The organism is Quadrisphaera sp. INWT6 (assembly GCF_015390235.1).
Taxonomy (GTDB): Bacteria; Actinomycetota; Actinomycetes; order Actinomycetales; family Quadrisphaeraceae; genus Quadrisphaera.
In genome coordinates, this window is record NZ_VUOH01000003.1 from 519044 (window position 1) to 561586 (window position 42543).

Annotated in this window: 33 protein-coding genes and 2 pseudogenes (1 of these 35 running past the window's edge); 10 read left to right on the plus strand and 25 right to left on the minus strand. The window is 76.5% G+C overall.

The annotated features are described in order from the left end of the window. Together F1641_RS12230 and F1641_RS12235 are read right to left on the minus strand one after the other, a co-directional pair. A protein-coding gene (locus F1641_RS12230; protein ID WP_206691061.1) for an alpha/beta fold hydrolase crosses the window boundary here: on the minus strand, nt 1-729 show its 5' portion. The gene continues 93 nt to the left of window position 1, outside the view; the window shows 729 of its 822 coding nt (coding positions 1-729); the start codon lies at nt 727-729; its stop codon lies off the left edge, out of view. A gap of 77 nt (nt 730-806) precedes the next feature. Beyond that, nucleotides 807-2255 (minus strand): helix-turn-helix domain-containing protein, encoded by a 1449-nt coding sequence (locus tag F1641_RS12235; protein ID WP_194905811.1) that lies wholly within the window; start codon nt 2253-2255, stop codon nt 807-809. A 122-nt stretch (nt 2256-2377) separates the two neighbouring features. Between F1641_RS12235 and F1641_RS12240 the strand changes: the two genes are divergently transcribed. Then, a complete protein-coding gene (locus tag F1641_RS12240) occupies nt 2378-4219 on the plus strand; it encodes a phosphoenolpyruvate carboxykinase (GTP) (RefSeq protein WP_194905813.1) in 1842 nt (613 codons plus the stop codon). Nucleotides 4220-4375: 156 nt separating this feature from the next. On the opposite strand, the gene F1641_RS12245 is transcribed toward F1641_RS12240, so the two are convergent. Then, nucleotides 4376-5167 carry an isoprenyl transferase gene (locus F1641_RS12245; RefSeq protein WP_194905815.1) on the minus strand — a complete coding sequence of 264 codons (792 nt, stop codon included), beginning with the start codon at nt 5165-5167 and terminating at the stop codon, nt 4376-4378. A gap of 74 nt (nt 5168-5241) precedes the next feature. Then, nucleotides 5242-5986: pseudogene (gene recO, locus F1641_RS21580) on the minus strand (DNA repair protein RecO). Nucleotides 5987-6031: 45 nt separating this feature from the next. Between recO and F1641_RS12255 the strand changes: the two are divergent. Continuing rightward, complete coding sequence (locus tag F1641_RS12255; protein ID WP_194905817.1) at nt 6032-6892, plus strand: tryptophan-rich sensory protein; 861 nt, start codon at nt 6032-6034, stop codon at nt 6890-6892. A 43-nt stretch (nt 6893-6935) separates the two neighbouring features. Here the strand turns inward: F1641_RS12255 and F1641_RS12260 are convergent, their stop codons facing one another. From F1641_RS12260 to F1641_RS12285, 6 genes are all read right to left on the minus strand, one after another. Further along, on the minus strand, nt 6936-8114 hold the full coding sequence (locus F1641_RS12260; RefSeq protein WP_194905820.1) for a diguanylate cyclase: 1179 nt from the start codon (nt 8112-8114) through the stop codon (nt 6936-6938). Nucleotides 8115-8703: 589 nt separating this feature from the next. Then, nucleotides 8704-10473, minus strand: coding sequence for a 2-isopropylmalate synthase (gene leuA, locus F1641_RS12265; protein ID WP_194905822.1), 1770 nt, complete (start codon nt 10471-10473; stop codon nt 8704-8706). A gap of 202 nt (nt 10474-10675) precedes the next feature. Beyond that, nucleotides 10676-11662 carry a GTPase Era gene (gene era / locus F1641_RS12270; protein ID WP_194905824.1) on the minus strand — a complete coding sequence of 329 codons (987 nt, stop codon included), beginning with the start codon at nt 11660-11662 and terminating at the stop codon, nt 10676-10678. Next, entirely contained in the window at nt 11643-13151 is a 1509-nt protein-coding gene (locus tag F1641_RS12275; RefSeq protein WP_194905826.1) for a hemolysin family protein, read from the minus strand. Before F1641_RS12275 ends, era begins: the two co-directional genes overlap by 20 nt. Continuing rightward, nucleotides 13148-13633 carry an rRNA maturation RNase YbeY gene (gene ybeY, locus F1641_RS12280; protein WP_194905827.1) on the minus strand — a complete coding sequence of 162 codons (486 nt, stop codon included), beginning with the start codon at nt 13631-13633 and terminating at the stop codon, nt 13148-13150. The genes F1641_RS12275 and ybeY overlap by 4 nt, the downstream gene beginning before the upstream one ends. Beyond that, nucleotides 13630-14733, minus strand: a complete 1104-nt coding sequence (locus F1641_RS12285) for a PhoH family protein (protein WP_194905829.1) — start codon at nt 14731-14733, stop codon at nt 13630-13632. Before F1641_RS12285 ends, ybeY begins: the two co-directional genes overlap by 4 nt. Here F1641_RS12285 and F1641_RS12290 point away from each other — a divergent pair. Then, nucleotides 14732-16930: a glycoside hydrolase family 15 protein gene (locus F1641_RS12290; RefSeq protein WP_194905831.1), complete on the plus strand. Its 2199-nt coding sequence runs from the start codon at nt 14732-14734 to the stop codon at nt 16928-16930. The two genes, F1641_RS12285 and F1641_RS12290, sit on opposite strands and share 2 nt — an antisense overlap. A gap of 21 nt (nt 16931-16951) precedes the next feature. Here the strand turns inward: F1641_RS12290 and F1641_RS12295 are convergent, their stop codons facing one another. Continuing rightward, on the minus strand, nt 16952-17344 hold the full coding sequence (locus F1641_RS12295; protein ID WP_194905833.1) for a histidine triad nucleotide-binding protein: 393 nt from the start codon (nt 17342-17344) through the stop codon (nt 16952-16954). 62 nt (nt 17345-17406) lie between these two features. On the opposite strand from F1641_RS12295, the gene F1641_RS12300 reads away from it, so the two are divergent. Next, a complete protein-coding gene (locus F1641_RS12300; RefSeq protein ID WP_194905835.1) occupies nt 17407-17967 on the plus strand; it encodes a Gmad2 immunoglobulin-like domain-containing protein in 561 nt (186 codons plus the stop codon). 495 nt (nt 17968-18462) lie between these two features. Here F1641_RS12300 and dnaJ read toward each other — a convergent pair whose 3' ends face one another. Then, a complete protein-coding gene (dnaJ, locus tag F1641_RS12305) occupies nt 18463-19605 on the minus strand; it encodes a molecular chaperone DnaJ (RefSeq protein WP_194905837.1) in 1143 nt (380 codons plus the stop codon). Nucleotides 19606-19659: 54 nt separating this feature from the next. Beyond that, complete coding sequence (gene hrcA / locus F1641_RS12310) at nt 19660-20700, minus strand: heat-inducible transcriptional repressor HrcA (RefSeq protein WP_194905839.1); 1041 nt, start codon at nt 20698-20700, stop codon at nt 19660-19662. Between the two features lie 274 nt (nt 20701-20974). Here hrcA and F1641_RS12315 point away from each other — a divergent pair, with 274 nt between their 5' ends. Next, a complete protein-coding gene (locus F1641_RS12315) occupies nt 20975-21799 on the plus strand; it encodes a DUF3097 family protein (protein WP_375541489.1) in 825 nt (274 codons plus the stop codon). Between the two features lie 125 nt (nt 21800-21924). Then, nucleotides 21925-22515 (plus strand): DUF4870 domain-containing protein, encoded by a 591-nt coding sequence (locus tag F1641_RS23265; protein WP_194905841.1) that lies wholly within the window; start codon nt 21925-21927, stop codon nt 22513-22515. Between the two features lie 45 nt (nt 22516-22560). Here the strand turns inward: F1641_RS23265 and hemW are convergent, their stop codons facing one another. Next, a complete protein-coding gene (hemW, locus tag F1641_RS12325) occupies nt 22561-23835 on the minus strand; it encodes a radical SAM family heme chaperone HemW (RefSeq protein ID WP_194905844.1) in 1275 nt (424 codons plus the stop codon). Nucleotides 23836-23909: 74 nt separating this feature from the next. On the opposite strand from hemW, the gene F1641_RS12330 reads away from it, so the two are divergent. After that, nucleotides 23910-24464, plus strand: a complete 555-nt coding sequence (locus F1641_RS12330; RefSeq protein WP_194905846.1) for a GNAT family N-acetyltransferase — start codon at nt 23910-23912, stop codon at nt 24462-24464. Here the strand turns inward: F1641_RS12330 and F1641_RS12335 are convergent. After that, nucleotides 24415-25134 (minus strand): MOSC domain-containing protein, encoded by a 720-nt coding sequence (locus F1641_RS12335; protein WP_206691063.1) that lies wholly within the window; start codon nt 25132-25134, stop codon nt 24415-24417. The genes F1641_RS12330 and F1641_RS12335 overlap by 50 nt on opposite strands. A gap of 97 nt (nt 25135-25231) precedes the next feature. Between F1641_RS12335 and F1641_RS12340 the strand changes: the two genes are divergently transcribed. Further along, nucleotides 25232-25768, plus strand: a complete 537-nt coding sequence (locus F1641_RS12340) for a GNAT family N-acetyltransferase (RefSeq protein ID WP_194905848.1) — start codon at nt 25232-25234, stop codon at nt 25766-25768. Between the two features lie 10 nt (nt 25769-25778). Here the strand turns inward: F1641_RS12340 and lepA are convergent, their stop codons facing one another. Beyond that, complete coding sequence (gene lepA, locus F1641_RS12345) at nt 25779-27689, minus strand: translation elongation factor 4 (protein ID WP_194905850.1); 1911 nt, start codon at nt 27687-27689, stop codon at nt 25779-25781. A 142-nt stretch (nt 27690-27831) separates the two neighbouring features. On the opposite strand from lepA, the gene F1641_RS12350 reads away from it, so the two are divergent. Continuing rightward, nucleotides 27832-29688, plus strand: a complete 1857-nt coding sequence (locus tag F1641_RS12350; RefSeq protein WP_194905852.1) for an amidase family protein — start codon at nt 27832-27834, stop codon at nt 29686-29688. Between the two features lie 64 nt (nt 29689-29752). On the opposite strand, the gene F1641_RS12355 is transcribed toward F1641_RS12350, so the two are convergent. The 3 genes from F1641_RS12355 to F1641_RS12365 are packed head-to-tail and all read right to left on the minus strand — an operon-like array spanning nt 29753 to nt 33104. After that, nucleotides 29753-30598, minus strand: a complete 846-nt coding sequence (locus tag F1641_RS12355; protein WP_194905854.1) for a transglutaminase family protein — start codon at nt 30596-30598, stop codon at nt 29753-29755. Further along, on the minus strand, nt 30595-31551 hold the full coding sequence (locus F1641_RS12360; protein WP_194905855.1) for an alpha-E domain-containing protein: 957 nt from the start codon (nt 31549-31551) through the stop codon (nt 30595-30597). The genes F1641_RS12355 and F1641_RS12360 overlap by 4 nt, the downstream gene beginning before the upstream one ends. Continuing rightward, complete coding sequence (locus F1641_RS12365; protein ID WP_194906030.1) at nt 31545-33104, minus strand: circularly permuted type 2 ATP-grasp protein; 1560 nt, start codon at nt 33102-33104, stop codon at nt 31545-31547. The genes F1641_RS12360 and F1641_RS12365 overlap by 7 nt, the downstream gene beginning before the upstream one ends. A gap of 352 nt (nt 33105-33456) precedes the next feature. On the opposite strand from F1641_RS12365, the gene rpsT reads away from it, so the two are divergent. Beyond that, nucleotides 33457-33720, plus strand: coding sequence for a 30S ribosomal protein S20 (gene rpsT / locus F1641_RS12370; RefSeq protein ID WP_194905856.1), 264 nt, complete (start codon nt 33457-33459; stop codon nt 33718-33720). Nucleotides 33721-33831: 111 nt separating this feature from the next. On the opposite strand, the gene holA is transcribed toward rpsT, so the two are convergent. The 6 genes and pseudogenes from holA to F1641_RS12400 form a co-directional block, all read right to left on the minus strand. After that, nucleotides 33832-34902: a DNA polymerase III subunit delta gene (gene holA, locus F1641_RS12375; RefSeq protein ID WP_206691066.1), complete on the minus strand. Its 1071-nt coding sequence runs from the start codon at nt 34900-34902 to the stop codon at nt 33832-33834. A gap of 64 nt (nt 34903-34966) precedes the next feature. Then, nucleotides 34967-36550 (minus strand): ComEC/Rec2 family competence protein, encoded by a 1584-nt coding sequence (locus F1641_RS23270; protein WP_194905858.1) that lies wholly within the window; start codon nt 36548-36550, stop codon nt 34967-34969. Between the two features lie 8 nt (nt 36551-36558). Next, entirely contained in the window at nt 36559-37407 is an 849-nt protein-coding gene (locus F1641_RS12385) for a helix-hairpin-helix domain-containing protein (RefSeq protein WP_206691067.1), read from the minus strand. Between the two features lie 125 nt (nt 37408-37532). Then, nucleotides 37533-40462 (minus strand): annotated as a pseudogene (gene leuS, locus F1641_RS23880) (leucine--tRNA ligase). 87 nt (nt 40463-40549) lie between these two features. Further along, a complete protein-coding gene (locus tag F1641_RS12395; RefSeq protein ID WP_194905861.1) occupies nt 40550-41422 on the minus strand; it encodes a UbiA family prenyltransferase in 873 nt (290 codons plus the stop codon). Between the two features lie 320 nt (nt 41423-41742). After that, nucleotides 41743-42543, minus strand: an 801-nt coding sequence (locus F1641_RS12400; protein WP_194905862.1) for a GGDEF domain-containing protein, incomplete at its 5' end; no start/stop codon positions are given.

The window sequence follows — 42543 nt, forward strand, 5'->3', positions numbered from 1 at the left end:
CTCGAAGAACCGCCCGCCGGGCGTGGCCGCCGCCAGCCGCTGCGAGCCGGCGAGGATGCCGTCCTCGCTGCCGGTGCAGAACAGCACCGGGACCTGCGGCGGCTCGTGGGGGTCGGGGTCGTCGTCCGGCCCCCCGCGGCGCAGCCCCTCCACCAGGGAGACCAGGGCCAGGACGTCGTTGCCGGGGACGGCGCTCGCCATCGTCAGGTAGCCCGCCGTCACGCGGTCCGAGGGCGCCTCACCGGTCGCCAGGGCGTGCCGGGCCTCCTCGGTGCGGAACCGGGTCAGGGGCGCGCCGTCGGGGATGCCGCCGAGCACCGCGCGGCTGATCCGCTCCGGCATCTCCAGCGCCGCGCGCCAGCCCACCCGGGCGCCGAGGGAGTACCCGACGTAGGCGGCGTCCATCACCAGGTAGGTGTCGAGGACGACGCGCAGGTCCTCGACGAGCAGGTCGAGGGAGTAGGCGTCGCGCTCGCGGGGCTTGTCGGAGGCGCCGTGGCCGCGCTGGTCGACGCCGATGACGCGCACGCCGGCGCGGGTGAGGTCGCGGACCCAGCCGGTGCGCACGAAGTTGGCGGTGAAGCTCGAGGCGAAGCCGTGGACGGCGAGGACGACGGGCGCCTCGCTCTCGGGGCCGTCGTCGCCCTCGGGACGCACGTCGTAGGTGGCGATGCGCCGCCGGTCCTCCGACATCACGATCTTCGGGGCGGGGTCGTTCTGCTCGGGCACCCGCAGATCATGGCGGACTCCCAGCCCGCGCACAGCCGACCGCGTCCCGTCCGGCGGCGTGGGCTGCGTCACCGGCGTCACCGCGCGTGCCGCTCGAGGAAGGCGTACACCTCGGCGTCGTCGACGCCGGGGAAGGAGCCCGTGGGCAGGGGCGCGAGCACGTGGGCGTGCATCGTGGCCGAGGGCCAGCTGCGGCCCGCCCAGCGGTCGGCCAGCTCGCCCGGGGGCCGCTTGCAGCAGCCGTCGTCGGGGCAGGTGGACCGGGCCCGCACCGCGGTGTCGCGGCCGCGGAACCACTTGGCGTGCACGTACGGGACGCCGACGGTGATGGAGAACCGGCTGCCGCTGGCGTTGCGCCCGGTCTGGGCGCTGCACCAGAACGTGCCGCCGGGGGTGTCGGTGTACTGGTGGAACTCCGTGGTCCGGTCGCGCTGCGCGAAGACGGCGCGGGCGGCCCAGCGCCGGCAGACGTGCTGCCCCTCCACCGCGCCGGCCGCGTCGGCGGGCAGGCCCACGCCGTCGTCCTCGTAGCCCTTGGTGAGGGCGCCGTCCTCGGTGACGCGCAGGAAGTGCAGGGGGATGTCGAGGTCGCGCGTGGCGAGGTTGGTGAGGCGCCACGCGGCGGTCTCGTGGGTGATGCCGAAGGCGTCGCGGAAGTCCTCCACGGCGAGGTCCTTGGCGGCCTTGGCCGCGCGGAGCAGCTCCAGCGCGGGCGTCCGGGGCACCAGGCACGCCGCGGCGTAGTAGTTGATCTCCATGCGCTGGCGCAGGAAGTCGGCGTAGTCGACCGGGGCGGAGTGCTTCAGCAGCTGGTGGGCCATGGCCTGCAGCGCCAGGGAGCGCAGCCCGTGCCCGCCCGGGGTCGAGGCCGGCGGGAGGTAGATGCGCCCGTTCTCGAGGTCGGTGACCGTGCGGGTGGAGTGGGGCAGGTCGTCGACGTAGAGGATCGTCAGCCCCAGCTCGGCCGCCATCCGCGCCACGGTGCGGTGCGTCAGCGGGCCGGCGCCGTGCCCGGCGGCGCGCAGCTGCTGCTCCGCGAGCTCCTCCAGCTCGGGCAGGTGGTTGTGGACGGCGCGCATGGTGCGCCGCAGCTCGGTGTTGGCCCGCCGGGCCTCCTCGGGGGTGGCGCTGGCGGCCTCGTCGCGGCGGCGCAGCTCGCCGTGCAGGCCCACCAGCGCCTCGAGGGCCTCGGTGGGCAGCGTGCGCGAGGGCCGCACCGCGGGCAGCCCGAGCCGGGCGTACGCGGGACTGCCCTGGGCCCGCTCGAGGGCGATCTCGAGGGCGGCCCGCCGGGTGGGCGGCTCGGGGTCGAGCAGGGAGGCGGTCGGCACGCCGAGCGCCTGGGCGAGCGCCGACAGCAGTCCGAGCCGCGGCTCCCGGTGCCCGTTCTCGACCAGCGACAGCTGGCTGGCGGAGACGCCGGTGTCGGCGGCGAGCTGGTCGAGGGTCAGCCCGCGCTGGGTGCGCAGGTGCCGGACCCGCCGCCCGAGCGTCAGGGGGTCGGCGCTGGGGGCTCCTGGCGTCACGCTCTTGACGCTAGCGCAAGAATGGCGGATCTTCACGCACGTCGAGCGTGGAGGAGCGCTCCAGGGCGGGAACAGTAGGGGGCAGACAGCACGGATCCCCGCCCCTTCAGAGGAGACCCGCCATGACGCTCATCGACGAGACCCCCATCGCCACCGGCTCCGAGCGCCCCGACGTGCACGCCTGGGTCGCGCAGGTCGCCGAGCTGACCCAGCCGGCGCGCGTGGTGTGGTGCGACGGCTCCGGCGCCGAGCGCCACCGCCTCATCGCCATGGGCGTGCGCAAGGGCACCCTCGAGCCGCTGCCCGAGCCGCACTACGGCAGCTACCTCGTGCGCTCGGCCCCCGACGACGTCGCCCGCGTCGAGGACCGCACCGTCATCGCCACCACCGACCCCGACGACGCCGGCCCCACCAACAACTGGCGTGACCCGGTGGACCTCGAGGCCGAGCTGGTCGAGCTCTTCGAGGGCTCCATGCGCGGTCGCACCATGTGGGTGGTGCCCTTCTCGATGGGTCCCGTCGGCGGCCCCATCTCCCAGCTCGGCGTGCAGGTGACCGACTCCCTGTACGCGGTGCTGTCGATGGGCACGATGACCCGGGTGGGCGCTGCGGCGCGCGAGCTCGTCGAGGCCGGGGCTCCGTGGGTGCCCGCCGTGCACTCCGTCGGCTACCCGCTGACCGACGAGTTCGGCCAGCAGGTCCGCGAGGACGTGCCGTGGCCCTCCAGCGACACCAAGCTCATCGCGCACTTCCCCGAGAGCCGGCAGATCTGGAGCTACGGCTCCGGCTACGGCGGCAACGCGCTGCTGGGCAAGAAGTGCTTCGCGCTGCGCATCGCCTCGGCGATGGGCCGCGACCAGGGCTGGCTCGCCGAGCACATGCTGCTGGTGCGCGTCACCACCCCGGAGGGGAAGCAGCACCACGTGGCCGGCGCCTTCCCCTCGGCGTGCGGCAAGACCAACTTCGCGATGATGACGCCCAGCCTGCCCGGCTGGAAGATCGAGACCCTGGGCGACGACATCGTCTGGATGCGCCGCGACTCCGAGGGCCGTCTGCGCGCCATCAACCCCGAGGCGGGCTTCTTCGGCGTCGCCCCCGGCACCTCCGAGGCCACCAACCCCGCCGCGCACCAGATGCTGTGGGGCAACACGATCTTCACCAACTGCGCGCAGACCGCTGACGGCGACGTGTGGTGGGAGGGGCTCACGCCCACCCCGCCGCAGGGCCTGACCGACTGGCGCGGCGAGCCGTGGTCGCCGGAGTCCGGGAAGCCGGCGGCCCACCCCAACGCCCGCTTCACGGTGGCCGCCGAGCAGTGCCCGACCCTCGCCGACAGCTGGGACGACCCGGAGGGCGTCGTCGTCGACGCGGTGCTCTTCGGGGGGCGCCGCGCGACCACCGTGCCGCTGGTCGCCCAGGCCCGCGACTGGGCCCACGGCGTCTTCCTCGGCGCCACCATGGCCTCGGAGAAGACCGCCGCCGCCGAGGGCACCGTCGGCGAGGTGCGCCGCGACCCGTTCGCGATGCTGCCCTTCACCGGCTACAACGCCGCCGACCACTGGGGCCACTGGCTCTCCCAGGGCGAGCAGCTCGGCGAGCACGCCCCGGCGCTGTTCTCGGTCAACTGGTTCCGCAAGGACGACGACGGCGGTTTCCTGTGGCCGGGCTTCGGCGACAACAGCCGCGTGCTGGAGTGGGTCGTCGCCCGCCTCGAGGGCCGCGTCGACGCCGTCGACACCCCCGCCGGCCTGGTGCCGCGGGCCGAGGACCTCACCACCGCCGACCTCGGCCTGGCGGAGGGCGTGCTCGAGCAGCTGCTGACCGCCGACCCGGCCGAGTACGCCCGCGAGGCCGACGGCGTGGAGGAGCTCTTCGCCGGGTTCGGCGACCGCCTCCCGCAGGCCATGCGCGACCAGCTCGCCGAGCTGCGCTCCCGCACCGCCGGCGACGGGGGGACCGCGTGAACCGCTGGTCGCTGCGCAGCGACCGCCGTCCGGGCCTGGTGCGCGCCACCGGCCCGGGCGGCGGCCCCGTCGCACCCGCCGGCTCAGCCCGCGCCCTGACCGCCAGCCGTAGCCGGGTCCGCAGCACCGCCCTCAGCGGTGGGCGCGTCGGTGCTGTCACCGGCGTCGACGGCGTCGACGGCGTCGACGGCGTCGACGGCACCCGCCGTAGCGCCGGTCGCGGCGGGCGTAGGCCTCGACGGCCCGCCACAGCACCCGGCGGTCGACGTCGGGCCAGGGCGTGTCGACGAACATCAGCTCGGCGTAGGCCGACTGCCACAGCATGAAGTTGGACGTCCGCTGCTCACCGCTGGTGCGCAGGAAGAGGTCGACGTCCGGTAGGTCGGGCTCGTCGAGGTGGCGGGCCAGGGCGCGCTCGTCGATCTTCTCCGGGTCGAGCCGCCCGGCCGCCACCTCGCGCGCGAGCGCCTTCGCGGCGTCGGCGATCTCGGCCCGGCCGCCGTAGTTGACGCACATCGTCAGGGTGCAGGTGGAGTTGCCGGCGGTGAGCTGCTCGGCCTCCTCCAGCTCCTTGATGACGCTGCGCCACAGGCGCGGACGCCGCCCCGCCCACCGGACGCGCACGCCCCACTCGTGCATGGTGTCGCGGCGGCGGCGGATGACGTCGCGGTTGAACCCCATGAGGAAGCGCACCTCCTCCGGGGAGCGCTTCCAGTTCTCCGTGGAGAACGCGTAGGCCGAGACGTGCGTGACCCCGACCTCGATGGCCCCGGCGACGACGTCGAGCAGGGACGCCTCGCCCATCTTGTGGCCCTCGACGCGGGGCAGGCCCCGGGCGTTGGCCCAGCGGCCGTTGCCGTCCATGACGATGGCCACGTGCTTGGGCACGAGGTGCTCGGGGACGGCGGGGGCCCGCTCGCCGGAGGGGTGGGGCGGCGGGGGCACCACCGGCGCCGTCCGCGCAGGTGCTCCACCGGACGACCGGCCGCGGCCGCCTCGCACGCTGCTCCTCACGCTGCTCCTCACGCTCGCTCGACCAGGGGCAGCGACCGCACCGCCCGCTCCAGGTGCCACTGCAGGTAGGCGGCCACCAGGCCGCTGCCCTCCCGGCGCTGCCGCGCCTCGGAGGCGTCGGCCCGGTCCCAGTCTCCCGAGAGCAGCTGCTGCAGCAGGGCCAGGGTGCGCACGTCGGGGGCGGCGGCGCCCGGGGGCCGGCACACCCCGCACACCACCCCGCCCGCCGCGACGGCGAAGGCGGGCTGGGACGCGGCCGCGGCGCCGGGGTCACCGCACTGGGCGCACGCCACCAGGCTCGCGCCCCACCCGGCGACGGCCATGGCCCGCAGCAGGTAGGCGTCGAGCACGAGGGACGGGTCGTGCTGGCCGGCGGCGAGGGTGCGCATCGCCCCCACGACGAGCAGGAACTGCTGGGTGGCGGGCTCGCGCTCCTCGGACGTGAGGCGCTCGGCGGTCTCGGCGACGGCGGCCGCCGCCGTCCAGCGGCCGTAGTCCTCCGCGAGGAAGCGGCCGTACGGCGCGAGCGTCTCGACCTGGGTGACCACGTCGAGCGAGCGGCCGACGTGCAGCTGCACGTCGAGCAGCATGTACGGCTCGAGCCGGGCCCCGAAGCGGCTGGAGGTGCGGCGCACGCCCTTGCCGACCGCGCGGACCCGGCCGTGGTGGCGGGTCAGCAGCGTGACGATCCGGTCGGCCTCGCCCCAGCTTGTGGGTGCGCAGCACCACGGCCTCGTCCCGGTAGGTGCGCACCCGCTCATCGTGCCGCACCGCTCCGACAGCCCTACCGTCACTCGCATGACCAGCAGCTCCAGCCTGACCGGAGCGCGCGGCGGCAGCCGCTCGGCGCCCTCCTCCGACACCGCCCGGGCCACCGCCGTCGTCGTCAGCGCCGTGGTGGCGCTGGTGGGCGGGTTCCTCGGCTCGGGGGCCGTGGTGGGCACCCCGATCGACCAGGCGGCCGGCGGGGCGCTGTCAGCGAGCGCCACGCTCGTGGCCCCCGCGGGGCCGGCGTTCGGGATCTGGTCGGTCATCTACGCGGGGCTGCTGGCCCAGGCCGTCCACCAGCTGCTGCCCTCGCAGCGCCACGACGCGCGCCAGCGCGCCACCGGCTGGTGGGTCGTCGCCTCCCTGCTGCTCAACGCCGCGTGGATCCTCACCGCGCAGGCCGGCTCGGTGACCGGGGCGCTCGTCGTCATCGCGCTGCTGCTGGCCGTGCTGGTGGTGGCCTTCGTGCGGCTGCGCGCCGCGTCCACCGACGGCCGCGGCGGCTCCCGCTCGGCGTCCCCGCTGCAGCTGGTGCTCCTCGACGGCGTCGTCGGGCTCTACCTCGGGTGGGTCAGCATCGCCACCGTCGCCAACGCCGCCGCGGCGCTCGCCGCCGGGGGGCTGCCGGTCACCGGGGCGCTCGCCACGGGGCTCGCCGTCGTCGTGCTCGCGGTCGCCGCCGGCGTCGGGTGGCTGCTCGCCGTGGGCGGTCAGGGGCGCGTCGCCCCGGCGCTGTCGCTGGCCTGGGGGCTGGCCTGGATCGCCGTGGCCCGCTGGTCCGGCCAGCCGGAGGCGCCGCTGGTGAGCGCGGTCGCGGTGCTCGCCGCGCTGGCGGTGCTGGCCGCCCCCGTCGTGGTGCGCGCTCGCGGCACGAGGCCCACCGCCGCCTGAGGCGAGCCGCCCGGCCTGGCGCCTCGGTCGGGCGCGGGGCCGGTCAGGCCGCGGGGCCGACCACGGCGCGACCGCGGCCGAGGCGCTTGGCCGCCAGCATCGCGGCGTCGGAGCGGGCCAGCACCTGGGCGGCCGGGACCGGCCCGGTCACGCCCACCGACACGGTGACCGCCAGGCCCTCGGCCACCTCCGGCCAGGGGTGGGCGGCCACCGCCTCGACCACGCGCCGCGCCTGGCCGCACAGGTCCGCACCGCCGCGCGCGAGCACCACGAACTCGTCACCGCCGTAGCGCGCGACCAGGTCGCCCGGGGTGCCGGCGTGACCGGTGCGCACCACCTCGACGAGCACCGCGGCCACCCGCCGCAGCACCTCGTCCCCCACCTCGTGGGAGTGGTGGTCGTTGACGGCCTTGAACCTGTCGAGGTCCACGAAGCACGCCGACACCGCCTCGCCGGCGCGGTCGGCCTCCGCCAGCGCCTCGTCGAGGCCGCGGCGGTTGGCCACCCCGGTGAGGGCGTCGGTGAGGACGTCGCGGGCCGCGGCGTCGCGGGCCCGGGCTGCGCGGCGCGCCAGGCGCAGGGCCTCCACCTCCGACACCAGCGAGCGGCTGCCGGCGGCGGTGCGCGTGAGCAGCAGGCGGGCCAGGTCGCGCCACCTGTCGGTGCGCGGCGCGAGCTGCTCCTGGGGGCCGGCCCCGGCGGCCGCGGCCCGCTGCTGCGCGTCGAGCCCGGCCCGCTCGGCGAGCACGGCGTAGGCCCACACCCCCGGCTCGGTGCGGTGGGTCTCGACGAGGGCCTCGTCCAGGCGCGCCCCCGCGGTCGCGAGGTCACCGCGGTACCGGGCTGCTCCGGCGAGGTGCAGCCGGGCCATGACCCCCTCGACGCGGCCGGTCAGGGCCCCCTCGCGGGCGGCGCTCAGCAGGCCCGCACCGTCGGCGGCCGCGCTCGCCGCGTCGTGGTCTCCGAGGCGCTGCCAGGCGAGGGCCTCGGCGGCGGTCGAGCGCAGCTCGTGCGAGGGCTCCCCCGCCGCGCGTGCGGTGCGGCGCCAGCGCAGCGAGAGCTCCAGCGCGCGCCGCCACTGGTGGTCGGCCCCGGTGCGGTCGCCGCCCAGCTCGACGAGGACGGCGCGCTCGGCCACCAGCAGCACCAGCTCGGGCAGCACGTTGAGCTCGTGGACGCCCCCGGTGGCCGGCACGTCGGCGAGCACCCGGCGCAGCAGCACCTCGGCCTCGGGGTGGGCGGCCGGCGGCCTGGAGCGCCAGGGCGGAGGCCATCGTGGCCGAGAGCCGGTTCGCGTGCCGCGACGGCGTGGTCTCCAGCAGGTCCAGGGCCTCGGCCAGGTGCTCGACCGCCCGGGCGGGCCGCCCGGCGGTGAAGGCGACCTCGGAGGCCAGGGCGAGCGCCTTCGAGCGCCACAGCGCGTCCTGGGGGGCGGTGCTGCCGAGCAGCTCCTCCAGCAGGTCACCGGCCCGCTCCAGGTCGGCGAGCTCCACCAGCGCGAGCGCGGCGACGTAGCGGAGGTAGCGGGCGGTGCTGGTGTCTCCGAGGGCCTCGACCCACGGCAGCGCCTGCGCGCAGCGCGCCACGCACGCCGCGAACTCGCAGGCGTCCAGCGCCGCGCCGACCTCCTCCACCACGGCGTGGAAGGGCCCCGGCACCCCGTGCACCACGAGCGCGCCTGCAGCTGACACGACGGACCTCCCCGTCGGAGCACCCCCGTACTCCCTCTCCAGGAACGTCGACGGGGTGCCCCCGGCACTTGAGCCGGGGACACCCCGTCGGGCGCTGCGCCGCCCCCGAGCGGCGGTGGGTCAGCCGCGGGCGGCGCGGTTGACGGCCGAGACCACGGCCTTGAGCGAGGCCACGGTGGTGTTCGCGTCGATGCCGACGCCCCAGAGCACGCGCCCGCCGACCTCGCACTCGACGTAGGCGGCCGCCGTGGCGTCACCGCCGGCGCCCAGGGCGTGCTCGGCGTAGTCGCGGACGGCCACGCCGGTGCCCTGCGCGGCGAGCGCCGACACGAACGCCGAGATGGGGCCGTTGCCGGCACCGGTCACGGTGCGGGGCTCGCCGTCGACGACGAGGTCGACCTCGATGCTGTCCGCACCGCCCGCTCCCCCGCCCGAGGTGGAGGAGTTGGTGCGCAGGCCCTTGAGCGCGAAGCGGCCCCACGGCTCGGCGCCCGAGCCGCTGCCCGCGTGCTCGGCGGCCGGCAGGTACTCGTCGGCGAAGGCGTCCCACAGCTGCGCCGCGGTCACCTCGCCGCCGGCGGAGTCGGTGCGGGCCTGGACGACCTGGGAGAACTCCACCTGCAGGCGGCGGGGCAGGTCGAGGGAGTGCTCGGTGCGCATCAGGTAGGCCACGCCGCCCTTGCCCGACTGGCTGTTCACGCGGATGACGGCCTCGTAGGAGCGGCCGACGTCGCGCGGGTCGATCGGCAGGTAGGGGACGGCCCACTCGGCGTCCTCGACCTGCACCCCGGCAACGGCGGCGCGGGCCGCCATCTTGTCGAAGCCCTTCTTGATGGCGTCCTGGTGGGAGCCGGAGAAGGCGGTGTAGACGAGGTCGCCCGCGTAGGGGTGGCGCTCGTGCACCGAGATCTGGTTGCAGTGCTCGGCGGCGCGCCGCACGCCGTCGACGTCGCGCAGGTCGACCTGCGGGTCGACGCCCTGCACCACCAGGTTCAGCGCCAGGGTGACCAGGTCGACGTTGCCGGTGCGCTCTCCGTTGCCGAACAGGCAGCCCTCGACGCGGTCGGCGCCGGCCTTCAGGCCCAGCTCGGCGGCGGCCACCGCGGTGCCGCGGTCGTTGTGCGGGTGCAGCGAGATGATCACCTCGTCGCGGCGGCGGATGTTGCGGATCATCCACTCGATCGAGTCGGCGTACAGGTCCGGCGTGCTCATCTCCACCGTCGACGGCAGGTTGATGATCACCTTGCGGTCGGGGGTGGGGTCGAAGACGTCGATGACCTCGTTGCAGATCCGGGCCGCGAAGTCGAGCTCGGTGCCGGTGTAGCTCTCCGGGGAGTACTCGTAGAACACCTGCGTGGCGTCCGGACCGTCGCCCAGGCCCTCCTCGAACTTCCTGCACAGCCGCGCGCCCTGCAGGGCCAGGTCGACGATGCCGTCGCGGTCCATGCCGAAGACGACGTCGCGCTGCAGCGCCGAGGTCGAGTTGTACAGGTGCACCACGGCGGTCCTCGCGCCGCGGATCGCCTCGTAGGTGCGCTCGATCAGGTGCTCGCGCGCCTGGGTCAGCACCTGGATGGTGACGTCGTCGGGGATGCGGCCGGTCTCGATGAGGAACCGGACGAAGTCGAAGTCGGTCTGGGAGGCCGAGGGGAAGCCGACCTCGATCTCCTTGTAGCCGATCGAGACCAGCAGGTCCCACATCCGCAGCTTGCGGTCGTGGCCCATGGGGTCGATCAGGGCCTGGTTGCCGTCGCGCAGGTCGACGGCGCACCAGCGGGGCGCGGCCTCGATGCGGCGGCCCGGCCAGGTGCGGTCGGGCAGGTCGACGCCGAAGGCGAAGGGCGGGTAGCGGTGCGCGGCCATCGGGGACGGCTGCTGGGTGCTGCGCATGGCGGTTCTCCTGGGTGGTCCGGGCTGCGGAGGGCAGCCCCGTGGGGATCGGCCGGCAGCACGGACCTCCGCGACGAGGGAGCCGACCTAGGGCTGCGAGACCTCGCCGCGGCAGCCGAGGAGGAGGCTCACCGCGAACATCACGGCAACCCTAGCGCGCACCGCCGCACCCGTGCACCGGGCCCGCCGCGTCCGCTGGGCCTCAGAAGCCGAGGCGGGCCAGCTGCCGCGGGTCGCGCTGCCAGTCCTTGGCGACCTTGACCCGCAGGTCGAGGTGCACCCGGGTGCCCAGCAGCGCCTCGATGCCGGTGCGGGCCCGCGTGCCCACCTCCTTGAGGCGCGAGCCGCCGCGGCCGATGACGATGCCCTTCTGGCTGTCGCGCTCGACGTAGAGCAGCACGTGCACCTCGAGCAGGCCGGTCGGCTGGCCGTCCTCGTCGAGGCGGGGAGCCATCTCGTCGACGACCACCGCGAGGCTGTGCGGCAGCTCGTCGCGGACGCCCTCCAGCGCGGCCTCGCGCACCAGCTCGGCGACCATCACGGCCTCCGGCTCGTCGGTGAGCTCGCCCTCGGGGTACAGCGGCGGCCCCGGCGGCAGGTGCGAGGAGAGCACCCCGGCCACGGCGTCGACCTGGAAGTCACCGGTCGCCGAGACCGGCACGACGTCGGCGAAGGGGCGGTGCCCCTCCTCCTCGCCCATCGCGGTCACCTCGAGCAGCCGCTCGGCCAGGCGCCCCCGGTCGACCTTGTCGGTCTTGGTGACGACGGCCACGACCGGCGTGCGGCGCACGTCGGCGAGCTGGGAGGCGATCCAGCGGTCACCGGGGCCGGTGCGCTCGTCGGCGGGCAGGCACAGGGCGATGACGTCGACCTCCGCCAGGGTGGCGAGCACCAGGTCGTTCAGGCGCTGCCCCAGCAGGGTGCGCGGGCGGTGCAGGCCGGGGGTGTCCACGAGCACGAGCTGGGACTCGGGCCGGTGGACGATGCCGCGCACCGTGTGGCGCGTGGTCTGGGGGCGCGAGGAGGTGATCGCCACCTTCTCCCCGACCAGGGCGTTCGTCAGCGTCGACTTGCCCGCGTTGGGCCGGCCGACCAGGCACGCGAACCCGGAGCGGTGACCCGCCCACCGGTCCTCGGGCCGGGCCGCCTGCTGGGGCTGGTCGGGCTGGTCAGCGGGGGGCGTCGTCACGGTCGGTCTCCTCGTCGCGGTCGTGCCGCTCGTCCTGGGCCTCGCGGTCGCGGGCCTCCTCGCGCTCGGCGCGCTCGCGCTCCTTGCGCTCGCGCTTCTCGCGCTTGCGCTCGGCCTTCTCCGCCTTCTCGGCCTCCGCCTCGGCCTGCCGCTCGGCGCGCTCGGCCCCGGCCTGGCGCTCCGCCTCGTCGTCGGCGGCCTCCTCCGGCTCGTCGGACGCCGAGCGGTGGGCCGCGACCAGGGTGATGCGGTGCCCGTCGACCTCGACGGCCCGCAGGTGCAGGCCCTCGACGTCGGCCTCGTCGCCCACGGCGGGCACCGTGCCGAGGGCCTTGGCGAGCAGCCCGCCGGTGGAGTCGACCTCGTCCTCCTCGACCTCCAGGCCGAACAGGTCTCCCAGCTCCTCGACGTGCAGCCGGGCGCTGACGAGGAAGCCGCCGTCGTCCAGCGGGACGACGTCGGGGGCCTCGGTGTCGGTCTCGTCGGTGATCTCCCCGACGATCTCCTCCAGGAGGTCCTCCAGGGTCACCAGGCCGGCGACGCCGCCGTACTCGTCGATGACCAGCGCCAGGTGCAGGGACGCGCCCTGCATCTCGCGGAGCAGGTCGTCGACGAGCTTGGTCTCGGGCACGAAGACGGGCCGGCGCGACAGGTCGCGGACGCGGTCGGTCGCGCCGCGGCGCCGGACGGGCCTGTCGTGCAGCACGCGCACGACGTCCTTGAGGTGGAGCACCCCGACGACGTCGTCGACGGTGGAGCCGACCACCGGCAGGCGCGAGTGCCCGGAGGCCAGGAAGGCGTCGAGCGCGTCACCCGGGGAGGCGTCCTCGGCGATGGTGACCATGTCGGTGCGGGGGCTCATCACCTCGCGCACGAGGGTGTCTCCGAGCTCGAAGACCGAGTGGATCATCTCCCGCTCGCCGGCCTCGATGATCGCCGACTCGCTGGCGCGGTCGACCATCTCGCGCAGCTCGCCCTCGGTGGAGAACGGGCCGTCGCGGTAGCCGCGGCCCGGCGTCACGGCGTTCGCCAGCGCCACGAGGCCGCGCGCCAGCGGCCCGACCGCGCGGGTCAGGCCCAGCAGGCGGCCGGCGGCCCGGAGCCCGACGCCCTCGGGGTGCTGGCGGCCGACGGTGCGGGGGCTGACGCCCAGCAGCGTGAAGACGACCGCGCCCATGACGACGGCCGTCAGCAGGCCCGCCCACCACCGCGAGGCCAGGGCCGCCACGGCCAGGGCGGCGCAGACGGTGGCCAGCGCCTCCAGGACCACGCGCAGCAGCGTGGCGACCGACAGCACCGGGGCCGGGTCGGCCACGACCGCCTGGACGGCGGCGGCGCCGCGCCGTCCGTCGGCGGCCAGGCGCTGGGCCTCGGCGCGCGTGAGCCGCGACAGCGCCGCCTCGGCCGCGGCCAGCCAGCCGGCCACGGCCAGACCCACCACCGCCACCAGCGCGAGCCAGGGGGCCGCGGCGTCGGGGACCGGGGTCATGCGCGCTTGCGCGCGAGAAAGGTCAGCAGGAGCCGGCGCTGGAGGGCGAACATCTCGCGCTCCTCGTCGGGCTCGGCGTGGTCGTAGCCGAGCAGGTGGAGGATGCCGTGCGTCGTCAGCAGCAGCACCTCCTCGGCGGTGGCGTGGCCCGACTCGCGGGCCTGCTTCGCGGCGACCTCCGGGCAGAGCACGACGTCGCCCAGGAGCCCGGGCGGGCTGGGCTCGCCCTCGGTGCCGGGGCGCAGCTCGTCCATCGGGAAGCTGAGGACGTCGGTGGGGCCCGGCTCGTCCATCCACTGCACGTGCAGGGACGTCATGGCCTCGACGTCGACCATCACCACCGAGAGGTCGGCGGCGGGGTGGACGTGCATCTCGGCGAGGACGAAGCGCGCCAGCTCGGCGACCTCCTCCACGGCGACGCCGGGGCCGCCGGGGCCGGACGGGTCGGTGAAGCCCGACTCGTCGACGACCTCGACGCTCACCGGCGACCCCCGTGCGCGGCGGAGGGGCCGGTGGAGCGCGCGGGCGGCTGGTGGGACTCGTCCCACCGGCCGTACGCGTCGACGATCTCGCCCACGAGGCGGTGGCGCACCACGTCGAGGCTGGTCAGCCGCGAGAAGTGGATGTCCTCGATGCCGCCGAGCACCTGCTCGACCACGCGCAGGCCCGAGGCGGTGCCGGTGGGCAGGTCGACCTGGGTGGAGTCACCGGTGATGACCATCTTGGAGTCGAACCCGAGGCGGGTGAGGAACATCTTCATCTGCTCGGGCGAGGTGTTCTGGGCCTCGTCGAGCACGACGAAGGAGTCGTTCAGGGACCGACCGCGCATGAACGCCAGCGGCGCGACCTCGATGGTGCCGGCGGCCATCAGCCGCGGGATCGAGTCGGGGTCGAGCATGTCGTGCAGCGCGTCGTACAGGGGGCGCAGGTAGGGGTCGATCTTGTCGGTGAGCGACCCGGGCAGGAACCCCAGCCGCTCCCCCGCCTCGACGGCGGGCCGGGTCAGGATGATCCGGCTGACCTGCTTGGCCTGGAGCGCCTGCACGGCCTTGGCCATGGCCAGGTACGTCTTGCCGGTGCCGGCGGGACCGATGCCGAACACGATGGTGTGGCTGTCGATCGCGTCGACGTAGCGCTTCTGCCCCAGCGTCTTGGGGCGGATGGAGCGCCCGCGGCCCGACAGGATGTTCATGGTCAGGACGTCGGCGGGGCGCTCGGCGCTCTGGGTGCGGAGCATGCCCAGGGACCGCTCGACGGCGTCGACCGTGAGCTGCTGGCCGGCGCGGACCACGGCGGTCATCTCGTCGAGCAGGCGCTCGACCAGCGCGACGTCGCCGGGCGCACCGGTGACGGTGACCTCGTTGCCGCGGACGTGGACGTCAGCGCGCGGGAAGGCCTTCTCGACGGCCCTGACGAGCTCGTCGCGGGTGCCGAGGAGGGCCACCATCGGCACCTCGGGCGGAACCACGATCGTGTGGACGACGGTCGGGGGGGCGCCCGCGGGCCGGGAGGCCTCGCGACCCGTCGACGCGGGCGTCGAGGAGGAGGCGGTGGAACCGGCGGGGCGAGTGGAGTCGGGCATGGGAGGGGCTGGCAGCCCCGGTCTCCTGCAGGCCGGGCCCCTGACCGGGGCCGAACGGGGTCAAGGCTACCGCCGCCCCCCGACAGCCCCCAGCCATCGACGGGCCGCCGACCGGCAGACAGCCGCAGGCACCCGGCGGACGGCGGGACGGGCGGACGGGACCGCTCACCGGGCGCCGCCGCGGGCCCGCACGTACCGTCCGCCCATCGACACCACCGACCTGCAGCCCAGCGGGACCCCCGGCCAGCGCCTGCGCGACGACGAGGCGCGCCGCGCCCCCCTCGTCTCCGCCTCCGACGGGCGGGCCCCCGCCCTCCACTGGCCCGCGGGGGGGCCCGACGACACCGAGCGCGTCGCCGCGCCCGCCGTCGAGCGCGACGCCGACGGGTACGCCGACCTGCGCACCTACGCCGTCATCGGCGACGGCCGCACCGTCGCCCTCGTGGCCCGCGACGGACGCATCGACTGGATGCCCCTGCCCGACCTGGACTCCGTCGTGCCCTTCGCCGCGCTGCTGGACGCCGAGGACGGCGGCTGCCTGGAGCTGGCGCCCGTCGAGCCGTACGAGGTCGAGCGGGAGTACGTGCGCCACACCGACGTCCTGACCACCACCTTCCGCACCGCCTCGGGCTCCGTGCGCGTCACCGACGCCCTCACCACCGGCGTGGCCGGCAGGCTCCCCTGGGCCGAGCTGGTGCGCCGGGTCGAGGGCCTCGAGGGCCGGGTGCGCCTGCGGGCCTCGGTGCGGCCGGGCACCTGCCTGGGCACGGCGGCGCCCTGGGTGCGGACGACGCCGGAGGGCGCGCTGCTGCGCGTCGACGGGCTGACCACCGCCGTCGTCACCGGTCTGCTCGAGGCCGGTGACGACGGCGGGGGCGGGGGCGCGCGCCTGGAGCGGCAGGACCGCGAGCGCGAGGTGGTGCTCGACCTGGAGACCTGCGAGGGGTCGCGGCACGTGGTGGGGCTCGTGGCCACCGAGCGGGAGCCGCTGTGGGTGCCGTCGGCGTCCGACCTCGACGCCGACCTCGACCGCACGGTCGAGAACTGGCGGACCTGGACCAGGACGTTCCTGTGGGACGGCCCCTGGGACGAGGCGGTCCGGCGCAGCGCGCTCGTGCTGAAGCTGCTGCTCCACTCCCCCAGCGGGGCGATGGCCGCCGCCGCGACCACGTCGCTGCCGGAGGACCCTTCGGGCAGCAAGTGCTGGGACTACCGCTACGCCTGGGTCCGCGACTCGGCGTACTCGCTGGAGGCGCTGCTGCGCTTCGGGCTGCGGGAGGAGCCGCACGCGGCGGTCAGCTGGCTCCTGCGCACCATCCGCCAGGACGGGCAGGTGCCGGAGGTCTTCTACTCCCTGGGCGGGGAGGTGCCCGACGACGGCGTGAGCGAGCTGCAGGTGCCGGGGTGGCGCGGGGCGGGCCCGGTCGTCGAGGGCAACGGGGCCGCGTCCCAGCTGCAGCTGGGCGTGTACGGCGACCTGTTCAGCATCGTGCGGCTGTACGTCGACGCCGGCGGCGTCCTCGACGCCGAGACCGGGCGGCTGCTCGCCGCGACGGCCGACGCGGCGTGCGACCGCTGGCGCCAGCGCGACGCCGGCATGTGGGAGCTGCACGAGCCGCGGCACTACACGACCAGCAAGATGGGCTGCTGGCTTGCGCTCACCGCCGCGGTGCACCTGGCCGAGCTGGGGCAGGTGCCCGGTGACCCCGCCCGCTGGCGCAGCGAGGCCGAGCTCATCCGCACGTGGGTGGCCGAGCACTGCTGGTCGGAGGAGCTCGGCGCCTACACCTGGTACCCGGGCACGGACGACCTCGACGCCTCGGTGCTCCTGCACGCCGTCAGCGGGTTCGACCGCGGGGAGCGGATGAGCTCGACCCTCGACGCCCTGCGGCGGGAGCTCTCGCACGGGCCGCACCTGTACCGGTACACCGGCGCCGCCGCCGAGGAGGGCGCCTTCGTGGCGTGCTCCTTCTGGATGGTCTCGGCGCTGCAGCTGTGCGGCCGGGGCGAGGAGGCGCGGGCGCTGATGGACGCGCTGGTCGACGGCGAGGACAGCGCCCTGAACGACGTCGGGGTGCTGGCGGAGATGCTCGACCCGGCGACGGGCCACTGGCTGGGCAACCTGCCCCAGGCCCTGAGCCACCTCGCGCTGGTGAACGCCGCCATCACCGTGCACGAGCACTCGCGGGAGGACTGACCCCCAGCCGGGCGGCCGGCGTCAGCCGGGCGGCCACTCCAGGGGGCGCCCGGCCAGCACGTGCCCGTGCACGTGGAAGACGCTCTGGCCGGCTCCGGCCCCGGTGTTGAACACGAGGCGGAACTGCCCGTCGCCCAGCTCGGCGGCGACCCGCCCGGCTGTCGCGGTGAGCTCGGCGAGCAGCGACGGGTCGGCGGCGGCCAGCGACGGCACGTCGCGGTGGTGGTCGACGGGCACCACCAGCACGTGCAGGGGCGCCTGGGGGTCGAGGTCGCGGAAGGCGACGACGCGCCCGGTGCGGGCCACGACGTCGGCGGGGACCTCCCCGGCGGCGATGCGGCAGAAGATGCAGCCCGGGTCCTGCGCGGTGGGGGCCGCCGGGGCGGGCTGCTGGTCCTCGCTCGTCTCGGTCACCCCGGCACCGTAGTCCGCGCGTTCGGCCCCGCGAGCGGGGTGGAGCGCGGTAGGAACGGAGCGTGAGCGCCCTCCCCCTGATCCTCCGGCCCGCCGCGCGGACGGGCCTCGCCACCGCAGCCGTGCTGCTCCTCGCCGCCTGCGGCCAGGCCGTCGACACCGACCCCGCCGGGGCGACGACTACGCCGGAGCCGTCGGTGACGACGGCGAGCTCGCCGGACGCCGGTGCCTCCGAGTCCGCCTCGTCGACCGCGACGGCCGGCACCACCGCCTCGACCGCGCCCGCCGCCGGCGCCACGGGCACGGGGCTCTCGCAGTCGGTGGTCATCACCGCGCCGGTCGAGGGCGAGCGGCTCCCGGCGGGGCCGATCGGCGTCACCGGCCGCGGCACGGCGTCAGAGGGCACGCTGCTGTGGCGCATCACGCAGGCCGACGGCGAGGTGCTGAGCGACGGCTTCACCACGGCCGGCGCCAACGGCGAGGTCGGCGACTTCGCCATCCAGCAGCAGGTGCAGGCCGGGACCTGCACCCCCTGCACCGTGCAGGTCTGGGCGCCCGACGAGTCCGGGGGCGAGGGCGACCAGCCCGAGGGCCCGGCCTCGGTGACGTTCACCGTCGAGTGACCACGGCGCTGCGCCGGCCGCGCAGCGGGCCAGACCTGACCGCGGTCAGCCCGGTCCCCACCACCAGGTGACCGCGGTCAGGTGGAGATGCCTCGGCCCAGGAGGCCACCACGCCAGGTGACCGCGGTCACCCCGGTCCCCACCCCCAGGTGACCGCGGTCAGGTGGAGATGCCCCGGCCCAGGAGGCCACCACGCCAGGTGACCGCGGTCACCCCGGTCCCCGCCCCCAGGTGACCGCGGTCAGGTGGAGATGCCTCGGCCCAGGACGCCACCACGCCAGGTGACCGCGGTCAGCCCGGTCAGCGCCCCCAGGTGACCGCGGTCACCCCGGTCAGCGCCCCCAGGTGACCACGGTCAGGTGGAGATGCCCCGGCCCAGGAGGCCAGCACGCCAGGTGACCGCGGTCACCCCGGTCTCTCCCCACCAGGTGACCGCGGTCACCCGGAGGCGCCGAGGGGCGCCGAGGGGCGCCGAGGGGCGCCGGGGGTCCGGGCTCAGCGGCCGGCGAAGCCGCGCTTGATCCGGGAGAAGACCCCGCCGGAGGCGGGGGCGAGGCGGCCCTCGGGGCGCTCCTCGCCCCGCAGCTTCGCGAGCTGCTTGAGCAGCTCGGTCTGCTCCTCGTCCAGGCCCTTGGGGACCTGGACGTCGACGTGCACGTGCAGGTCTCCCCGCCCGCCGGAGCGCAGGCGCGAGGCCCCGAGACCGCGCAGGGTGATGACCTCGGCGGGCTGGGTGCCGGGACGCACCTCGACCTCGCGAGAGCCGTCGAGGGTCTCCATGTCCAGCACGGTGCCGAGCGCGGCGGCGGTCATCGGCACCCCGAGGGTGGCGTGGAGGTCCTCGCCGCGGCGGGTGAACAGCTCGTGGGGGCGCTGGACGACCTCCACGTAGAGGTCGCCGGCGGGACCTCCGCCCGGGCCGACCTCGCCCTTGCCGGAGAGCTGGATCCTCGTGCCGGTGTCGACGCCGGCGGGCACGCGCATCGTCATCGTGCGGCGGCGGCGCACGCGGCCGTCACCGGCGCACTCGTGGCAGGGGCTCGGGATGGTGGTGCCGTAGCCGCCGCAGGCGGGGCACGGCGACGTGGTCAGCACCTGGCCGAGCAGCGAGCGGGCCGCACGCTGCACCTGGCCCTGGCCGTGGCAGACGTCGCAGGTGCGCACCTGGGTGCCCGGCTGGGCGCAGCCGCCGTCGCAGGTGGGGCAGACCACGGCCGTGTCGACGGTGATCTCGCGCTCGGCGCCGAAGACGGCGTCGGCGAGGTCGACCTCGAGGCGGATCAGCGCGTCCTGGCCGGGCTGCTGGCGCGGCACCGGGCCGCGAGCGGCGCCGCCCCCGCCGAAGAAGGTGCCGAACAGGTCGCCCAGGTCGAAGGGCTGGCCCGCGCCCCCGAAGCCCCCGCCGCCGAAGCCGCCCGGACCGCCGGAGCTGCCGGTCGCGTCGTAGACGCGGCGCTTGTCGGGGTTGCTCAGCACCTCGTAGGCGGCCGAGACCTCCTTGAACTTCTCGCCCGCGTCGGGGTTGACGTCCGGGTGCAGCTGGCGGGCCAGCTTGCGGTACGCCTTCTTGACGTCCTCGGTGCTCGCGTCGCGCGGCACGCCGAGGGCGGCGTAGTGGTCGGTCGGAGAGGAAGGCACGGGGTCAGGTGCTCCTGGGGCTGGGAGTCGGACGGGGGCCGGTCGCGGGCCCCGTCACTGGGCGAGGACCTTGCTGAGGTAGCGGGCGACGGCGCGGACGCTCGCGATGGAGGTGGGGTAGTCCATGCGCGTGGGGCCGAGGACGCCCAGGCGCGCGACCACCTCCCCGCCGGAGCCGTACCCCGAGGAGACCACGGCGGCGTCGGACAGGCCGCTGTGGACGATCTCGCGCCCGATGCGCACCGAGACCCCACTGGCGGGGTCGTCGGCCATCTCGGCCAGCAGGCGCAGCACCACCACCTGCTCCTCGATCGCCTCCAGCACGGGGGCGAGGGAGGTGGCGAAGCCGCTGGCCTCGCGCACCAGGTTCGCGGTGCCCGCGAGCACCATGCGCTCCTCGCGGGTGGCGGCGAGCGCCGAGCACAGGGCCGCGACCACCGAGGACACGGCGCCGGCGTCCTCGGGGCGGGCGGAGGTGAGGACGGCGTCCAGGGCGGCGACGGCCTCGTCGGAGCGGCGGCCGGCGGTGGCGGCGTTCAGGCGCCCCCGCAGCTCGGTGACCAGCTCCGAGCCCACCTCGGGCAGCTCGGGGGCCACCTCGACGGAGCGCTGCTCGACGCGGCCGGTGTCGGTGATGAGCACGACGACGAGGCGGCGCGGCGCCAGCGGCACCAGCTCGACGTGGCGCACCCGGGCGCGGGCCAGGGAGGGGTACTGGATGACGGCGACCTGCTGCGTCAGCTGCGCGAGCGCGCGCACGGTGCGCTCCAGCACGTCGTCGAGGTCGAGCGAGCGGGCGCCGTCGCCCAGGAGGCGCTCGATCGCGCGGCGCTCGGCCGGGGACAGCGGGCGCACGGCGGGCAGGCCGTCGACGAAGGCGCGGTAGCCCTTGTCGGTGGGGACCCGCCCGGCGCTGGTGTGGGGCTGGGCGATGAGCCCCTCCTCCTCCAGCGCGGCCATGTCGTTGCGGATGGTGGCCGGGGAGACCCCGAGGGCGTGGCGCTCGACGAGCGCCTTGGAGCCGACGGGCTCGCGGGTGGCGACGTAGTCCTCGACGATCGCGCGCAGGACGGCCAGGCGGCGCGGTTCGGTCACGGTCGGTCCCTCCGTCTCGTCGGCTCTCGTCGGCTCGCGCCAGCCCCCGGTCGGCGTCTCACCTGGCACTCAGCAGCGGCGAGTGCCAATCCTACGCCGTCCTGCGCACCTCGCCGGTAGCGTCGACCCGGTGCCGCCCTCCTCCCCCCGGCGCCCGGTCTCGCAGGCCGCGCCGCGCCAGGTCGCCCGTCCGGTGGTCCGCCCGACCACCTCCGCCCCCCTGCGCCGCGGCGACTCCGTCACCGACCCCACCACCGGCAGGCGCCGCGCACGGGTGGTCAGCCGCGAGGTCCCGGCGGCTCCCGGCCTGGTGGTCGAGGACGTCGAGACGGGGTGGTGCGGCGCCGTCGTCCGCGTCGAGAAGGCCGGTGGGGTGCGCGTCGTCGTCCTGGAGGACTGGAAGGGCCGCACCCGGTCCTTCCCCCTCGGGGCGGGGTTCCTCGAGGACGGCGCCCCCGTGGTGCTCGTCCCCCCGGTGGCCCCGCCGCCCGCGGCGCGCGGGCCCGTGGCCCCCGGCCGCACGGCGAGCGGCTCCTTCGCCGTGGCCGGGCAGCGGGCCCGGGTGGCCCGCGGCTCGCGGATCTGGGTCGAGGGCAAGCACGACGCCGAGCTGGTGGAGAAGGTCTGGGGAGACGACCTGCGCGTCGAGGGCGTCGTGGTCGAGGGCCTGCAGGGCGTCGACCACCTGGCGGCCGCCGTCGCCGAGTTCCGCCCCGGCCCGGGGCGGCGCGTCGGCGTCCTGGTCGACCACCTGGTCACCGGCTCCAAGGAGACCCGGCTCGTGGCCGACGCGCTGCGCGGGGTCCCCGGCGCGGCCGAGCACGTGCTGGTGGTGGGCCACCCCTACGTCGACGTGTGGCAGGCCGTCAGGCCGGCGCGCCTCGGCATGAGCGCGTGGCCGGTCGTGCCGAAGGGGCGGCCGTGGAAGGAGGGCGTGCTGGAGGCCCTGGGGTGGCCCCGCGAGACGCCCGCCGACCTCGCGCAGGGCTGGCAGCGGGTGCTGCGCAGCGTGCGCACGATCGCCGACCTCGAGCCCACCCTGTCGGGGCGGGTCGAGGAGCTCATCGACTTCGTCACCGGCGACCAGCTCGACTCCTGAGCCTGCCGCGGACCGGGGGCGTGCGGGTGCCCGGGCCACCCGCACGGGCGCGCCGACCTCGCCGGGCGACGCTCGACGCGGGACGATGGGCGGACCCGGGAGCGTCCCGGGACCGAGGAGGAGACGTGTCCGAGCAGCCCGCCCGGCAGCCCGACGACCACGGCGACGCCCCCCAGGCGCCCCGCTACGGGCAGCAGCCCACCGAGCCCCAGGGGTACGGCCAGCAGCCTCCCGGTCCGCAGGGGTACGCCCAGCAGGGGTACAGCCAGCAGGGCTACGGCCAGCCCGGCCCCCACGGCCACGCGCAGCAGGGGTACGCACCGGCCCGGGAGATGAGCCCCGCCGACCAGCGCCTCTGGGCGTGCCTGGCGCACGTCTCGGCGATCGCGGCGAGCATCGTGCTGGGCTCGCTGTCGCTGGGCAACGTCTACCTGGGCGCCGTGGGCCCGCTGGTGCTGTTCTTCGTCTTCCGCGAGCGCGGGGTGTTCGTGCGCCGCCAGACCGTCGAGGCGCTGAACTTCCAGATCCTGCTGACGATCGTGTGGACGGCGCTCGTCGTCCTCACGTGGGTCACGCTGGGCCTGGGGGCGCTGCTGACGGTCCCGCTGCTCTTCGCCCTCGGCATCGCCGCGCTGGTCTTCGAGATCATCGCCGCGGTCAAGGCGAACCAGGGCGTCGACTACCGCTACCCCGTCAACTGGCGGCTGGTGAGGTGACCTCCGGCCGGGGAGACCCGGCCCGTCAGACCCGGCCGCGGGCGCTCAGGCAGCGCCCGCGGCCTCGTCGTCCCAGCCGAGCAGGGCGCGGACGACGGCGTCGGCCAGCAGGCGGCCGCGCAGCGTGAGCACGAGGCGCCCCGCGGGCACGTCCCCGGTCCCCGGGGGCTCCAGGAGGCCGTCGGCCACGAGCCGGCCGACGCTGGCGCGGCCCGCGGCGGGGACGGCGTCCAGGGGCAGCCCCTCCGCCAGGCGCACCCCGAGGAGGACCCGCTCGACGGCGCGGGCCTCGTCGTCCAGGACCTCGCGCCCGACCGCGGGGCTCTCCCCCGCGGCCAGGCGCCGGGCCCAGGCGGCGGGGTGCTTGGCGTTCCACCAGCGGACCCCGCCGACGTGGCTGTGCGCGCCGGGGCCGGCACCCCACCAGTCGTGGCCCCGCCAGTACGCGAGGTTGTGCTGGCAGGCGTCGGCGGGGGTCCGCGCCCAGTTGCTGACCTCGTACCAGCCGTAGCCGGCGTCGCGCAGGACGGCGTCGGCCAGCTCGTACTGGGCGGCCTCGTCGTCGGGGTCGGGCAGCGGGAGCTCGCCGCGGCGCACCTTCGCCGCCATCGCCGTGCCCGCCTCCACCACGAGGGCGTAGGCGGAGACGTGGTCGGGCTCGCACGCCAGGGCTGCGTCGAGGCTGGTGCGCCAGTCGTCCAGGGACTCCCCCGGAGCGCCGTAGATGAGGTCGAGGCTGACGGCGAGACCGGCCTCGCGGGCCCAGCGGACGGCCTGCGGCACCCGGGCCGGGTCGTGGGTGCGCTCGAGGACGGCGAGCACGTGCGGGACCGCCGACTGCATGCCGAAGCTCACCCGGGTGTAGCCCGCGGCGGCCAGCTCCTCGAGCGAGGCCGGGGTCACGGAGTCGGGGTTGGCCTCCGTGGTGACCTCCGCGCCGTCGGCGAGGCCGAGGTGGTCGCGCACGGCGCCGAGGGCCCGGGCCAGGTCGGACGCCGGCAGGAGCGTCGGGGTGCCGCCGCCGACGAAGACGGTGCTCACCGGGCGCTCGGGCAGCCCGCTGGCAGCCAGCACGCGCGCGGCGAGGGCGACCTCGTCGACGAGCGCCCCCGCGTACCCCGCCTGGGAGGCGCCGGGCAGCTCCGGCGGGCCGAGCTCGGCGGCGGTGTAGGTGTTGAAGTCGCAGTAGCCGCAGCGCACCCGGCAGAAGGGCACGTGCAGGTAGGCGGCCAGGCCGCGCTCGGCGGCGCCCGCGGTGGCGGACGCGGGGAGCAGCCCGTCGGCGGGGGCCGGGTCGCCGTCGGGGAGGGCCGGGCTCACGGGCGGGCTCCCGGCAGGACTCGCAGGCGGCTCATCGGGGTCCATGGTCGCACCCCCCGGCGGGAGGTGCTTGGGTGTCGCCCGTGGTGGACGCCCCCGTGCGGCTGGAGCCCCTGACCCCGGCGACCGACGCGCGCCTGCTGGCCGCGGTGCTGGCCCTGGACCCGGGGCCCGACCAGGAGCGGTACTGCATGCCCGCCTCCCGCACGTACCCGCCGGCGAGCGCCGACCCGCACCGGGTGCCGTTCGCCGTCGTCCTGCGCGGCGGCGCCGACGCCGGAGCACCGGTGGGCTTCGGCGTGCTGGACCGCCGCGGGCACCTCGAGCACCTGCTGGACGACCCGGCCAAGGGACTGCTGCTCCGGGCGTTCTACGTCGACAGGGCCCGGCAGGGGCGGGGCTACGGCGCGGCCGGGGCGCGGGCGGCGCGCGCGCTGGCGCACGCGGTCGAGCCCGCGGCGCAGCTGCTGGTCCTGTGCGTGCACACGTCCAACGCCGCTGGCCTGCGCGCCTACGGGAAGGCGGGCTTCGTGGACACGGGTGGGCGGTGGCAGCCGAAGGCCGCCGACCCCCAGGTGGTCATGGCCGCGGCGCTGCAGCCGCCCGCGCGCCGTCGCCCCGGCCGCTGACCCACCCCGCCCCGCCGGGGTCAGCGGGTGGCGACGACGAGGGCCTGCTCGCGCAGCTCGGCGGCGAGGTCGAGCCCGCCGTCGTCCGCGCAGGACAGCAGCGACCGGGCGTCCTCCGGCGCGGGCTCCACCAGCCACCGGCCCACCGCGACGCCGTGCCCCGGGCGCGACAGCACCTCCACCGGGTCGCCCGCGCTGACCGCTCCGGGCCGCACCACGCGCAGGTAGGCGCCGGGCGCCCCGAGCGCGCGAAGCGCCGCACCCAGCGCTCCTCCCGCATGCGGCGCGCGAACGTGGCGCACGGCGTCCGCGGCATCGTCACCTCCACCACCAGGGCCGTGGCGGGGTCGGCGCCGACGGACCACCGCTCCCCGACCTCCGCCCCGTCGACGTCGACGCCGGACGTGCGCAGGTTTTCCCCGAACGTCCCGGGCGGCACCTCGCGCTCCAGCTCGGCGGCCCAGCGGTCCGCGGCCTCCTGCGCGTAGGCGTACAGGGCCTTGTCGCGGCCGCCGTGGTCGGCGCGGTCGGCCTGCACGTCGCCCCACACCCCGAACGGCCTGACCCGGACCGGTCCGCCGACGGGCCGCTTGTCGATGGCGGTGACGCCGAAGACCCCGGGGTCGGGCAGCAGCTGGTGCACGCGGCAGACGGCGAGGAGCGTTCCCACGGCCGCCGATCATGCCCGGGATGCGGCGCGGAGGTGCGTGGTCTTCCGGGAAGGGGGGAAGGTGGCTGCGCCGTCGCGGGCAGGAAGGATGGCCGACGTGGCGGTGGGGCTCGCGGTGGTGGACGACGGCGGGGCGCTGTTCGAGGCGGCCCTGCACCTGCGCACGAGCCCGGAGCAGGCGCGTTTCGCGAAGCTGCCCGCGGAGTCGTTCCCGCTGGCCCTCGCCGACCCGGCGCGCACGCCCTTCGCCGTCGTCGAGCAGGACGACGGCGCAGGGCGCGTCGTCGGCGCCGGGGTCCTCGACACCGCGGCCCCGGCGTCCGACGCCGAGCTCGCGGGCCTGCTCACCGCCGCGGGCCACGACCCCCTGCGCGCGGTGCTCCTGCGCTCGTTCGTCATCGGCGCCGACCACCAGGGCCGGGGGCTGGGGACGGCGGCCGCCCGCGCCGCCAGGGGCCTGGCGGCGCAGGTGGCGCTGCGCCTGGCGGGAGCCGCCGACGTCGTCGTCCTGACCGTGAACGAGCGCAACCCCGCCGGGCGGCGCGCGTACGAGCGGGCCGGGTACACCGACGTCGGGCAGTACCTCGGCGGCGACGCGGGGCCGCAGCGCGCGATGGTCGCGCGCTGCGGCTGAGCGACCGGGGCTACTTCTTGCCCGCGTCCTTGCCGGTGGGGGTGTCGGTGGAGAGCGCGGCCACGAAGGCCTCCTGGGGGACCTCGACGCGGCCGACCATCTTCATCCGCTTCTTGCCCTCCTTCTGCTTCTCCAGCAGCTTGCGCTTGCGGGTGATGTCGCCGCCGTAGCACTTGGCGAGCACGTCCTTGCGGATCGCGCGGACCGTCTCGCGGGCGATGACGCGCGCGCCGATCGCGGCCTGCACCGGCACCTCGAACTGCTGGCGCGGGATGAGGTCCTTGAGCTTGGTGGCCATCATCACGCCGTACGCGTAGGCCTTGTCGCGGTGGACGATGGCGGAGAACGCGTCGACCTGCTCGCCCTGCAGCAGGATGTCGACCTTGACGAGGTCGGCGGCCTGGTCGCCGTCGACCTCGTAGTCGAAGGAGGCGTACCCGCGGGTGCGCGACTTCAGGGCGTCGAAGAAGTCGAAGACGATCTCGGCCATCGGGAGCCGGTAGCGCATCTCGACGCGGTCCTCGGAGAGGTAGTCCATCCCCTGCAGCTCACCGCGCCGCTGCTGGCACAGCTCCATGATCGTGCCGATGTACTCCGCCGGCGTCAGCACGGTGGCGCGGACCACGGGCTCGCGGGTCTCGGAGACCTTGCCCGCGGGGTACTCGCTGGGGTTGGTGACGGTCATCTCGCGGCCGTCGTCGAGCGTGACCTGGTAGACCACCGACGGCGCGGTGGAGATCATGTCGAGCCCGAACTCGCGCTCGAGGCGGTCGCGCGTGATCTCCAGGTGCAGCAGGCCCAGGTACCCGCAGCGGTACCCGAAGCCCAGCGCCACCGACGTCTCCGGCTCGTAGGCCAGCGCGGCGTCGTTGAGCTTCAGCTTGTCGAGGGCGTCGCGCAGCAGGGGGTAGTCGGAGCCGTCGATGGGGAACAGGCCCGAGAAGACCATGGGCTTGGGGTCCTCGTAGGTGCCCACGGGCTCCGCGGCCGGCTTGAGGGCGCTGGTGACGGTGTCGCCGACGCGGCTCTGGCGCACGTCCTTCACGCCGGTGATGAGGTAGCCCACCTCGCCGACGCCCAGGCCCTGCGAGGGGGTCGGCTCGGGGCTGGAGACGCCGATCTCCAGCAGGTCGTGCTGGGCGCGGGTCGACATCATCGCGATGCGCTCGCGCGGGCGGAGCACGCCGTCGACCACGCGGACGTAGGTGACCACGCCGCGGTAGGTGTCGTAGACGGAGTCGAAGATCATCGCGCGGGCCGGCGCGTCCGGGTCACCGGTGGGCGCGGGCACGACGTCGACGATCCTGTCGAGCAGCTCCTCGACGCCGGCACCGGTCTTGCCGGAGACGCGCAGCACGTCCTCCGGCTCGCAGCCGACCAGCTTCGCGAGCTCGTCGGCGTAGCGCTCCGGCTGGGCCGCCGGCAGGTCGATCTTGTTGAGCACCGGGACGATGACGAGGTCGTTCTCCATCGCCAGGTACAGGTTGGCGAGCGTCTGCGCCTCGATGCCCTGCGCGGCGTCGACCAGCAGCACCGCTCCCTCGCAGGCGGCCAGGGAGCGCGAGACCTCGTAGGTGAAGTCGACGTGCCCCGGGGTGTCGATCATGTTCAGGGCGTGCATCCGCCCGATGCGGTCGGCCTCGCCGGAGCCGCCGCCGTGGCTGCGCGGCGCCCACGGCATGCGAACCGCCTGGCTCTTGATGGTGATGCCGCGCTCGCGCTCGATGTCCATGCGGTCGAGGTACTGGGCGCGCATCGCCCGGCTGTCGACGATGCCGGTGATCTGCAGCATCCGGTCGGCCAGGGTCGACTTGCCGTGGTCGATGTGGGCGATGATGCAGAAGTTCCGGAGCAGCTCCGGCGCCGTGGACGCGGGCTGGATGCCCGACGCGGACTGCTGCGGCGAGGGAGTGGGGGGCACGACCCCATGGTCCCACGGACCAGGCACCGGACCCGGCCCCGACCGGACCGAGCGCCCGACGCGCACAGCGGGACGGATCGCCCCTACGGTGACGGACCAGCACAACCCGCTCACAGGTCGTCGTCGCCCTCGGGAGGTCCTGATGTCCCGCCCCACCCCGGTCCGCACCCGCTCGGGCGCACGAGCCGGTGCCCGGCGCACCGCGCTGGCGACCGCCCTCGCCGGCGTCCTGGTGCTGCCGCCCGGCGCGGCCCTGGCCGCGGGGCTCGACCCCGCCGCTCCCCCGGCCACCGACGCGCCGCCGGCGGCGGCACCCGCGCCGCCGGCCGCCCCCGTCGCTCCCGCGCCCCCCGCCGCTCCCGCCGGCCCGACGGCGCAGGACCCGGCCGCCACCGGCACCGCCGCCCCCCGCGACGCGGCAGCGCTGCTCGCCGCGGCGCAGGCCGACGGCCTGCAGGTCCCCGCGCTCGACCTCGACGCCCTGACCATCCCCGAGCTGCAGTCGCGGATCGCTGCCGGCGAGCTCACCGCGGCCGGGCTCACCGCCGCGTACCTGCAGCGCATCCGCGACGTCGACCCGCAGGTGGGCGCCGTCCTCGCGCTCGACCCGACCGCCCTCGACCAGGCCCGCGCCAGCGACGCCCACCGCGCCGCGCACGGGGCCCGCACCCCCCTCGAGGGGGTGCCGGTGCTGCTCAAGGACAACATCGGCTCCGCCGGCCTCCCGACCACGGCCGGCTCCCGGGCCCTGCTGGGGAACCTCGCGCCCGACGCCTCGCTCACCGCCCAGCTGCGGGAGGCGGGCGCCGTCGTCATCGGCAAGGCGAACCTGTCGGAGTGGGCCAACTTCCGCTCCACCACCGCCACCAGCGGCTGGAGCGGCGTCGGCGGGCAGACCCGCAACCCGTACGCGCTCGACCGCGACCCCTGCGGCTCGTCCTCCGGGTCGGGCGCCGGGGTCGCGGCGTCGCTGGCGCAGGTCGCCATCGGCACCGAGACCGACGGCTCGGTCGTGTGCCCCGCGGCCACCAACGGCGTCGTCGGGGTCAAGCCGACGCTGGGGATGGTCAGCCGCACCGGCGTGGTGCCCCTGTCGCTGGAGCAGGACACCGCCGGTCCGATGGCCCGCCACGCCGTCGACGCGGCCCTGGCGATGGAGGCCCTGGACGGCACCGACGCCGCCGACCCGGCCACCCTGGAGCGGCCCGAGGGCGTGGACACGTCCTTCGGGCGCCTGGTGGAGGGCAACGGCCCGTCGCTGGCCGGGGCGCGCTTCGGGTACTGGGTGCTCGACGCCGACCAGCGCGCCGCCGTCGACGACGACGTCGAGGCCGTCTACGCCGCGGCCGTCAACGCGCTGCGGGGCTCCGGGGCGACCGCCGTCCCGGTCGAGCTCCCGGACCAGGCCGCCGTCGGCGCCGGGGAGGGCCTGGCGCTCGGGCCGGAGTTCTCCCGCGACATCGACACCCACCTGGCCGGCCGCACCGCGCAGGGGGCGCAGGTGCCCGCCGACCTCGCCGCCCTCGTCGCGTTCAACGCCGCCGACCCCGTCGAGCTCGCGCTCTTCGGCCAGGAGACGTTCGAGGCCGCGCTGGCGGGGCCGGCGGCCGACTCCCCGCAGGTGGCCGCGGCCCGGGAGGAGGCGCGCCGGCTCGCCCGCGCGTCCATCGACACCGTGCTCGCGCAGGGCCCGGGTGAGGCCGACGACCTCGACGCCGTCGTCGCCCTCACCGGCACCCCGCCCGACCTGCTGAGCTACCAGGACACCGACGGGGAGCCGCCGGCGTTCACCTACGCCAGCTCGACACCGGCCGCGGTGGCCGGGTACCCGGCCGTCACGGTGCCCGCCGGGTACGCGGGCCCCTCCGCGGCGCTGCCGGTGGGCGTCACCTTCTTCGGCGCCCGGTGGGACGACGTCGACGTCCTCGGGTACGCCGCGGCGTTCGAGGCGCAGACGCAGGTGCGCCGCGCCCCGACCCTGCCGGCGACGGTCGGCTGAGCCCCACGGGGCGCAGGCGGCCGCGCGCGGCCGGGGGCGGCCGGGCCGGTGGGCCCGGCCGCCGTCAGGCCAGGCGCGTGATGTCGACCTTGACGACCATCTGCGACGAGGCGGACCCCGCGTAGACGCCCTTCAGGGGCGGCACGTCGGCGTACTCGCGCCCGCGGGCGACGATGACGTGCCGGTCGCCGGGGGCGACGTCGTTGGTGGGGTCCCAGCCGAACCACTCCCCGGCCCACCACTCGACCCACGCGTGCGACTCCCCGGTCACCGTCGCCCCGACCACCGCGGAGGGGTCGGGGTGCAGGTACCCGGAGACGTAGCGGGCGGGGATGCCCGCCAGGCGCAGCGCCCCCAGGGCGAGGTGGGCGAAGTCCTGGCAGACGCCGGCGCGCTCCCCCCAGGCGTCGGCGGCGCGGGAGTGCACGCCGGTGGCGCCGGGCACGTAGCGCACCTCGGCGTGCAGGACGCGGCAGATCTCCGCGGCGAGGTCGTCCGGCGAGGCGCCGGCCCCGGCGAGGGACCTGACGCGCTCGGCCAGCTCCGGCGGCGGGGTCGTCCGCGCCGACGGCGCGAGCAGCTCGACCACCTCGTCGACCACGGCCGGGTCGCGCAGCTGCTCCCAGCTGCCCCCGGGCGGCGGTGCTCCCGGCCTGTCGACCTCGACGGTGGAGGTGGCGGTGACGGCCAGCTCGGAGTGCGCCTCGTGCACCTCGAAGACGGTCACCTGGGAGCCCCAGTAGTCGTGGTAGACGTGCTGCCACGGGGCGGGGCGCACCTCCAGGCGCGTGCGCAGCGCCGTCTGCTCCGGCGTCGTCATCGGGGTCACGCGGACCTCGTTGTACGAGCTGGTGACCGGTCCGCCGTAGCGGTAGCCGGTGTGGTGCGCGATGCGCAGGCGCATGCTCACGCCCTGCCCCCCATCCAGGTCAGCGCCTCGCCGCTGGAGAAGTAGCGACGGGCGACGGCGTCGCTGGCGGCCGAGCAGGTGCGCTGCACCCGCTCCATCTCGTCGGGCAGGTGCGCGAGCACGTCGGCCAGCGGCCGGTACTCCAGCTCGGCGCGGGTGCGGCCCAGGCGGCGCTGGGCCTCGTCGAAGACGCCGGCGCGCTGCCCGCTCGACTCGAGCTCGGCCAGGCACTTTTCGGCCTGCGCGAGGGCGTGGACCACCGAGCGCGGGAAGAGCCTGTCGAGCAGCAGGAACTCCGCCGCCTCGGTCTCGTCCTCCAGGCCCCGGTAGGTGCGCAGGAAGGTCTCGTGGGCGCCGCAGGCGCGCAGCAGGGAGGGCCAGCGGCTGGCGGGCCCTCCCAGGCTCGCGGTCGACGTGATGAGCCGGGCGGTCATGTCAGCCCGCTCGATGCTGCGGCCGAGCACGAGGAACAGCCAGCCGTCGTCGCGGCTCATCGTGGAGTCGGCGATGCCGGTGACGGTGGAGGTGCGGTCGCGGACCCACGCGAAGAACGTGTGCGGGCTCACCGCGCGCCACCGGCCCGTGGGCACGGTGTTGTAGGCGGTGTTGAGCACCTCCCACATCTCTGTGGAGACCGTCTCGCGGGCCCGGCGGGCGTTCTCCCGGGCCCCGCCGATGGAGGCGACGATCGAGGCCGAGGAGTACGGGTCGTACCCGAGCCTGTCGAGCACCGTCCGGCGGTCGGCGCGCGGCGCGGGCGCGCCGTCGCCGTCCTGGGCGTCCTCGAGGGGGGCGCCCATGACCGACAGGAGGTTGGCGCAGGCCGTGCCCTCGTCGATCCACGGGTCCTCGACGAGCAGCTGCAGCTGGACGTCGAGCAGGCGGGCGGTGTCCTCGGCGCGCTCGACGTAGCGGCCGATCCAGAACAGCGCCTCGGCGATCCGGCTCAGCACGTCGCACCCCCCGCTCGCTGCTGGACCCGCTGCTGGACCTGTTGCTGCTGCTGCTGCTGGTCGCGGACGTCCGCCGCGCCGCCACCGCCCGGGCCCGCGTCCGGCGGGGCGCTGGGCGCCGGGGGCACGGCCACCGAGCGCGAGCGCACGGGTGCCGGGTCGTCGGGGCGGTCGTCGGCGAGCACCCAGGTGTCCTTGCTGCCGCCGCCCTGGGAGGAGTTGACCACCAGCTCGCCCTCGGGCAGGGCCACGCGCGTGAGGCCGCCGGGCAGCACCCACACCCGGGAGCCGTCGTTGACCGCGAACGGCCGCAGGTCCACGTGCCGGGGGGCGATCTTCTCCCCCACCAGGGTGGGCACCGTCGACAGGCGCACCACGGGCTGGGCGATCCAGCCGCGGGGGTCGGCGCTGACGCGCTCGCGCAGCTGGTCGAGCTCGACGGCGGTCGCGGCCGGGCCGATGACGATGCCCTTGCCGCCGGAGCCGTCGACGGGCTTGACCACGAGCTCGGCCAGGCGGTCGAAGACCTCCTCGCGGGCCTCGGGCTCCTCCAGGCGCCAGGTCGGCACGTTGGGCAGCACCGGGTCCTCGCCGAGGTAGTAGCGCACCAGGTCGGGCACGTAGGTGTAGAGCAGCTTGTCGTCCGCGACGCCGTTGCCGATGCCGTTCGCGAGCGTCACGTTGCCGGCGCGGGCGGCGTTGACCAGCCCCGGGCAGCCGAGCATCGAGTCGGACCGGAAGTGCACCGGGTCGAGGTACTCGTCGTCGACGCGGCGGTAGACCACGTGCACCGGGCGCAGGCCCGCCGTGGTCCGCATCAGCAGGCGCCCGCCGCGGCAGACGAGGTCGCGGCCCTCGACCAGCTCGATGCCCATGCTGCGGGCCAGCAGCGCGTGCTCGAAGTAGGCGCTGTTGTAGACGCCCGGGGTGAGGACGACGACGGTCGGGTCGTCGACGCCCACCGGGGCCGCGGCGCGCAGCGCCGCCAGGAGGCGGCGCGGGTACGCCGCGACCGGGCGGATCCGCTGGTCGCTGAAGGCCTGCGGCATCGCGCCCGCCATCGCGCTGCGGTTGGTCAGCACGTAGCTGACGCCGGACGGCACCCGGACGTTGTCCTCCAGGACGCGGAAGGCGCCCTCGGCGTCGCGGACCAGGTCGACCCCCGCCACGTGCACCCGGACGCCGTTGGGCGGCTCGATGCCGGCGACCACGCGGTGGAAGTGGGAGGAGGAGGTGATCACCGAGCGGGGGACGACGCCGTCCTCCACCGCGCGCATCGGGCCGTAGGCGTCCGCGAGGAAGGCCTCCAGCGCCGCGACGCGCTGGGCGACGCCGGCCTCGACGACGCTCCACTCCTGGGCGCTGACCACCCGCGGCACCACGTCGAGCGGGAACGGGCGCTCCTCGCCGCCGACGGCGAAGGTGATGCCCTTGTCCTGGTAGGAGCTCGCCAGCGCGTCGGCCCGGCCGCGCAGGTCGCGCAGCTCCGTGCCGGCGAGCGCCGCGTGCACGGGGGCGCTGGTCTCGCGCACGCCCATGTCGGCCGTGAACATCTCGTCCCACGCGCCGCTGGCGAGCGCCGCCTCCGCGTAGCCGTCGAACAGCCCGCCCCCCGCGTCCACCCCGTGGCTCGCTCCTGGCGTCACCGCGCGCTCCCCCTGACGTCCATGGCCGGACCGTACCGATCAGCGGGCCCCTGCGGTGGGGCGGTCGGGCAGGTCGCGCGCCCCGGGCGCGTCGCCGCCGGGCGCGTCCGGGGGCTCGCCCCACCACTGGTAGTCTCAGCCGTTGCGCGTGCATCGTCGCGGTCGGACACCGACCGAGCCGGGTGCCGCGGAGAGCTTCAGCAGTACGCAGTACCTGTCCTGAGAACCGCCCCCTGAATCGCGACGGAGTGACCGGCCCGTGGCCAACATCAAGTCCCAGATCAAGCGCAACCGCACCAACGAGCTGGCGCGCCTGCGCAACAAGGCCGTGAAGTCCGAGCTGCGCACCGTCGTCCGCTCCGTGCGCACGGCTGCCGAGTCCGGCGACGCCGAGACCGCCGCCGCCGCGCTGCGCGCCGCGAGCCGCAAGCTCGACAAGGCCGTCTCCAAGGGCGTCATCCACAAGAACCAGGCCGCCAACCGCAAGTCGGCGCTGGCCAAGGTCGCTTCCTCCGCTTCCTGAGCGGGGCGCTGGTCGAGCACCAGCACCGAGGGCGGTGACGGACCGAGGTCCGTCACCGCCCTCCGTCGTTCCCGGGTGCGCCTGGCCGGGTGCGCCTGGGCCGTTGGTGCCTCAGTCGCCGGCACCCCGGGCGCGGACCACGGCGATGACCGCCCGCTCGACGGCGTAGCGGGGGTCGCGGCTCCCGCCCTTGACGGCCTCGTCGGCGTCGGCGAGCGCGGTGATGCTGGCGGCGATGCCGTCGGGCGTCCAGCCGCGCAGGGCGTCGCGGGTGGTGCGCACCTGCCACGGCGCCATGCCGAGGCTCTTGGCGAGCACCTGGTCGGAGCCGCGGCCGGCGGAGGCGACCTTCGCCATCGACCGCAGCTTCAGCGCGAGCGCCGCGACGAGCGGCACCGGGTCGAGCCCCGACTCCAGCGCCTGGCGCAGCAGCCGCAGCGCCTCCGCGTGGTGGCCCAGCACGGCGGCGTCGGCCACCTTGAACCCGGTCACCTCCGCGCGGCCCCCGTAGTAGCGCTGCACGTCGTCCTCGGTGATGCGCGCCGCACGGCCCCGCCCGGCGGGCGGCACGTCCGCGACGAGCTGGGAGCACGCCGCCGCGAGCGCCCGCAGGTCGCTGCCGACGGCCAGCAGCAGCGCCTCCAGGGCCGCCTCCTCGATGCCCCGGCCGTGCGCCTTCAGCTCGGTCTGGGCGAAGGCCCGCTGCTCGGCGGGCGTCTTGACGGGCGGGCACTCCACGAGCACCGCTCCCGGCACCGCCCGCGCGGCCTTGAGCAGCCCCGCGCCGCGAGCGCCCCCGCCGTGGCGGAGCACGAGGACGACGTCGTCGGGGAGCTCCCCGAGGGCTGCGGTGACGTCGGTGACCAGGGCGTCGGGGGCGGCCTCGAGGCCGGTCACCACCACCAGGCGCGCCTCCTCGAACAGGGAGGGGCTGGTCCACTGCGACAGCTCGCCGGTGCGGTAGGTGGCCGCCTCCACCGAGACCACCTCGAGGTCCGGCGAGCGCTCGCGGCACGCGGCGCGCACCCGCTCGACGGCGCGCTCGGCCAGGAGGGCCTCCGGGCCGGTGACCAGCACGACCGGACCCGGCTCGGCGAGGTGCCACGGCAGCGCGCCGGCGGCCCGCGCCTGCTCCCCGGCGCTGCTCGGACGGGAGCGCGACGGGGTGCGGGAGGTGGCCACGGCGACACCCTGCCACGCCCGTGCGACGCTCCCCGCCCCCCTCACGCGCCGCTCCCCGGCCGGCTCACCGCAGGCACCGCCGCAGCGCCCGGGGAGCCAGGGCGAGCCCGACGACGAGGGCGGCCAGGCCCAGGGCCGGCAGGGGGCCCTGCGGCCAGGGCAGCTGCGCGCCGGGGACCGCCGCGCCGGTCCGGGCGACCAGCGCCAGCCACTGGGCGCCCAGTCCCCCGAGGCGCGCGGCGGCGCCCGCGCCCGCCGGCCAGAGCGGCTCCAGGACCACGGCGGCCAGCCCCAGGAGCGTCGCCGGCGCGACGGCGGGCGCCGCGAGGAGGTTGGCGGGGACGGCGAGCAGCGGGACGTCGGGCACCAGCAGGAGCAGCACCGGAGCGCACACGGCCTGGGCAGCGATCGGCACCACGAGCGCTGCGGCGAGAGCCCGCCCCAGGCGCCCCGACGGCCCTCGCGGGCTCGCGCGACGCCGGTGGCGGCTGAGCGGGCCCAGCCGGCCCAGCCGCCTGACCCGTCGGGCCAGGCGCTCCGACCAGGCCGGGACGAACACGAGCAGTGCCCCGGTGGCCAGCACGGACAGCGCGAAGCCCGCCGCCCGGGCGAGCCACGGGTCCAGCACGAGCAGCGCCGTGACGGCCGCTGCCAGCGCGGGCACCCCCGCACCACCCCGCGAGACCCCGGTGCCGAGCAGCACGGCGGCCCCCATCACCGCGGCCCGCAGGACGCTGGGCTCGCTCCCGGCGAGCGCGGCGAAGGCCAGCAGCGCCGCCCCCGCCAGCAGCAGGCGCGTGCGGCGGCCGGCGCCGAGCGCCGTCATCAGCACCAGGACGGCGCTCGTCACCAGCGCGGTGTTGCCTCCGCTCACCGCGGTGAGGTGGGTGAGCCCCGTGGCCCGCATCGCCGCGTCGAGGTCCGGCGGCAGGGCGGTGGTGTCGCCCACGACCAGGCCGGGGAGCAGGCCGCGCGCGTCGGGCGGCAGGGACGCGCAGGCGCGGACGAGCCCCGACCGCAGCTCCTGGCCCCAGCGGGCCCACCGCCCGGTGGGAGGGGAGGTGGCCGGGGCTCCCAGCGGGGCCAGGACCGCGCTGGCGGGGTCAGCGGGCTCCGTCGCCTCCAGGCGCCCGCGGGCGACCACGCGGTCTCCCCGGCGCACGCCCTCCCAGGCCGGGCCGCCCAGCACGAGCACCTCGGCGTCCGCCGCCGTCGTGCGGCCGCGCCCGGTGACCCGGTCGGCGTGCAGCCGCACGACCCAGCGGGGCGAGCGGTCCGCCCAGGGGCGCGCCGGGTCCGGGCGGACCCGGTGCGCGTCGGTCGTGGCACCGCCCTCCACGACGGCGACCGCCCGCTGGGCGGCCAGCGGCTCGAGCTGCCCGCGACCCCGGGCCACCTGGGTGGCCAGCACCGACGCGCACACGGCTCCCACGAGCACCAGCGCCAGGGCCGCCGGTCCTGCGCGGCGCAGCCCGAGGAGGCCCACGGCGACCGCGACGGCGGTGACGGCCACACCCCCCAGGACCACCGGGCGCGCGGACGGGGCGGCAGCGGCTGCGCCCCAGACCACCAGGGCGGGCCCCACCAGCCGCAGGTCCAGGCGGTGGACCTCCGGGTCCCCGCCCTGCCGCGCGGCGGGGGCGGGCACCACGCTCCTCACGCTCGCAGGAGCGGCGAGAGCCGCGCCAGGATCGTCGGGCCGATGCCGTCGACCTCGGCCAGCTCGTCGACGCTCGTGTACGGCCCCTGCGCGGCGCGGCGGTCGAGGATGCGCTGCGCCAGCACCGGGCCCACCCCCGGCAGCGCGTCGAGCTCCGCGGCGGTGGCGGTGTTCAGGTCGAGCAGTCCCCCGGTGGTGCCCCCGCTGCCGTCTCCGGTGCCGCGGCCGGGGGCCGAGGACCCCGCGGCGCCGACCGGCTCCGGCGGCGCGGAGACCTCCTCCCCCGGGGCCGGGACCACGAGCTGCTCGCCGTCGGCGAGGACCCGCGCGAGGTTCACCCGTCGCAGGTCGGCTCCCTCGAGAGGACCGCCGGCGGCCTGCAGCGCGTCGTCCACCCGCGCCCCCGGAGGCAGGCGCACGATCCCCGGGTGGGCCACCTGACCGGTGACGTGGACGACGACCTCGCCCGTCGCGGCGCCGCCCGCCGCGAGCGCGCTCGGCGTCGTCCCGGAGGTGGCCCCCCGAGCCGCCCCGGGAGCCGCCCCGGCGGCGGGGGCGCTGGCGCTCCCGCGCAGCGGCACGGCCACGCCGGGGCTGGGGGTGGCCACCGCACCTCCCCCGGTGCCCAGCCCCAGGACGAGCAGCACGACGACGCCGGCGACGACCACCAGGCCCCCTGCCGCGGCGCTCGGCGCCAGGGCCCAGCGGCCCTCGCGCAGGAGCTCCCACGCGGTCGGCGACCACGCCTCCTCCTCGCGGCGCCGCTGCGCCCGCGACGGCGGGGAGCGCACCGCGGACCGGTCGCGCAGCGGCGGGTGGCCAGCGCCGCCGTCGTCCTCCAGCACCGGACCAGGCTGGCCCCGCCGCGCGGCGCGCCGGGCGCCGCGGAGCCCGCCTGTGGACGGCGACGGCCCCGGGCGCCCCTGTGGGCGACCCGGGGCCGTCGAGCGTCAGCCGGCCGGTCGGCGCGTCAGGCGGGGACCACGTTGACGAGCTTCGGGGCCCGCACCACGACGGTGCGCACACCGCGGCCGTCCAGCGCCCGCTGCAGCGCCGGGGAGGCGAGGGCGAGCTCGCGCAGCGCGTCCTCGGTGATGTCGGCGGGCACCTCGAGGCGGTCGCGGACCTTGCCCTGCACCTGCACCACGCAGGTCACCGTCTCCTGGACCAGCAGGGCCGGGTCGGCCTGCGGGAACGGGTGGTGGGCCAGCGAGCCGGTGTGGCCCAGGCGGCTCCACAGCTCCTCCGCGACGTGGGGGGCCAGCGGCGCCAGCATGAGCACCAGCGCCTCGACCGCCTCGCGGGGCGCCGCGGACAGCTTGGTGAGCTCGTTGTTCAGCTCGATCAGCTTGGCGATCGCCGTGTTGAAGCGCAGCGCCGCGAGGTCGGCCGAGACGCCGTCGGTGGTGCGGTGCACCAGGGCGCGGACGGCCGGGCTGGCGGGCTCCTCGGTGATGACGAGCTGCCCGGTGGTCTCGTCGACGACGTTGCGCCACAGCCGCTGCAGGAACCGCTGGGACCCGACCACGGCGCGGGTCTCCCACGGCCGGGACTGGTCGAGCGGGCCCATCGACATCTCGTACAGGCGGAAGGTGTCGGCGCCGTACACCTCGTACATCTCGTCGGGCGTGACGACGTTCTTCAGGCTCTTGCCCATCTTCCCGTACTCGCGGGTGACGGGCTCGCCCTCGTAGGTGAACTCGCGGGCGCCGCTCGCCGAGGCGGTCTCCACGACGTCGGCGGCCGGCACGTGGAAGCCGCGCTCGTCGGTGAAGGCGTCGGCCTGCACGTAGCCCTGGTTGAACAGCCGGCGGAACGGCTCCTCGGAGGAGACGTGGCCCAGGTCGAACAGGGCCTTGTGCCAGAAGCGGGCGTACAGCAGGTGCAGGACGGCGTGCTCGACGCCGCCGACGTACAGGTCGACGCCGCCGGTGTCCGTCGAGCCGGGAGCGCCGGCTGCCCGGTCGGGGCGCGGGCCCATCCAGTACGCCTCGACCTCGGGGTCGACCAGGCGCTCGGTGTTCTGCGGGTCGAGGTAGCGCAGCTCGTACCAGCACGACCCCGCCCAGTTGGGCATGGTGTTGGTCTCGCGGCGGTACTGCTTCGGGCCGTCGCCCAGGTCGAGGGTGACGTGCACCCACTCCTGCGCGCGGGCCAGCGGCGGCTCGGGGTCACTGGTGACGTCGTCGGGCTCGAAGGTGCGCGGGGAGTAGTCGGGCACCTCCGGCAGCAGCACCGGCAGCTGGTCGGCTGGGACGGCCAGGGGCAGCCCGTGCTCGTCGTAGACGACCGGGAAGGGCTCTCCCCAGTAGCGCTGGCGGCTGAAGAGCCAGTCGCGCAGGCGGTAGGTGGTCACGGGGCGGCCGGCGCCGGTGCGCTCCAGCCACGCCGCGATGCGCTCCTTGGCGGCGACGACGTCCAGCCCGTCGAGGTCGACGTCGTCGTTGGAGGAGTTGATCGCCGGGCCCTCACCGGTGAACGCCCCGCCCTCGAAGCCCTCCGGCGGCTGCACCGTGCGGATGACGGGCAGCTCGAAGCGCTCGGCGAAGGCGTGGTCGCGCTCGTCCTGGCCGGGGACGGCCATGATCGCGCCGGTGCCGTACCCGATCAGCACGTAGTCGGCCGTGAAGACGGGGACGGCGGTGCGGTCACGGGGTTGGTGGCGTGCAGGCCGGTGAAGACGCCGGTCTTGGTGCGGCCCTCGTCGGTGCGCTCGGCGTCGGTGCGGGCGGCGGCCTGCGCGCGGTAGGCGGCGACCGCCTCGGCGGGGGTCGCGGCGCCACCGGTCCAGGCCCCGGGCGTCCCGTCGGGCCAGGCGGCGGGCAGCGCGTCGAGGGCGGCGTGCTCGGGGGCGACCACCATGAACGTGACGCCGAACAGCGTGTCGGGGCGGGTGGTGAAGACCTCCAGGTCTCCCGCTCCGGCAGCGGCACCGGGGGCGCCGACCAGCGCGAACCGCACCTGGGCGCCGGTGGAGCGGCCGATCCAGTGGCGCTGCATCGACTTGACCGCCTCGGGCCAGTCGAGGCGGTCCAGGTCGTCGACCAGGCGGTCGGCGTAGGCGGTGATGCGCAGCATCCACTGCTTCAGCGGGCGCTTGACCACGGGGAAGTTGCCGCGCTCGCTGCGGCCGTCGGCGGTGACCTCCTCGTTCGCCAGCACCGTGCCCAGGCCCGGGCACCAGTTGACGGGCGTGTCGGAGACGTAGGCCAGGCGGTGCGCGTCGACCAGGCGGCGCCGCGCGACGTCGTCCAGCTGCGCCCAGTCGGAGCCGTCCTCCGGCTGGCGGGCACCGGAGGAGTAGGCGGCGCGCAGCTCGGCCACCGGGCGGGCGGCGCCGCGGCCGCCGTCGGCGCGGACGTGCTCCGGGTCGTACCAGCTCTCGAACAGCTCCCGGAAGATCCACTGGGTCCAGCGGTAGTACTCCGGGTCGATGGTGGAGATCGACCGGCGGGCGTCGTGGCCCAGGCCCAGGCGGCGCAGCTGGCGGCGCATCGTGGTGATGTTGGCCTCGGTGGTCACCCGGGGGTGCTGCCCGGTCTGCACCGCGTACTGCTCGGCGGGCAGGCCGAAGGCGTCGTAGCCGAGCGTGTGCAGCACGTTGCGGCCGCACATGCGCTGGTAGCGGGCCCACACGTCGGTGGCGATGTAGCCCAGCGGGTGCCCGACGTGCAGCCCGGCGCCCGAGGGGTACGGGAACATGTCCATGACGAACAGCGGCTCGCGCCCGGCGACGGCCTCGGCGTCTCCCCACGGCCCGCTGGGGTTGGGGGCCTCGAAGGTGCCCTCGTCGGCCCAGCGCTGCTGCCACGCGAGCTCCAGCTCGGCCGCGAGCTGAGCGGTGTACCGCTGGGGCGGTGCGTCGCTGGTCGCGGGGGCGGGCTGGTCCGTGGTGCTCATGCGGTGGGAGGTCCTCTCGGGGGGCGCCGGTCGCTCCCGGCGGCGTCACCACCAGGGTAGTAGCGCGCCGCACCCGGTCTCCGGGCGTCAGCGCAGCAGGGCCCTCGAGCCGCCGGCGGCGTCGGTGAGGACCCCGGCGACGCTCAGGCCGGCGGCGGCCATGACGGCCCGGAAGCCCGTGCGCCCGTCGGCCGCGGCGCCGAGGGCCCCCGCGACGCCGGCGGCCAGCAGCAGCGCCCGGGCGGGCGGCCGCAGCTGTGCGCCCCGGCCGGTGAGCAGCAGGGCGTCGGCGGCGGCCACCCCCAGCGCCGCGCCGGTGCGGCTGGCCCGCGGCCCGAGGCGCTGGGGCAGCCCCCGGACGCCGGTGGCGGCGTCGGCCTCGGCGTCGGGGACGGTGTTGGCCAGGTGGCCGGCCAGCCCGAGCAGCCCGGCGGCGGCGCAGAGCAGGCGGGGCGCGGGTCGCCCGGCGGCCCCCGCGGCGACCGCCGGCAGCGAGCCGAAGAAGGCCAGGTAGGGCAGGGGGCTCGCCGGGGTGCCCTTCAGCCCGAGGTCGTACCCGAGGGCCGCGGCCAGGACCGCGAGGTGCAGGCGGCCGGTGCCGCTCCCCCTCCCGCCCGTGCGGTCGAGCTGGAGCGAGGCGGGGACGGCGGCCGCCGTCGCGGCGACGGCGAGGCCCGCCACCAGGGCGCGCGGCAGCCTGCCCGCGGCGACGGGCTTCTCGGTGCGGCCGGCGGCGGCGTCGAGCGGCGCGTCGACGGCGTCGTTGGCCCACCCGACGGCGAGCTGCCCCAGGCCCACGGCGGCCGCCGTCCGGGCGGCGGCGCCCCACCGGGCTCGGCGCGGCGCGCCGTCGGGTGCGCTCGCGGCCGCCAGGGCGGCGGCGAAGCCGGTGACGGCGGCGGCGGGCACGGGGTGGCACGCCCGCACGAGGTCGACGACGACGCCGTGGCGGGGAGGCACCCGGCGAGGCTAGGCCGCGCCCGCCGTCCCCGCCGTCCCGACCGCCAGTCCGCTCCCGGGCGTCTCCGACTGGCACGGGGTGGCCCCGTGCCACTCCTTCTGGCGCAGGGCCACCCCGTGCCACTCGCGGGACGGCGCAGAGCCACCCACCTCGGCGACGGCGGGGTCCAGGGGCAGGATCCAGCTCCCGCTGCCCCTGGACTCCGCCGTGGCGGGCCCAGGGTGAGGCCCTCGAGCCCCTGGGGCCGCACTGGGGTGCTCAGCACCAGTCGAGGACTGGCGCAGGGCCACCCCGCGCCAACGAGCGGGAGGGAGAGGGGTCAGGCCACGGGGCCGGAGCTGTCCTCGGAGCGCGGGACGGGCTGGGCGCGGACCGGCTCGGCGGCGCTCGGGGCGCGCAGGGCGCGGCGCAGCGCCAGGTCCTGCTCGGCGCGGGAGACCAGCTCGGCCAGGCCCCCGGAGTCCCAGGGCTCGAGGATCCCGGAGCCGACGGTCAGCGAGCAGGCCCAGCGCACGAGCGGGGCGTCGGGGGTGCCGAGCAGGCGCACGCGCAGGCGGCGCTCGAGCTCGGCGGGGGTGGTGCCGGTGCCCGGACCGAGCACCACGAAGAGGTCGTCGGCCCAGCGGCCCACGATGTCGGCGCCGCGGGTGCTGCCGCGCAGCGCGTCGGCGACGCCGCCGACCACCTCGGCGACGGCCTGGGGCCCGCCGAGCTCGGAGACCGGCTCGAGGTCGCCCAGCTGGACCAGGGAGGCGTGCATGGCGCCGCTGGTGCGCCGGGCCGAGCCCAGCACGTGGCGGGCGAGGAGGTCGAGGCCGTTGGCGTTGTAGCAGCCGGTGGTCTCGTCGACCACCGAGACGGCGTCGGCCAGCTGCAGCGCGGCCTCGAGCTCGGCGGCGGCGCGGCGTCGCTGGACGACGACGAGCGCACCGGCCACCAGGCCGAGCATCGCGACGGCGCCGACCCCCGCGGCCGACTCGAGGTCTCCGCGGGCCAGGGCGGTCAGCGCGACGGCGGCCGCGGCGGCCACGAGGGGCACCGCGCCGACGGCCGTGACGACGACGCCCAGCGGCATCGCGGCCAGTGCGCCACCGGCCACCGGCAGCGCGGCAGCGGCCAA

Coding starts and splice junctions, on each gene's coding strand:
- leuA (WP_194905822.1), bottom strand. CDS start 10,473: ATGCGCAGCACCCAGCAGCCGTCCCCGATGGCCGCGCACCGCTACCCG.
- F1641_RS12275 (WP_194905826.1), bottom strand. CDS start 13,151: ATGACCCCGGTCCCCGACGCCGCGGCCCCCTGGCTCGCGCTGGTGGCG.
- F1641_RS12290 (WP_194905831.1), top strand. CDS start 14,732: ATGGGAGGGGCTGGCAGCCCCGGTCTCCTGCAGGCCGGGCCCCTGACC.
- F1641_RS12350 (WP_194905852.1), top strand. CDS start 27,832: ATGTCCCGCCCCACCCCGGTCCGCACCCGCTCGGGCGCACGAGCCGGT.
- F1641_RS12255 (WP_194905817.1), top strand. CDS start 6,032: ATGACCAGCAGCTCCAGCCTGACCGGAGCGCGCGGCGGCAGCCGCTCG.
- F1641_RS12285 (WP_194905829.1), bottom strand. CDS start 14,733: ATGCCCGACTCCACTCGCCCCGCCGGTTCCACCGCCTCCTCCTCGACG.
- F1641_RS12240 (WP_194905813.1), top strand. CDS start 2,378: ATGACGCTCATCGACGAGACCCCCATCGCCACCGGCTCCGAGCGCCCC.
- F1641_RS12365 (WP_194906030.1), bottom strand. CDS start 33,104: ATGTTCACGGCCGACATGGGCGTGCGCGAGACCAGCGCCCCCGTGCAC.